Here is a 57,671-nt window from a genome sequence, read left to right on the forward strand (position 1 = left end):
TCTTTATCGTTTGAGCAATGGGGGGACGCAGGAGGATAGGGTAAGCGCGCTGTTGGATATGCGCGTCTAAGCAGTTAGGCTGAGAGGTAGGCAAATCCGCCTCTCGTGAAGGCTGAGCTGTGATAGCGAGGGAAATTTAGTACCGAAGTTCCTGATTCCACACTGCCAAGAAAAGCCTCTAGCGAGATAAAAGGTGCCCGTACCGCAAACCGACACAGGTAGGCGAGGAGAGAATCCTAAGGTGAGCGAGAGAACTCTCGTTAAGGAACTCGGCAAAATGACCCCGTAACTTCGGGAGAAGGGGTGCTTTTTGAGGTGAATAGCCTCGAAGAGCCGCAGTGAATAGGCCCAGGCGACTGTTTAGCAAAAACACAGGTCTCTGCGAAGCCGCAAGGCGAAGTATAGGGGCTGACGCCTGCCCGGTGCTGGAAGGTTAAGAGGAGGGGTTAGCGCAAGCGAAGCTCTGAATCGAAGCCCCAGTAAACGGCGGCCGTAACTATAACGGTCCTAAGGTAGCGAAATTCCTTGTCGGGTAAGTTCCGACCCGCACGAAAGGCGTAACGATCTGGGCACTGTCTCAACGAGAGACTCGGTGAAATTATAGTACCTGTGAAGATGCAGGTTACCCGCGACAGGACGGAAAGACCCCGTGGAGCTTTACTGTAGCCTGATATTGAATTTTGGTACAGCTTGTACAGGATAGGTAGGAGCCTGAGAAGCCGGAGCGCTAGCTTCGGTGGAGGCGTCGGTGGGATACTACCCTGGCTGTATTGAAATTCTAACCCGCACCCCTGATCGGGGTGGGAGACAGTGTCAGGTGGGCAGTTTGACTGGGGCGGTCGCCTCCTAAAAAGTAACGGAGGCGCCCAAAGGTTCCCTCAGAATGGTTGGAAATCATTCGCAGAGTGTAAAGGCACAAGGGAGCTTGACTGCGAGACCTACAAGTCGAGCAGGGACGAAAGTCGGGCTTAGTGATCCGGTGGTTCCGCATGGAAGGGCCATCGCTCAACGGATAAAAGCTACCCCGGGGATAACAGGCTTATCTCCCCCAAGAGTCCACATCGACGGGGAGGTTTGGCACCTCGATGTCGGCTCATCGCATCCTGGGGCTGTAGTCGGTCCCAAGGGTTGGGCTGTTCGCCCATTAAAGCGGTACGCGAGCTGGGTTCAGAACGTCGTGAGACAGTTCGGTCCCTATCCGTCGTGGGCGCAGGAAATTTGAGAGGAGCTGTCCTTAGTACGAGAGGACCGGGATGGACGCACCGCTGGTGTACCAGTTGTTCTGCCAAGAGCATCGCTGGGTAGCTATGTGCGGACGGGATAAGTGCTGAAAGCATCTAAGCATGAAGCCCCCCTCAAGATGAGATTTCCCATAGCGCAAGCTAGTAAGAACCCTGAAAGATGATCAGGTTGATAGGTCAGAGGTGGAAGCGTGGTAACATGTGGAGCTGACTGATACTAATCGTTCGAGGACTTAACCATTTTTAAGGTGAACTCAAAGTTTACAAACTTCTTCTGCATTATCTAGTTTTGAGGGAATGAAACCTCAGTTAAATAGTCTGGCAGCAATGGCGAGAAGGTCACACCCGTTCCCATACCGAACACGGAAGTTAAGCTTCTCAGCGCCGATGGTAGTTGGGACACGCGTCCCTGTGAGAGTAGGACGTTGCTAGGCACTAGAAGGACAACCTGAAAAGGTTGTTCTTTTTTGGTTTAAATTAAATTATTTTTCCATCGTTAGTTTTTAACATCAAACATTGCAAACACTAACACTAGGTATGATTGTAAGAAAAGTGGGTGGTTTAATGGAGTGGACCGATTTGCTGCATCACTATAAACTGACTAGCATATTATTAGCAGCGATTATTGCAAGGGTCATTGTTTTTATTATAAATAAAACAGTGCATAATTTTTTTCTAAAAACCCATTTCATTGAAGAACGGAAAGAGCAGACCATTGAAAGTATGATTCGCTCGTTAACGAAATATACGGCAACTCTCAGTTTCATCTTTTTTGCTATATCTCAATATGTTAGTAATTTTGGAAGAATTTTGGCTGGGGCAGGTATACTTGGGGTAATCCTTGGGTTTGGAGCGCAAAGCATCATTAAGGATATTCTCTCAGGTATTTTCTTGATTTATGAAAAGCAGCTGCATAAAGGTGACTTCATCACCATTAATAATACGTTTAATGGAACAGTTGTCGATATAGGATTAAGATTCTTAAAGATACGAGAATGGAGCGGCAAGGTTTTAACGATCAGCAATGGTGAAATCAAACAGATTCATAACTTCAATATTGATCAAATGCGGGTAATTGAAAGAATCGTGGTAAGCTATCGGGAAAATCCTGAAAGGGTGTTGGAAATTCTTGAAATTGCCTGTGAAAAAATCAATGAGCTGCACGAAGCGTGTTTAAAATTGGACTCCGCTAATTGTCCGATAGAACCATTCCAAGTATATGGGATGACCACCATCAATTCAGGATACCGAGGAATTGAATATACGGTTACAGGCCTTGTTGATGATACTTTATACTGGGATGCGGCAAAAGAAGCGAGGCGGATTATCGCTCAAACACTGTTTGATTATGAAATAAAATTGGCAGAAGACACAATGTTAGTAAAGCCGGTTGACAATGTTTTTTTAAAAGAGGGCAAATAAAAGTGGAAAGAGAGGTACTTACTGGTAATGGGTAAAAAGAAAATGCAATTTGAGGTACAATCAAATGAGAGTATTGAGGACTGCTTAAATAGAATGAAAAAGTTGGGCTATACGCCTATACGCCGAACGGAAAAGCCAATATTTCAAGAAATAAAAAAAGGCAATGAGACTATTTATGAACCAATTGCCCGTCAAATTATCTTTGAGGGCACATTAATAGAGTAAAACACGAACATTAATGTAGTATTTAAAAATAATGTTCGATTAATTGATTGACACCTAACGAAGATGATTGTAAGATATAGAAGTGAATTAATCAATAACAATTTATCTTTACCCTCGTATATCCATGGGAATATGGCCCATAAGTTTCTACCCAATAACCGTAAATTATTGGACTATGAGGGAAAGTCAATATGTTCGGTATAATTAAGGGAGGACCCTTAATTTGTTATCCACTGCCACTATGCCCGAACAAATGGCTTTCTCTTACATGAGAAGCTATTTGTTTCGGGTTTTTTATTTGGGAAAAAAGGGGGATTTTTGATGTCCATTCTTGTTGGAGTGATCATGGGAAGTAAATCGGATTGGGAAACAATGAAACATACTTGTGAGGTTCTCGACCAGTTTGAAATTGCTTATGAAAAAAAAGTGGTATCAGCCCATCGGACACCTGATTTGATGTTTACATATGCCAAGGAAGCCAGAGAAAGAGGTTTAAAGGTGATTATTGCCGGAGCTGGCGGAGCGGCCCATCTTCCTGGCATGGTAGCAGCACAAACCACTTTGCCAGTAATCGGTGTTCCTGTCCAAACACAGGCCTTAAAGGGGTTAGACTCATTGCTGTCTATCGTCCAAATGCCGGGTGGTGTGCCCGTAGCTACTGTGGCAATAGGCAAAGCAGGTGCAACGAATGCTGGTTTACTAGCAGCACAAATCCTAGCAACAGGTGACGCTGACTTAGCTGCAAAATTAGAAGCAAGAAGAGAAGCCACTAAACAAGAAGTATTAGAAAGTAGTGATCAACTTGTCTAACAAAACGATTTTACCAGGAGCAACGATTGGAATTATCGGCGGCGGCCAACTTGGCAGAATGATGGCACTAGCAGCAAAGGCTCAAGGCTTTCGAATTGCTGTTTTAGAACCAACGACGGACTCTCCGTGCGGACAGGTTGCAGATATTGAGGTCATTGGGGCCTATGATGATCGTGAAGCTATCAGTAAATTAGCAGAAGTTAGTGATGTAATAACCTATGAATTTGAAAACATTGATGCAGATACACTCGAGTGGTTATGTAACCAGGCAAATGTCCCGCAAGGCCCGCGGTTATTAACAATTACGCAGGACAGGATTAAAGAAAAAGCAGCGATCCAACAAGCGGGTGTGGAGGTTGCTCCATATGAAGTGATTAATAACATCGAGGATTTATTTTTAAAGATAAATACCATCGGATATCCGGCAGTCCTGAAAACGGCAAGAGGCGGTTATGATGGAAAGGGTCAACTGGTGATTAGGGATCAGCAGGATCTATCTAAGGGCGAACCCCTTTTAAAGCACGGTGCTTGTGTATTAGAAAAATGGATACCCTTTGAAAAAGAAATATCAGTAATCGTGACACGCAAGCTTGATGGTGAAACGACATTTCTTCCAGTGGCTGAAAACATTCATAAAGAAAATATATTAGATACAACGATTGTTCCAGCAAGAATTTCAGAAGTTTTACAGAGTGAAGCTGTTCAGCTGGCAAATAAGCTGGCCGATTCGTTACAATTAGTCGGGACGCTGGCTGTCGAAATGTTTTTGACTAATGATGGGACCATTTATATTAATGAATTAGCACCACGACCGCATAATTCTGGGCATTATTCGATCGAAGCTTGCGAAACGTCACAGTTTGAGCAGCATATCCGTGCCATTTGTAATTGGCCTTTAGGGAGAACGGGGCTATTAAAACCGGCTGTTATGGTCAACCTATTAGGAGAGCATCTTGAACAACTGTATAAGGAAATTCCGGCCTTGAATGACTGGAAGATTCATTTATATGGAAAAGAAGAAGCAAAGATAAAACGAAAAATGGGGCATGTGACTATTTTGCGCGAAAGTGTCGAGGAGGCCCTTGCAGAAATTAACGAGAGCAGCATCTGGAAACCAGTAAAAGAAAAGATCGGGGGATAAAACATGATTGATCGTTATACACGACCGGAAATGGGAGCAATTTGGACAGAGGAAAACCGCTTTAATGCCTGGCTTGAGGTAGAAATACTAGCCTGTGAGGCATGGGCAGAACTAGGTGACATCCCAAAGGAAGATGTGAAGAAGTTACGCGAAAATGCTTCCTTCAATATTGACCGCATTAAAGAGATTGAAGAAGAAACACGGCACGATGTGGTTGCTTTTACCCGCGCGGTATCTGAAACATTAGGGGAAGAGAAGAAATGGGTTCATTACGGTTTAACGTCAACGGATGTTGTTGATACGGCCCTATCTTACATCTTAAAGCAGGCCAATGCAATATTACAAAAGGACCTAGAAAACTTCATTGAGATCCTAAGAAATAAAGCAATTGAACATAAGCTTACTGTCATGATGGGACGGACACATGGGGTCCATGCTGAGCCAACAACTTTTGGCTTAAAGCTTGCGCTATGGTATGAAGAAATGAAACGGAACCTAGAGCGATTTAAGCAGGCAGCAGAAGGAATCGAATTTGGGAAAATCTCTGGTGCGGTTGGTACTTATGCAAATATTAATCCGTTTGTGGAACAGTATGTTTGTGAAAAATTAGGACTGCAAAGAGCACCAATCTCTACGCAGACCTTACAGCGTGACCGTCATGCCCACTACATGTCAACAATCGCGTTGATTGCTACTTCCATTGAGAAGTTTGCTGTTGAGGTCCGTGGGCTGCAAAAGAGTGAAACGCGTGAAGTCGAAGAGTTTTTTGCAAAAGGTCAGAAGGGATCCTCGGCAATGCCGCATAAACGGAATCCGATTGGTTCCGAGAATATGACAGGAATTGCTCGTGTAATTCGCGGGTATATGCTTACTGCTTATGAAAATGTACCGCTTTGGCATGAGCGCGATATTTCCCATTCATCAGCGGAACGGATTATCTTACCTGATGCAACAATTGGTTTGAATTATATGCTGAATCGTTTTGGCAACATTGTGAAGAACTTGACGGTTTATCCAGAGAATATGAAGCGTAATATGGACCGGACACTGGGCTTAATTTATTCCCAACGTGTACTGCTTGCGTTAATTGATAAAGGATTATCACGTGAAGAGGCGTATGATACCGTTCAGCCAAAGGCGATGGAAGCTTGGGAAAAACAAGTTCCTTTCCGCAGCTTGATTGAAGCAGAGGAAAAGATAACTTCACTGCTATCCGAAGCCGAAATTGCTGATTGCTTTGATTATAACTACCATCTGCAACATGTAGATACTATTTTTGACCGCTTAGGGTTGAATGAATAAGGCTTTATGTGACCGAGAACAAGAAAAAGTAACCTTACGGTAACATAGAGAGGTTCTAAGTGACTGATATCGAGAAAAAAGCGAGAACTCGGTCACTTATGCTCCTCTCTCACTCTGAAGATTCCCAATATTGCAAAACAGGAGGCGCTTTCCAATGAAAAAACCTTTATACGAAGGAAAAGCAAAACGAATTTACGCAACAGACGATGAACAGATTGTTTTGGTTGAGTATAAGGATTCAGCAACTGCCTATAACGGACAAAAAAAGGCCGACATAACTGGAAAAGGGCGTTTAAATAACGAGATTACTAGTTTGCTATTTTTAAAACTTAAAGAACAGGGAATTGAGTCCCACTTTATTGAGCGTGTTTCCGAAACAGAACAACTGGTGAAAAAAGTTACCATCATTCCGCTTGAGGTAGTTGTACGAAACATTGCGGCAGGAAGCCTCGCCAATCGATTGGGAATCGAAGAGGGACGCGAGCTAACTACTCCGATCGTTGAGTTTTACCTGAAAAACGACGAACTAGGTGATCCGCTCTTAACAATTGATCACATCCTTGAATTGCAAGTGGCAACTACCGAGGAGGCAGCGATTTTACGAGAAAAAGCACTCCAAATTAATACCGTTTTAGCAAGCTTTTTCAATGACCTTGGCATACGTCTCATCGATTTTAAACTTGAGTTTGGAAAAGACGCTGAAGGCACAATATTATTAGCCGATGAAATCTCCCCTGATACCTGCAGGCTGTGGGATAAAGAAACAAATGAAAAGCTCGATAAGGATGTATTCCGACGTGATTTAGGAAGTTTAACAGATGCCTATGAAAATATTTTAGCGAGATTGGGAGGACGTCAACATGTATAAAGTAAAGGTATTTGTCACATTAAGAGAAAGTGTTTTAGACCCGCAGGGGAAAGCAGTAACTAACTCTTTACACTCTTTAAACTATAAGGAAGTAGCCGATGTCCGCATCGGTAAATATATGGAATTAACGATTGAAAAGTCTGAGCGTGATATTAATGAAGTGATCAATGAAATCTGTACCAATCTTTTAGCTAATCCTGTTATCGAAGATTACCGTTACGAAGTAGAGGAGTGTGTTACTCTGTGAAATTTGCAGTAATCGTCTTCCCTGGATCGAATTGTGACATTGATATGTTCCATGCCATTCAAGATGAACTCGGAGAGCAGGTTGAATATGTTTGGCATGATTCTGAAAGCTTAGATGAATTTGATGGAATTCTTCTTCCTGGCGGCTTTTCATATGGCGACTATTTGCGTACGGGAGCCATCGCTAGATTTAGTAATGTCATGAAGGAAGTCATTAAAGCGGCAGAAGCAGGAAAGCCAGTCCTTGGCGTTTGTAACGGATTTCAAATTCTGCTCGAAGCAGGATTGCTGCCAGGTGCCATGAGACGTAATGAAAGCCTATCTTTCATTTGCAAGCCAGTGGAGTTAAAAGTAGAAAACAATCAGACGATGTTTACGACTGAATACAGCAAAGGCGAATCAATCGTCATCCCTGTCGCCCATGGTGAAGGAAACTACTATTGTGACGAGGAAACCCTTGCAAGTCTGAAAGAAAATAATCAAATTGTCTTTACCTATAATCAAAATCCGAACGGAAGTCTTGCAGATATCGCAGGAATTACCAATGAAAAAGGAAATGTCCTTGGAATGATGCCACACCCGGAAAGAGCCGTAGATGAATTGCTCGGCAGCGCCGATGGTTTAAAGATGTTCCAATCGATTGTAAAAGCTTGGAGGGAAGCACATGTTGTCAACGCTTGAACCAAATCCTACTCAGATCAAAGCAGAAAAAATTTATCAGCAAATGGGTTTGTCCGATGAAGAATTTGCAATGGTTGAAAACATTCTTGGCCGTACACCAAACTATACCGAAACAGGTCTTTTCTCGGTTATGTGGTCGGAACACTGCAGCTATAAAAATTCAAAGCCTATTCTAAAAAAATTCCCTATTACTGGTGAACGAGTACTTCAAGGACCAGGGGAAGGTGCTGGAATCGTTGATATCGGTGACGAGCAAGCAGTTGTTTTTAAAATCGAAAGTCATAACCACCCATCCGCAATTGAGCCTTATCAAGGCGCGGCAACGGGTGTAGGCGGGATTATCCGCGACGTTTTCTCAATGGGAGCACGTCCAATTGCAATGTTGAACTCACTGCGATTTGGTGAACTAGATTCGGCACGTGTACGCTATTTATTTAAAGAAGTAGTTGCTGGGATTGCCGGTTATGGAAACTGTATCGGTATTCCAACAGTTGGCGGCGAAATCCAGTTCGACCCTTGCTATGATGGAAATCCATTAGTGAATGCGATGTGCGTTGGGTTAATTGACCATAAAGACATTAAAAAAGGGCAAGCACATGGTGAAGGAAATACGGTGATGTATGTTGGGGCAAAAACCGGCCGTGACGGAATTCATGGTGCAACATTCGCTTCTGAGGAATTAACGGAACAATCAAGTGAAGATCGTCCAGCGGTTCAAGTTGGTGATCCATTTATGGAGAAGCTATTGTTAGAAGCTTGCCTAGAACTAATTCATAGTGATGCCCTAGTTGGAATTCAAGACATGGGGGCAGCGGGACTTATTAGTTCATCTGCAGAAATGGCCAGTAAAGCTGGAATGGGCATTGAGATGAATTTGGACTTGGTGCCACAGCGTGAAACAGGCATGACTGCCTACGAAATGATGCTGTCTGAGTCCCAAGAACGGATGCTTATCGTTGTTAAAAAGGGAAGAGAACAGGAAATCGTTGAGCTTTTTGAAAAATACGGTTTAGAAGCCGTAGGGATTGGAAAGGTTACTAGCGATAAACAGATGCGCCTATTCCATAAAGGAGAAATCGTGGCGGATGTTCCGGCTGATGCACTAGCGGAAGAAGCACCGGTTTACCATAAGCCATCAAAAGAACCAAGCTATTTTGCTGAATTCCAAGCGATGGAAAACGAAGTTCCTCAGATCGACGATTTGAAAGGAACATTAGTAAGCCTTTTAAGCCAGTCAACTGTAGCTAGCAAGGAATGGGTTTATGAGCAGTATGATTACATGGTGCGTACAAACACAGTCGTTTCACCAGGTTCTGATGCAGCGGTTGTAAGAATCCGCGGCACACGAAAAGCGCTGGCAATGACAACTGATTGTAATTCCCGTTATGTCTATTTGGATCCGGAAGTAGGCGGAAAAATCGCCGTAGCGGAAGCAGCACGCAATATTGTATGTTCGGGTGCAGAGCCATTAGCAATTACAGATAACCTAAATTTCGGTAACCCAGAAAAGCCAGAAGTGTTCTGGCAGATTGAAAAAGCAGCCGATGGTATGAGCGAAGCCTGCCGTGTCCTCGAGACACCGGTTATCGGCGGAAACGTTTCTTTATATAACGAAACTAGCGGCACAGCGATCTATCCAACACCTGTAGTAGGGATGGTTGGTTTAGTAACGGATCTTGATCATATTACAACACAGCACTTCAAACAGAACGGTGACCTTATCTATTTAGTAGGGGAAACAAAGGATGAATTCGGCGGCAGTGAGCTGCAAAAGCTTCTGAACGGAAAAGTATTCGGTAAAGCCCCTGAATTAAACGTAACAATTGAAAAAGAAAGACAAAACCAGGTTCTTGCTGCGATCCGTGCAGGAGTAGTAGAATCCGCGCATGATTTATCAGAAGGCGGTTTAGCGGTTGCATTAGCTGAATGTCTTTTCGCAAATGAAAAGCTCGGTGCAGAAGTAAGCATCGCTGGAAATTCAGTCTCAGCTTTATTCAGTGAAACACAATCTCGTTTTCTTTTAACAGTAAAAGCAGAAGATAAGAATGAGTTTGAAAGTTTAGTAGACGCAGTACAAATTGGAACAGTGAATGAGTCAGCAAAACTGCAAATCACAAATGGTGAGTCAACAGTACTTGAAGCTTCGATTGAAGAATTAAAAGCGGCCTGGAAAGGGGCGATCCCATGCTACCTGAAATCAAGGGATTAAATGAAGAGTGTGGCATCTTTGGTGTCTGGGGACACCAGGATGCAGCACAGTTAACCTATTATGGACTTCACAGCCTGCAGCATCGCGGCCAGGAAGGGACCGGGATTGTGGTCTCAGATGGCAAACAGCTTAAAGGGGTAAAAGGTGAAGGGCTAGTTGCTGAGATTTTTACCACGGAAGCGATGAAGGAACTGACAGGCACATCAGCCATCGGTCACGTTCGTTATGCTACAGCAGGAGGCGGCGGTTATGAGAATGTTCAGCCGCTCTTGTTCCATTCACAAACAGGAAGTCTCGCGCTTGCCCATAATGGAAACTTAGTAAATGTTAATTCATTAAAACATCAGTTGGAAGCTCAAGGAAGCATTTTTCAAACAAGCTCTGATACTGAAGTATTAGCACACCTAATGAAAAGAAGCGGCTACTCCGATTCAAAAGACCGTGCCAAAAACGCACTTTCTATGTTAAAAGGGGCATATGCTTACCTTATCATGACAGAAAACGAATTAATGGTGGCACTAGATCCGCACGGATTAAGACCTCTTTCGCTTGGTTCCCTAGGTGATGCTTACGTTGTCGCATCGGAAACCTGTGCCTTTGATGTCGTGGGAGCGGAATATATTCGCGATATTCGGCCCGGAGAACTATTAATTATCAATGATCAGGGGCTAGTATCAGAACAATTCGCTGTAAGTTCAACAAAAGCGATTTGTACGATGGAATATATTTATTTTTCAAGACCGGACAGCAACATTCAAGGAATCAATGTCCACACCGCCCGCAAAAATATGGGTAAAAGATTAGCAATAGAGGTACCAATCGAAGCTGATGTTGTCACCGGCGTTCCTGATTCAAGTATCTCAGCGGCAATCGGTTATGCCGAAGAAGCAGGGATTCCTTATGAAATGGGATTAATTAAAAACCGTTATGTAGGTAGAACCTTCATTCAACCTTCTCAATCGTTACGGGAGCAAGGGGTAAAGATGAAACTCTCGGCGGTTCGTGGAGTCGTGGAAGGGAAAAGGGTTATTATGGTTGATGACTCAATCGTGCGCGGGACGACGAGCAGAAGAATTGTCAATCTCTTGAAAGAAGCAGGGGCGACAGAAGTACATGTAGTCATCAGCTCCCCGCCTATTAAGAATCCATGTTTTTATGGAATAGATACATCAACAAAAGAAGAATTAATTGCTTCTGATAAAAGTGTCGAGGAAATAAGAGAACTTATTGGAGCGGATTCATTAACCTTTATCAGTGTGGAGGGCATGATGCATGCATTAGGCCAAGAAGGCACGAATGGCTATTGCCTAGGCTGTTTCACAGGGAATTACCCAACTGAAATTTATCCAGATACACTCCAATATTATTATCAGAAGTAGGAAGGAGCGAGCGGCGTGGCAAATGCATATAAACAAGCAGGAGTTAATATCGAAGCTGGCTATGAAGCAGTGGAGAGAATGAAAAAGCATGTTCAAAAAACAGCCCGGGCTGGCGTCCTTGGCAGCTTAGGTGGATTTGGAGGAATGTTTGACTTATCTGCACTGCAATTAAAAGAACCTGTTTTGGTGTCAGGCACCGATGGGGTGGGCACGAAACTAATGATTGCTTTTTGGATGGATCAGCATGATACGATTGGGATTGATGCGGTCGCCATGTGTGTCAATGATATTGTTGTTCAAGGGGCGGAGCCCTTGTTCTTTCTAGATTATATTGCCTGTGGTAAAGCACAGCCTGGAAAAATTGAGGCAATCGTTAAAGGGATTGCGGACGGATGTGAACAGGCTGGCTGTGCGCTAATTGGCGGTGAAACGGCGGAAATGCCTGGATTATATAGTGAAAATGAGTATGACCTTGCAGGGTTTACGGTTGGTGCCTGTGAGAAATCACAGCTTATCACTGGTGAAACCATTCAAGAAGGTGATGTCCTGATTGGCTTAGCCTCAAGCGGTATCCACAGCAACGGTTATTCATTGGTTCGTAAAGTGTTTAATGACTGGTCGTTACTAGATTTCGTCGATGAACTAGGCTGTACATTAGGAGAAGAATTACTCAAGCCTACAAAAATCTATGTAAAACCGATTTTGTCCGCATTGAAAAAGTTCCAGCTAAAGGGAATGGCTCATATTACGGGCGGCGGATTTATTGAAAATATTCCTCGGATGTTACCAGAAGGTCTAGGAGCCGAGTTGAATGAAAAAAGCTGGGAAATCCCACCTATTTTTAAATTGATCTCTTCCCATGGACAAATTGATTATCAAGAGATGTATAATATTTTTAACATGGGTATTGGCATGGTGATTGCTGTGAATCGTGAAGATGCAGCCGACGTGTTAGAACACTTTAGACAATCTGGTGAAACTGCCTCTGAAATTGGCGTTGTTACGGGTAATCAAGGAATTAACATCAAGGCTAATGGTGGCCGCTTATGAAAAAGATCGCGGTGTTTGCATCAGGGAGCGGCAGTAATTTCCAAGCAATTATTGATGTAGTTCAAACTGGCGACCTTGATGCCGACATTTCTCTTTTAGTTTGTGATAAACCTGGCGCTTTTGCAATTGAAAGAGCAAGAGGAGCGGGGATTCCAAGTTTTGTTTTTAGCGCAAAGGATTATCCTAGTAAGGAACATTTTGAAGAAGAAATTTTAGCTCAATTAAAGGCCTATGGTGTAGAATTCATTGTCTTGGCTGGATACATGCGTTTGATTGGCCCCAAATTGTTAGCTGCGTATAAAGGAAGAATCGTCAATGTCCACCCATCCTTGCTTCCTGCTTTTCCAGGGAAGGATGCGATTGGGCAGGCATTGGCAGCAAAAGTGAAGTGGAGCGGAATTACCATCCATTATGTTGATGAGGGAATGGATACAGGTCCAATTATCATTCAGGAACGGGTTCGAATTGACGAAAATGAGACAAGAGAGAGTCTGCAACAAAAAATTCAGAAAAGCGAACACAAGCTTTATCCATCCATACTTCAAATGCTATTGACACAAGGAGATGTACTCAATGACACAAAAGCGAGCGTTAATTAGTGTTTCTGATAAAAATGGAATTACGGAATTTGCCAAGGAGTTAGTCAACCTAGGATACGAACTGATTTCTACGGGAGGCACGAAAAAAGCTCTACAGGAACAGGGAATTCCTGTTCTTAGTGTGAGTGATGTCACCGGATTTCCAGAAATTTTAGAAGGTCGTGTGAAAACATTAAATCCATTTATTCATGGTGGTTTGCTTGCCAAACAAGATGATGTTAACCATCAACAACAGCTAGACGAGCATGGAATTCAAGCGATTCAACTCGTTTGTGTCAATCTTTATCCATTTCAACAAACCATTGCAAAGCCAGATGTAACCGTAGCAGATGCAATTGAAAACATTGATATCGGCGGACCAACCATGCTGCGCGCTTCTGCAAAAAACCACCAATATGTAACCGTGGTTGTCGATCCAACTGATTACCAGACGGTTATTGACGAATTAAAGGCTGATGGCACAACAACGTTTGAAACGAGAAGAAAGCTTGCAGCTAAAGTATTCCGTCATACAGCGGCATATGATGCCTTAATTGCTGAATACATGACCAATTTATCAGAAGAAGAAAATCCAGAGACATTAACGGTGACCTACGAATTAAAACAAACACTTCGTTATGGAGAAAATCCACATCAAAAAGCTGCTTTTTACAAGAAGCCACTTGGTTCGACGTTCTCGATTGCCAATGCGGTTCAGCTTCATGGAAAAGAACTTTCCTATAATAATATTAATGATGCGGATGCAGCCCTGCAGATTGTTAAAGAGTTTTCAGAACCAGCTGCTGTAGCTGTAAAGCATATGAATCCATGCGGTGTTGGAACAGGTGAAACTGGTTTTGAAGCATTTACAAAAGCATTTGAGGCAGATCCTGTTTCGATTTTTGGCGGAATTATTGCCTTTAACCGGGAAGTGGATGCCGAAACAGCTGCTAAGCTTCATGAGATTTTCCTAGAAATTATTATTGCGCCATCTTTCTCTGAAGAAGCGTTAACGATTTTAACAGCGAAAAAGAATCTGCGCCTGTTAACAATTCCATTTAATGATACCAAAAAACCTGAGTTTAAGATGACTACAATTGAAGGCGGATTGCTTGTTCAAGAGCAGGACCGTTATACGTTGGAAGACGCGAATGTTACGATTGCAACGAAACGACAACCAACAGATGCAGAATGGGCAGCATTAAAACTTGGCTGGAAGGTTGTTAAACATGTGAAATCCAATGCCATTGTTGTGACTTCAGAAGATATGACAATCGGGATTGGCGCAGGGCAAATGAACCGAGTCGGAGCAGCGGAAATTGCCCTTAAGCAAGCCGGTTCAAAAGCAGAGGGAGCAGCTCTTGCATCCGACGCCTTTTTCCCAATGGACGATACTGTTGAAACAGCGGCAAAAGCTGGTATAACTGCAATTATTCAACCAGGTGGATCCATCCGTGATGCAGATTCAATTAAAAAAGCAGATGAATATGGAATCGCCATGGTATTTACGGGCGTAAGACATTTCAAACATTAATCGGTTGGAGGGCTTTCGAATGAACGTACTGATTATCGGCCGCGGCGGTAGAGAACATGCAATTTGCCGAAAAATAAGTGAAAGCGTGAATGTAGAAAAAGTATTTGTTGCACCGGGGAATGTCGGAATGACCGATGTAGCGGAGCTTGTATCGATTGAAGAGTCAGAACATGAATTACTGCTTCAATTTGCCAAGGAAAACCGTGTCGGCTTGACGATCATTGGACCTGAAGTTCCTTTGCTTGAAGGTTTGGCGGACAAATTTGAAGCAGCTGGTTTGGCTGTATTCGGTCCGCGTGCCAACGCAGCCGAAATTGAAGGCAGTAAGTCATTTGCAAAAGAACTAATGGAGAAATATCAAATTCCTACCGCTGACTATGCTGTGTTCACTAACTATGAAGAAGCCCGAAACTATATCGAAGAAAAAGGGGCACCAATTGTCATTAAGGCAGACGGATTGGCAGCAGGAAAAGGTGTCACGGTTGCGCTCACGAAAGAAGAGGCGCTTTCCAGCATAGAAGAAATGCTGGTTGATGCAAAATTTGGTGCTGCCTCTTCTCGGGTGGTAATTGAAGAGTTTTTAGCAGGTGAAGAATTTTCATTGATGGCGTTTGTTAATGGAGCGGTCGTCGTCCCGCTTGAAATCGCTCAAGACCACAAACGGGCCTATGATGGGGACCTTGGTCCAAATACAGGCGGAATGGGAGCCTATTCCCCTGTTCCTCAGATTGGTGCGGAGACGATTCAAACTGCGGTTGAAACGGTCCTTCTTCCTGCGGCCAAAGCGATGGTCGAAGAAGGAAGAAGTTTTTGCGGAGTCCTTTATGCCGGCTTGATCAAAACTATAGATGGGCCAAAGGTGATTGAATTTAATGCTCGTTTCGGTGATCCTGAGACACAAGTTGTTTTACCTAGATTAAAATCAGATCTTGTTCAAGTCATCTTGGAATTATTAGCTGGTGAAACACCGATTTTAGAGTGGGATGAGCAAACAATGATTGGTACTGTAGTTGCAGCAAAAGGGTACCCTGAAGCGTATGAAAAAGGGGCAGTGCTAACTGGGTTGACTGACTTTAATTCCGAAGAGGTGTTTACTTTTCATGCCGGAACCGCTAGAAATGAGGAAGGTGAGTTTGTGACTGCAGGAGGCAGGGTGCTTCTTGTGGGTGCTAAGGCTTTGAGCTTAGTGGAAGCACGTGAAAAAGTGTATCATGAACTCGAAAAGTTAACATCTCCTGGTGTTTTTTATCGAAAAGATATCGGGGCAAAAGCAATCCACCCCGTAAAGAGTTAACGAGCACGTCTTTTACTACTTCGACGGATAAATGTATAAAGAAGTGCCACGATGCTGCCAATAATGGCGATTAAAACAAACGACATATCTGTTAGATACTCCCAAAACATAAATACTCAACTCCTATGGAGGGCTGACCGCTGATGGTCAGCCCTCTTTTTTTACTTTAAAAAAGAGGAAATTTGTTTTATTACAAAAACTTTAATTTTTTAAACGAAATATCGAATTTTCGACCAAAGTTTGAACCATTTTTTACAAAAAACTGAATTATTCAACCAAAATTTGAATTAATTTAACAATAACTTGAAAATATTAACAAATGCTATCCGGATTCACACATTAACTTTAAGTTGGATTATAAGGTAACATTTCTTCGCCATTTTGGTTGGTTAATCCTTCCATCCCGTCCATTGAATCCATTGCCTGATCGTGCTCAGAAATCATGCATTGGCATTTTTCAAATAAGGCAGTAAGCGGGCAAAAGCGGACAATTCCTTCGGCCACCTTCATGGCTCCGCACAAAGCAACAAATAAATAAGAATCGCGCCAAGGATGTTTGACTAGCTTTGAGGTTGTCCAAGAAAGTATCGTTAATCCAATGGTGATGCGAATTAAAGCATTAATAATACTGATATTTGGTCTTACATTCATTCTGTTCACTCCTTCACAAAATATATACAATTATTATCAATTCTTTAATGCGTTAAACAGCAAAATATGATAGTATAGTATCTAAAGTATTTTTTTGAAAGGGCTTTCTTTATTGTTAAATCAACTTATTATTATATAGATAGTTTTTTTGAAAAAGGGAGGAAGACGTATGCTAGAACAACGCTACCGTTGGAAAAACAAACACTTACGCATGCATGTTTCCATTTTGGATGGAAAAGCGTCTCCAACCATTTTATTGAAAAACGCCTTGTACTTAAATCAGACGTTTCGAAAGTGGTTGAGAGCGAATATTTGGATATATGAAGACCGGATTATTTATGTGGGCGAAAACTTGCCAACTCAATTGGATAACTGTGAAATCATCGACTGTACCAATGAGATTCTTGTTCCCGGTTATATCGAACCACATGCTCATCCGTTTCAATTATATAATCCCCTAACGCTTGCAGCATATGCATCCCAGTTTGGGACGACAACGTTAATCAATGATAATATGGCTCTTATTTTACATTTAAATAAAACGAAAGCGTTTTCATTGTTAAAGGATCTCCGTTCGATACCTACCACTATGTTTTGGTGGAGCCGTTTTGATCCTCAAACTGAAATTTTGAATGAAGAAGAAATCTTTTCACATAGTAATGTTAAAGCATGGCTTGAGCACGATGCGGTCCTGCAGGGCGGAGAATTAACAGGTTGGCCGAAACTGCTTGATGGCGATGATATGATGCTCCATTGGATTCAAGAAGCGAAACGGATGCGCAAGCAAATTGAAGGGCATTTCCCTGGAGCTTCGGAAAAGACATTGGCAAAAATGATGCTGCTTGGGGCAGACTGTGACCACGAAGCGATGACGGGTGAAGAAGTATACAATCGCTTAATGCAGGGTTATATGGTGTCCTTAAGGCATTCCTCAATTCGGCCGGACTTACCAAATATATTAGACGATATGAAGCGAATGGGCATTGATGCCTATGACCGATTAATGCTAAATACAGATGGTGCTTCCTCGACTTTTTACGAGCAGGGAGTCACCGATACGACGATTCGCATTGCTATTGAAAAAGGTGTTCCAGTCATTGATGCGTATAATATGGCCACCGTTAATATTGCACGTTATTACAAGATTGAGCATCTCCATGGTACAATTGCCACTGGCCGGGTAGCCAATATTAACTTCTTAACGAGTATTGAGGATCCAACACCTAAATCCGTTCTCGTAAAAGGGAAATGGGTGAAAAAGGATGGAACCCCTATTGTTAATGCCTATCCTCCTATTACATGGGACGAATATGGACTAAAACCATTGGAAGTGGATTGGGACTTGACGATAGATGATTTGCAATTTTCGATGCCATTTGGAATAAAGATGGAAAACGCCGTCATTACAAAGCCATATTCCATTTCGATCGATGCTTCAGGAGATGAACTATCCTCGAATCATGATGAATGCTATTTTACCCTGATGGATAGAAATGGGAAATGGAGAATTAATACATTATTAAAAGGATTTGCGAACAATTTATCGGCATTGGCAAGTTCCTATTCCAACACAGGAGATATTATTTTAATAGGCAAAAATAAACAAGATATGCTTCAAGCTTTTAATAGAATGAAAGAATTAGGCGGCGGTATTGTGATGGTTGAAAATAGTCAAGTAGTTTGCGAGCTGCCATTAACTTTACATGGAATTATGTCAAATGTTCCGATTGAAGAGCTAATCTGCCAAGAAAAACAGCTGCTGATTGAGTTAAGAGAGCGGGGCTACAGATTTTCTGATCCAATTTACAGTCTTGCCTTCTTTTCTGCGACACATTTGCCTTACATTCGGATTACCCCACAGGGAATGTACGATGTAATGAATAAAACAGTACTCTTTCCGTCAATAATGCGTTAAACTGTAAGTGAGTAAAGGATTAAAGTATGAAAGTAAATAGGGGTGTTCATGAAAGTGAAAAAATGGGCTGTATTCGTGTTAGCTTTCCTGTTACTACTTTCTGGCTGTAGTAATGAAAAAAAGGAAAAGGAACCTGTTAAGAAGGAAAAAACAGTAACACAAACAGAGACTCAGCAACCTGAAGAGAAACCAGTCGACCCCTATTTTTATCCTTTAACAGGGGTGGGGTCTGAAACAAGTACTGATACAAGGGCTGTAGCTGTTATGATTAATAACCACCCAAAGGCAAGACCGCAATCAGGTCTAACCAAAGCAGATCTTATTTATGAAATTCTTGCTGAAGGGGATATTACACGCTTTCTCGCCGTATTTCAGAGTGAAAAGCCTAAGAATATCGGTCCTGTAAGAAGTGCAAGAGACTATTATATTTTCTTAGCCAAGGGGCTTAACGCTCTCTACATTGCGCATGGATATAGCCCGGAGGCAAAGAAACTCCTTAATAGTAACTATATTGATAACCTTAATGGAATGGTCTATGACGGGACGCTTTTTAAACGTTCGAAGACCCGTAAAGCACCTCATAATTCCTATATTACGTATGAAAATATTTTAAAAGGTGCAAAGCAAAAGAAATATTCGATGGAAAAAGGTCCCGCCGCATTTACGTTTTTGACAGAGGAAGAAACGAAGAGTATTACTGGTGCCGAAGCAAAATCTGTGAAGATTAAGTATTCTAATGGCGGCATTTCCAACTCCAAGTTTGAATTTGATACAGCCTCTGGCAAATATAAGCGGTTTTCAGGCGATGAGCTGATGGTCGATTTGGATACAAAAGAGCCTATGTTAGTTGATAATATTTTTATTGTTGAAGCTAAACATCGGTTTATCGATTCTTACGGGCGAAGGGAAATTGATTTTGAGTCTGGCGGCAAAGCATATCTGCTGCAAAAGGGTAAGGTCAATCAAGTGGAATGGAAGAATAAGAACGGAGAAATTGTTCCAGTCAAAAATGGCGCAGAAGTTCCACTGGTTCAAGGGAAAACATGGATCAATGTAGTTCCAACCGATCCAGGTCTCGAAAAGAGCATCTCGCTTAATAAGAACTAAATAATTAGGATGTGCTAAAGAACATTGCTAATTTTATAACCATGTTGATTTTTGCGGAAGGCGCGAGACTCCTGCGGGAGTACGGTACAGGGGAGACCCCGCAGGCGCTTTAGCGCCGAGGAGGCTCCCCGGAACGCCCGCGGAAAGCGAAGCGCCTGGAGTGAAAATCAACAGACATGTAAAACACAGCCAATAATTAAAGGGGTAATAAAATGCAAATTAATAAATTACGTGGAAAAGAACTTGACCAATTATTTCAGGCCGTTCTTTCATTAAAAGATCTTGAAGAATGCTATCGCTTTTTTGATGATCTGTGCACGATTAATGAAATACAATCTTTAGCACAGCGTCTAGATGTGGCAAGAATGCTTCGTGAAGGGAATACCTATCACAAAATTGAAACAGAAACCGGAGCGAGCACAGCTACCATATCACGGGTAAAACGTTGTCTAAACTATGGGAATGACACGTATGAAATGGTGCTTGAACGTGTAAAGAACGACAAAACTTTAACTGAACAAGAATAAACAAACCGGAGAGGATGCTCTTCGGTTTTTCTTTTGGTTAAATTTAGATTTACTGTATTGTTTTTTTATCGATTCGGCTAGTGCTATAATGGTGTAATGGAATTGATGAGTGTGGGAGGATTTTTTGATGTATGATTTTCGCGAGTGGCGGCATGTGTTCAAACTCGACCCAAATAAAGAAATATCGGATGATCAGTTAGAAATCATCTGTGAGTCTGGAACGGATGCAATAATCGTTGGTGGTACTGATGGGATTACACTAGAAAATGTCCTCGATTTAATGGCGAGAATTCGTAGATATTCGGTGCCTTGTGTCCTTGAAGTTTCAACGATTGAGACAGTTACACCAGGGTTCGACCTTTACTTTATTCCAACCATCCTAAATAGCAGTGATCCTAAATGGATTACCGGACTTCACCACCAAGCAGTTAGGGAATTTGGTGAAATCATGGATTGGGAGGAAATTGTCATGGAGGGCTATTGCATATTGAACGAAGAATGCAAAGCGGCAAAACTGACAAATGCAAATACCGAATTAACAAATGAAGAGGTAACTGCCTACGCGGTAATGGCTGAAAAAATGTTTCATCTTCCGATTTTTTATATAGAATATAGCGGTAAATATGGGGATGTAAACCTGATTTCTGACGTGAAAAAATCGCTTGAGAAGACGGTCCTTTTCTATGGAGGCGGAATTTCAACCATCGAACAAGCTAAAGAGATGGCCAAACATGCAGATGTCATTGTCGTCGGAAACGCGATTTATGAAAACTTTGATTTAGCATTAGAAACTGTGAAGATTAATCGATAGATCATTGCTTATGTCAAGGAAAAACGTTAAGATAAAAATAAGAACATATGTTTGTTATGGTGGTGGATTATATGCAATATTTAAGTGATAAGCTATTAAATGGACTGAATCCAGAACAGCAAAGTGCTGTTAAAACAACCGATGGGCCGCTGTTACTAATGGCTGGAGCCGGAAGTGGGAAGACAAGAGTGCTTACCCATCGAATTGGCTATTTAATTGTTGAAAAACGGGTGAATCCTTATAATATTTTGGCGATTACATTTACAAATAAAGCCGCTCGAGAAATGAGAGAACGGATTGGAAAAATGATGGGCGGAGCAGCCGAAGAGATTTGGATATCCACTTTTCACTCGATGTGTGTAAGGATTTTACGGAGGGATATTGACCGAATCGGTTTTAACCGTAATTTTACAATTCTTGACTCAACTGATCAGCAATCCGTGGTGAAGACAATCCTAAAGGAAAAAAATATTGATCCGAAAAAATTTGATCCACGTGCCATCTTAGGGTCAATTAGTTCAGCAAAAAATGAATTGATTGATCCAGAGGAATATAAGAAAGCAGGCGGAGGCTATTTTGAAGATGTCGTCGCTAATGTGTATGAGGAATACCAGAAGCGATTACGAAAAAATCAGGCACTAGACTTTGATGACCTCATTATGATGACAATTCAATTATTCAAACGCGTTCCGGATGTTCTCGAATATTATCAGCGGAAATTTCAATATATTCATGTCGATGAGTATCAAGATACGAACAAAGCCCAGTATTTACTCGTAAAACAATTGGCAAGCCGCTTTAGAAATTTATGCGTAGTCGGGGATTCGGACCAATCCATTTACAGATGGCGCGGAGCGGATATTGCTAATATCCTTTCGTTCGAAAAAGACTATCCGAATGCAACAGTTATTTTACTAGAGCAAAACTACCGCTCTACAAAAAGGATTCTTCTAGCTGCCAACAAAGTGATCGAAAACAACATGAACCGAAAAGCAAAGAATCTTTGGACCGAAAACCCAGAAGGGAATAAGCTGGTTTATTACCGAGCCGACAGCGAGCAGAGCGAAGCGCAATTTGTTGCTGGGAAAATTAAAGAATTAACTCGGAATAATGAGCACAAATTAACCGACATTGCGATTCTTTATCGCACGAACGCTCAGTCCCGTGTGATGGAGGAAGTACTGCTTAAATCAAATATCGAATACTCCATCGTCGGCGGGACAAAGTTCTATGACAGAAAAGAAATTAAGGACATGCTTGCTTATTTACGGTTAATTTCGAATCCTGATGATGATATCAGCTTACGCCGAATCATCAATGTACCAAAACGCGGAATTGGATCAAGCTCACTCGATAAAATCGCCAATTTTGCTGACATGCATGACTTATCGATTTACCAAGCGCTTGAGTCTGTTGAGCTGTTAGGACTAAGTCCGAAAATCACGAAGGCAGCACGAGAATTTCGCGATTTAATTGGTAATTATACGAATATGCAAGAGTACCTTTCTGTTACAGAACTGGTTGAAGAAGTACTAGATAAAACGGGGTACCGTGAAATGCTGAAGGCGGAAAAATCGTTGGAAGCGCAAAGCCGCCTCGAAAACCTTGAGGAATTATTATCGGTAACGAAAAGTTTTGAAGATGCAAGTGAAGATAAGAGTCTAGTAGCCTTTTTAACTGATTTGGCACTAGTTGCTGATATTGATGCACTCGATGAAGATACGCAGGAGAAGGTTGACTCGATAACGCTCATGACCCTTCACTCGGCAAAAGGTTTGGAATTCCCAGTTGTTTTCTTAATTGGAATGGAAGAAGGCGTCTTCCCGCATAGCCGTTCATTGATGGAAGAAGTAGAAATGGAAGAGGAACGCCGTCTTGCCTATGTTGGGATCACTCGAGCGGAGCAAACGCTTTTCCTGACTAATGCTCAAATGCGGACATTATTTGGAAGAACCAATATGAACCCGCCTTCCCGCTTTATTAAGGAAATCCCTTCGGACCTGATTGAAGGAGTTGAACCGGCAGAGAAAAAGCTGAGTTCGCCATTTGGCTCAACTGGCAAATCATTTGGTTCTGCTCGAAGCGCCTCATTCGGAACGCCAAAAACATCATTTAGTACACCTGCTTCGGCAAGAAAACCAGTTATGCGGCCAGTTTCCGCTTCATCTGCTGGAGATGAAGCCGGCTGGAAGGTTGGCGATAAAGCGCAGCACGGGAAATGGGGCACCGGAACCGTTGTCAGCGTAAAAGGACAAGGGGAAGGGACGGAATTAGATATTGCTTTCCCGAGTCCGGTTGGAATCAAACGCTTGTTAGCTAAATTTGCTCCGATTACGAAAGCATAAATACCTAGAGACAAAAATTTCATGAGCCGCTCGGGAGCTGCTCATGAAAATCCTTTTAGAAAGGACTGGATATATGGACCTTCAAACTGCAGAAAAAAGAATTGCTGAAATAAGCAGCCAGTTAAACCACTATGGCTATGAATATTATGTGTTAGACAAACCTTCCGTACCAGATGCTGAATATGACAAGTTAATGCAAGAGTTATTGGAGCTTGAGGAAAAGTTTCCACAATTAAAAACGGCTGATTCTCCATCCGTAAGGGTTGGCGGCACGGTTCTTGATGTGTTTGAAAAAGTAGTGCACCGTACACCGATGCTTAGTCTCGGCAATGCCTTTAATGAACAAGACTTAAAGGATTTTGACCGCCGTATTCGTCAAGCGGTCGGTGATGATTTTTCGTATGTTTGTGAGTTAAAAATAGATGGACTTGCTGTTTCATTAAGATACGAGGATGGGCTCTTTATCCAAGGAGCAACCCGTGGAGATGGGACCATTGGTGAAGATATTACCGCTAATATAAAAACGATTAAATCTGTTCCTCTCCGTCTGCGTGAAAATGTGTCGATGGAGGTCCGCGGGGAAGCCTATATGCCAAAACGTTCGTTTGAAGCTTTGAATCAAGCACGAGCAGAACGTGGCGAGGAGCTATTTGCGAACCCAAGAAATGCAGCGGCAGGGTCGCTGAGACAACTAGATCCGAAAATAGCTGCATCTAGAAGGCTGGATGTCTTTTTATATGGAATCGGTAATATCAGTGAAAACAGCGGGATCGATTCGCATAGTGAAGGTCTAGATTACCTGGATCGTCTTGGTTTTAAAACCAATCAGGAGCGAAGAAAATGCACTTCCATTGATGAAGTCATTGATTATGTCAACAGCTGGGTGGAGAAGCGCCCACATCTTGCCTATGAAATTGATGGGATCGTTATTAAAGTAAATTCCTACGCCCACCAGGCAGCACTTGGAACGACAGCAAAAAGTCCGCGTTGGGCGATTGCTTATAAATTTCCTGCAGAAGAAGTGGTTACGACCCTTTTGGATATCGAGTTAAGTGTAGGCAGAACCGGTGTAATTACCCCAACAGCGATTCTTGAACCAGTCAAAGTGGCAGGGACAACAGTCCAACGTGCCTCTCTGCATAACGAGGATTTAATCCGTGAAAAAGATATTAAACTAGGGGATAAAGTCGTTGTTAAAAAAGCAGGCGATATCATCCCTGAGGTAGTCAATGTCTTGGCTGACCAGCGTACAGGCGAAGAAGTGGAATTCCATATGCCAACGCATTGTCCTGAATGTGAGAGCGAACTGGTCCGTTTGGAAGGCGAAGTAGCCTTGCGTTGTATCAATCCTAAATGCCCGGCACAACTTCGTGAAGGTTTAATTCATTTTGTTTCAAGAGTGGCAATGAACATTGAAGGCCTAGGGGAAAAAGTAATTAGCCAGCTCTTCTTAGAAAAATTAATTGAAGATGTCGCTGACATTTATAAGCTGACTCGTGAACAGCTATTAGCCCTAGAAAGAATGGGTGAGAAATCGGCAACAAATCTAATCAAAGCCATCGAAATATCAAAAGAAAATTCACTAGAAAAGCTTTTATTTGGATTAGGGATTCGTCATGTAGGGGCCAAGGCTGCCAAGACGCTCGCGCAACAATTTGGCACAATGGACAAACTTGCACAGGCTTCTAAAGATGATTTACTGGCCATTAATGAAATCGGTGATAAAATGGCGGATTCGATTGTCGCCTATTTTGAAAAAGAAGAAGCAGTCGAGTTAATCAACGAATTAGCAGCTGCCGGTGTCAATATGGAATATAAGGGTGCACGACCTGTTGCTCCTGATGAGTCCGACTCTATTTTTGCAGGTAAGACAGTGGTTCTCACTGGAAAGCTTGAACAATTATCCAGAAATGAAGCTAAGGATAAAATCGAAGCGCTTGGCGGAAATGTGGCAGGCAGTGTCAGCAAAAAGACACATCTTGTCATTGCTGGTGAGGATGCGGGGTCAAAATTAACCAAAGCACAAGAACTAGGAATTGAAGTGTGGGACGAGGAGAAACTCCTAGCTGAATTAAATAAATAAGAGGTGTATCAACGTGAGAAAACTCTCATTGCTCGCTCTCTCCCTTGTTTTTTTGCTGAGTGCCTGTGCACCAAATTTTGAGAAGCAAAATGAAACGGTGCAAACAAAGGAGAAAGTGGAAGGGAAGGCAATTATTCCAAAGTATAATATTTCAGACAGCTATTATCGGACGATATTGCCGTTTGAACCAGGGGAAGCACGCGGATTGGTCGTTAATAATATTAATACAAGATATGACTTAAACGAGTTTGAAATGGGTCTAATGCGTATTGCCCAAAATTCGTTTGATACGGAAAAATATTTATTCCGCGAAGGACAGGAAATTAAGGAAAAAAACATCAGACTTTGGTTAAACCGTAAATTTACAAAAGCGCAATTAAAGGATGAAGGACTAAAAGAGGCTGAAAACATCGGCTTAAACCCTGTGAATACTGGTAAAAAGGGTGAACCGAGTTCACCGATTTATTTAGCCCATATCTTAGAGCACGACTATTTAATAAAAAATGATAAAGGGAATGTAACGCTTGGTGGTGTGACAATCGGTCTAGCCTTAAATTCCGTTTATTACTATAAGAAAACTGCAGACGGTGATACCTTTGAGCAAAAAATCCCTCATTCAGAACTGGTCAGGGAAGGAAAGAAAATTGCAGCAGAAGTAGTAAAGCGCATGAGGAACATGAAAAGCTTAAAGAATGTTCCGATTACGATTGCCTTGTTTGAACAGGCAAGTAAATCATCCGTTGTTCCAGGTAACTTTATTACCTATGCCACTGTCGACGAAGGCAGTGCAGCTTTAAACAGCTGGGAAAAGGTAGATGAAAAGTACTTTCTTTTCCCTTCCACTGCTGCAAAGAATGCACATCGTGATGATTTGACCGCATTTTTAAACTTTAAGCAGGATGTGGAAGAGTACTTTCCTAATTATAATGGTGTAATTGGCAGAGCCTTTTATATCGGAGACCAACTGCAGGATTTGAATATTAATATCCCTATCCAATTCTATGGAAAAACGGAAGGGATTGGCTTTGCTCAATATGTAACCGGACTTGTCATGGAACATTTTCCTAAGTATTTATCCGTTTCAGTAAGTGTTACTTCTGTAGACGGACCGGAAGCCTTAATTGTACGTAAGGCCAATGAAACCGAGCCATTTGTCCATATTTATCAATAAGATCCAGCATTATGCTGGGTCTTTTTTTATGTGTGCCAAGCATGGGTCAAGAAACTAATCAAACGATTGATTAAATGTACATGAGGTCATGGTACATCTGGTTTTTTTAGGAAAATGGGAAAACTAATCAAACGATTGATTAAATGTACATGAGGTCATGGTACATCTGGTTTTTTTAGGAAAATGGGAAAACTAATCAAACGATTGATTAATGTACATGAGGCCATAATACATCTGATTTATTTAGGAAAATATGAAAACTAATCAAACGATTGGTTAAATCGTGTTGAGGCTATAATCAATCAGGGTAATTATATGAAGCTAAATAAACTAATCAATCGTTTGATTAATTCTTAAATGAGGAATGGACTAAGTATCAGTTTTTGATTTTATTACATCTGATTTTTTTAGCTCTAGCTCCAACTCCATCTAATTTAGGCCCCAATTTCGATTCGCCGATTGAACATGAAAATCCGCCGATAGAATATATTTCTCTACGATTTCAGAGTTAATAGAAGGGGATGTACATGGAAAAACAAAAAATTTGAGAAACATTCACTAAAAAAGAGGATTCCACTACCTTTTTTAGAATGGAAACCCTTCTACTTTTTAGAATTGACTATCAATTGCTACAAAGAAATGAAACATGTTAGAATGAAAAGTGGATTGTAAACGTTTTTAATACATAGGAGGTTTAAGAAATGGTCCAACCTTACAAACACGAACCCTTTACAGATTTTACAATTGAGGAAAACCGTCAGGCCTATCTAAAAGGATTAGAAACAGTTGAAAGTTATTTAGGTCAGGATTACGACCTAGTTATTGGCGGAGAAAGAATTAAAACTGAAGATAAAATCGTTTCCTATAACCCTTCCAATACGAAAGAAGTCATTGGTAGCGTATCAAAAGCAAGCCAAGAACATGCTGAAAAAGCTATGCAAGCAGCCGTTGAAGCATTTAAAACTTGGAAAAAAACAAAAGCGGAAGTTCGCGCAGATGTGCTTTTTAAAGCAGCGACAATTATTCGCCGCCGCAAGCATGAGTTTTCTGCCCTTTTAACAAAAGAAGCAGGTAAGCCATGGAGAGAAGCAGATGCAGATACAGCAGAAGCGATTGACTTCCTTGAATATTATGGACGCCAAATGCTGGCCATTAAAGATGGTGTGCCAGTAAATAGCCGTCCAAACGAATTTAACCGTTACAATTATATTCCACTAGGTGTTGGAATTATCATTTCACCTTGGAACTTCCCATTAGCCATTATGGCTGGTACGACAGTTGCAGCAATTGTATCTGGAAACACCGTTCTATTAAAACCAGCTTCTACTACACCGGTGGTTGCAGCGAAGTTTGTGGAAGTTATGGAAGAGGCAGGTCTTCCTAAAGGTGTCTTAAACTTTGTACCGGGTAGTGGTGCTGAAGTGGGCGATTATTTAGTTGACCATAAAGATACCCGTTTTATCAGCTTTACTGGTTCACGTGATGTTGGCCTCCGGATTTTCGAACGTTCTTCAAAAGTAAACCCGGGCCAAGTATGGATGAAGCGTTTAATCGCTGAAATGGGCGGAAAAGATACGATCGTCGTTGACAGTGAAGCAGACCTTGAGCTTGCAGCACAATCTATCGTTGCTGGTGCATTTGGCTTCTCAGGTCAAAAATGTTCCGCATGTTCACGTGCAGTTATCGTTGAGGATGTTTATGATACCGTCTTGAACCGTGTTGTGGAATTAACGAACCAATTAACGGTTGGTGATCCTACAGAGCAAGGAACATACATGGGTCCAGTGAATGACAATAATGCGTTCAAAAAAATCATGGAATATGTTGAAATCGGCAAGCAAGAAGGTAAGTTAATGGCTGGCGGCGAGGGCGACAATTCAAAAGGTTATTTTATCAAACCAACTGTTATTGCGGACCTTGCTCCAGATGCGCGTATCATGCAGGAAGAAATCTTTGGTCCAGTAGTTGGATTTACAAAGGCGAAAGATTTCACTCATGCTATTGAAATAGCCAACAACACAGAGTATGGCTTAACTGGTGCTGTAATCACGACGAATCGTGAACACCTAGAGCAAGCACGTGAAGACTTCCATGTGGGTAACCTGTACTTCAACCGTTCTTGTACTGGAGCGATTGTTGGTTATCAGCCATTTGGCGGCTTCAACATGTCCGGTACTGACTCCAAAGCAGGCGGTCCTGACTACTTGCTGCTTCATATGCAGGCAAAAACTACTTCTGAAATGTATTAATAATAAGAGTAAAGCCCCTTCTCGAGGACGAGAAGGGGCTTCGGTTTCCGGAGGTTTTTAATAAGTGTATCAAAAGGATTTGGTCATCATCTCCATAATGAAGACCACTTTCTTTGGTTTTCCGGAGAGATTTGTTCATCATCTCCATAATGAAGCCCACTTTCTTTGGTTTTCCGGAGAGATTTGGTCATCATCTCCATAATGAAGACCACTTTCTTTGGTTTTCCGGAGAGATTTGGTTATCATCTCCATAATGAAGCCCACTTTCTTTGGTTTTCCAGAGAGATTTGGTCATCATCTCCATAATGAAGGCCACTTTCTTTGGTTTTCCAGAGAGATTTGGTCATCATCTCCATAATGAAGACCACTTTCTTTAGTTTTTCGAAGAGACTTGGTCATCACGGCAGTAAACTTCAGAAAAGCATTTCAAAATGGACCCTTACAATACGGAGAAGGGTTTTTTATTACTTAGGTACATCTATCACAAAAGGAACAGTAAATACTTTTCCATTTTGCTGAAATTGGCCCCACACCTTATAGATCCCTTTTTCAGGGAACACCGTCATAAAAGTTACCTTAGGACCATTTCCTTCCGTTGTCATCGGATGGATGTGCAAATATTTTTCCACATCATCACTTATCGCGACGGCATGTCCCATGGCTCCTAAATAAGGCTGTAGATTTTTAATCGGTTGGTTGCTCGCCGCGTCACTTATTGTAAAATTCATGTGGACGGTCATTCCTGCCATCAACTCGTCAAAGGATAGCGTCACTTTTTTACCATCTACTACTTTGGTTAGTTTCCGATCTGGGATGAGAGGCTTTTCTTTTACCGTCTTTCCTGCAATCTGAACCCAATGACTTTCTACACTAGGGTCCCCTCCACCTTTAGGCGTAAATTCTGAGAGAAGCATATAATCTCCTCCGGCAGGGAACTTTGTGGTAAAAGCAAATTCGCCATTCCCCTTATAATTTGGATGGATGTGAGAAAAATAAGCTAAATCCTTACTAAAAATAAATAGATGCATTTTTTTCTCATGAACTGTATCAAACGATTGAAATGGTTTATTTGATTCATCCTTAATCAACAGTGAAATGGGTATTTCCTTGTTTGCGTTCGGATGATCCTCGATCCTCCATTCTGACTTTGTAGGAATGACATCAGTTGGCGTGGCATCCATCCTATGGTCCATACGCGACTTTGGAACTCTAATCGGATTGCAAGCTGATAAAAGCATCATGTATAAAAGGGACATAACAATGATCGATTTTTTCAAACGGAATTCCTCCATTCATAGACAATCTTACTTTCTTTAAAGTATATTACCTAAATCATCCAATGCAAGAATTTTATGTAATTAGTAAGTTCCTTAGCATGGAAATAATGATAAAATAGAAATAGGCAAAAGGAAGTAAAGTATGGGGGATTATAAAATTGATTCCATTATATCTACTACACGTCACAACTGTGGATCACAGTGAAAGTTTATTGTGGACCTTTCTACTCTGTAATGTTTTTGTTGTCACAGCAGGTATAGTATTTATCTATAAATTATTTCAACAGAAGCCTGTACGGACCGCGGGACTAACGTTTGCAATTGCTTTAGCCATCAATTATATCCTAATCGCCATCTTTGGGGATATATTCGACTTGCTTGGATGAAGGAATGAGGGGAGATGTTATCGTTGAAATATTACCGTTTGTGGGTACTTGCCTTTCTATTGAAATTCATAGGGTCTGCATGGGATGCTTCCTATCATTTTAAATATCTATTTGAAGAATACTCCATTCCCCATATTGTCAATACGATCGGATTTATCTTAGGGGCCTTTTTGTTAATTCAAGAATGGCGGCGTCCACAATATATGGACCGGTTTTCTAGAAATTTGATTACGATCGGATACGTCTTATTCCTCATTGGAATTCCCTTAGATTTCACTTACCATATTGCCTATGGTATTGATTTAACAACCTGGAGTCCTACTCATTTTATTTATTATATCGGAACGGATATGATGATTATTGGCGTATGGCGAGGGTACTTTATCCATACGAGAGAAATTCAACCGTCATGGAAATCCCTTCATACTTGGTTCGCAATGTATCTCCTTGAATGCTTGATGTTTCCGAATATGCAGCAGGAGAATGGTGCGATCTCCTATGATCAATACATTCATGGAAAGTCGATTGCTTCAAAAGAAATTCTTGAATTAATCTCAGACCCCGCTTCACAGATTTTTGGCGGCATTCCAGAATGGGTATATCCTATCTATTCCATCCTAATGATTGCTCTTCTAACTATTTTAATCATTCGCTTCTGTCGGGATTATACGATCCCAGTTATGGCAACTGCGCTTTATCTCTTATTACGATTCATCGGAAAAGCAGTTTTTGCCGTCGTTGGCTATCCAACCTCCTATGTTCCCATTACGCTATTATTCATTCCGTTAGGCTATTTCTTGATTAGAAAAGACACTCGAGTGGCAGGTCTTGTAGGCAGCCTTGCTTACTTTCTCGCTTTGTATCTGATTCATACTTCAGGTATATTCATCACACCGCCGCTAGTAATATGGGAACTTGTTCCAGTCACAGTCATTGGAGTGCTTGTACCGGCTATAAATTTATGGGTTAAACCATTTCTATTACAAAAAACAGAAAAAAAGATAGTTTAGGCAAAAATAGCATACATTCGTGTGCTATTTTTTTTCGCGATAACTATGACAAATATGTGAAATTATTCACAAAAATAATTATAATGTGATGAACTTCACAAATTTTATCAACACTAGCATTTACAATATAGCTATAAAGAAAACCTTAATAATCTTAAAAAATATTGATTTAACATATAAGGAGCGATCCAAAATGAAAAAACTAGTAATGATCGGAAACGGGATGGCAGGAGTTAGAACAATTGAAGAGATTCTAAAAGTATCAACTGAACCTTGGGAGATAACAATTTTTGGCCAAGAGCCGTATCCAAACTACAATCGGATCAAACTATCAAATATCCTTCAAGGAGATACAAACTTTGAAGATATCATAATTAATCCACTAGATTGGTATAAAGAAAATAATATTCAATTATTTACTGGCGAATCCATTGTGAAAATTGATGTGGATACAAAACGAGTTGTTAGTAATCTTGGCCGGGAAGTCCAGTATGATGATTTGATCATAGCTACCGGTTCGAATTCTTTCATTCTGCCAATCCCAGGAGCAGATAAACAAGGTGTGACAGGGTTCCGTGATATCCATGATTGTGAAATGATGATCAAATCAGCGCGAAAATATAAAAAGGCTGTTGTCATCGGCGGAGGTCTCCTCGGACTAGAAGCCGCGAGAGGCTTGCTGAACTTGGGGATGACCGTTGACGTCGTTCATCTCATGCCGCATCTGATGGAGCGCCAGTTGGACGCGGTTGCTTCCTCACTTCTTAAGGCGGAGCTTGAAGCACAGGGCATGAATTTCTTAATGGAAAAAGAAACGGTGGAAATTCTCGGTGACGAACGCGTTACCGGTCTCCGCTTTAAAGATGACTCACAAGTAGAAGCAGATCTAGTTGTCATGGCCATTGGAATTAAGTCAAATACGGAAGTGGCTAAAAACAGCGGCATCTATGTGAATCGCGGCATTGTCGTTAATGACTTTATGGAAACGAGTGCCCCGCATGTGTATGCAGTCGGAGAATGTGCGGAGCATCGGGAAATTGTTTATGGTTTGGTTGCGCCTTTATACGAACAAGGAAAAATCCTTGCGAGCCGCATTTGCGCTATCGAAACGAACCCATATGAAGGTTCTGTTACAGGTACCCAGTTAAAGGTTGCGGGTGTTGATCTTTTCTCTGCAGGAGAAATCTTTGAAGATGGCACTACTAAATCTATCATGATCTACAATGAGTACGAGGGTCTCTATAAACGAGTGTTAACTAGAAACAACCTTATCGTAGGGATCGTCCTTTATGGAGACACAAAAGATAGTACTAGATTATATCGGATGCTGACTAAAAAAGAAGACATCAGCGGAGTGTCGATTTTCCATACAGAATGCACCGGTGAAGTCGGCACTGACGATGTGGCCTCTATGCAGAATGATGAATTAGTCTGCGGTTGTAATGGAGTCACAAAAGGTGCCATCGTTGAAGCGATTAAAACACAGGGGTTAACCACTTTAGACCAAGTTAGTCATTGTACGAATGCCGGACGCTCTTGCGGCCGTTGTAAACCAATGGTTAGCAGTATTCTCGCTCACACACTTGGAGACCAATTTGATGAAGCAGCAGCACAAAAGACAAGCCTATGCGGATGTACAACTTTAAGCCGTGATGAAGTCGTGGCTGAAATCAAAGAAAAAGGCTTAACAAGTGTGAAAGAAGTCATGAACGTACTGGAATGGAACAATGAGGAAGGTTGTACCAAATGCCGTCCAGCCATTAACTACTACCTTGGTATGATTCACATGGATGAATACAAAGATGATCGTGACTCTCGGCTTGTCAATGAAAAAATGCATGCAAATATCCAAAAAGATGGGACTTACTCTGTTGTTCCAAGAATGTATGGCGGGGTAACCACAGCAGCAGATTTGAAAAAAATCGCTGAGATCGCCGAAAAGTATGAGGTGCCGCTTGTGAAATTAACTGGCGGGCAGCGCATTGGCTTGTTCGGGGTGAAAAAAGAAGACCTTCCTGCCATGTGGGAAGAGTTAGATATGCCATCTGGTTATGCCTATGGGAAAACACTTCGTACGGTGAAAACTTGTGTCGGTGCACAATTCTGCCGCTATGGCACACAAGATTCCATGGCCCTAGGAATGGAATTAGAAAAGAAATTTGAACGCCTCGATACACCGCATAAAGTCAAAATGGGCGTATCTGCCTGTCCGCGAAACTGCTCTGAAGCAGGCATTAAAGACATTGGCTTTGTTGGCATTGATGGCGGTTGGGAAATTTATGTTGCTGGTAACGGCGGGGTTGATCTCCGTGCCGGTGACCTCTTATGTACGGTGAAAACACAAGACGAAGTGATGGAGATGACAGGTGCCTACCTGCAATACTACCGTGAAACAGCTAATTATTTGGAGCGTACGTCTAAATGGGTAGAACGCGTCGGCTTGGACCATGTGAAAGACGTGCTTGCTAATGAGGAAACGCGAAAGGCCTTAAACGAGCGCATGGATAAGACATTGAAAAAGTATATCGAGCCTTGGAATGAAGCGATTCAAAGTGAAGAAATCAAAGATAAATATTATGCCAATCATACAATTAAGGTAGGGGAGTGATTCCAAATGCTTCAAACAATAACTCGGATTCCAGTAGCAAACTATTCAAATATAAAGGTTCGGTCAGGCTATTCACTTAAAATCGATGACACCGAGATCGCACTTTTTAAAGTAACGAGCGGAGAAGTTTATGCGATCGAGAATCGCAGTCCACATCCAAAAGGCGGTGTTCTTTCAGAAGGCCTTGTTAGCGGTGAATATATATATTGCCCTGTGTATGATTGGAAAATTTCTTTAAAAGATGGTAAAGTACAGGCACCGGATGAAGGTCAAGTACGGACATTTAAGATAGAACTAGAGGACGATATCGTGTTTATTGTCAGATAAGAAGGAATGGGAAGGATTGCTGCTAGATGAAGTCAGGAAAAGTATTTTTAGTGGGAGCAGGACCAGGGGATGTTCGATTAATTACCGTAAAAGGTTTGGAGGCCATTAAACAAGCAGAGGTTATTTTATATGACCGGCTTGCCAACCCCAAACTATTGGAGTTTGCTCCAGCGGATTGTGAACTTATTTACTGTGGTAAATTACCCAATCGCCATATTATACGCCAAGGAAATATTAATGAATTATTGGTAGAGAAGGCACTGGAAGGTAAGCGGGTGGTCCGCTTAAAAGGCGGAGACCCTGGCGTGTTTGGCAGAGTTGGTGAAGAAGCAGAAGCCCTGGCAAAACATCAAATTCCTTTTGAAATCGTTCCAGGTATTTCATCGGGGATCGCGGCCCCTCTTTATGCAGGCATTCCTGTTACCCACCGCGAGTATGCTGAATCATTTGCAGTCGTCACCGCCCATGATAAATCGAAAGAGGGCAAACCAGTTCTCGACTGGGAAGGACTGTCCCGTGGGGTAGATACCATCGCATTTTATATGGGGGTCAGCAATTTACCGTTTATTTGCGAAAATCTCATCACATATGGGAAGCCGGCCTCAACCCCTGTAATTTTGATTCAATGGGGTACGTTTGGCCGCCAAAAAACATTACAAGGGACGCTGGCCGATATTTCTGAAAAGGTCGTGGAGGCTAAGTTTAGCAATCCGTCAATTATTCTCGTAGGTAAGGTGATATCCCTCCGTGATAGAATCAGTTGGTTTGAAAAATTGCCCTTGTATGGTCGGCAAATTCTGTTGGCCCGTACGAGTGAAGGCTCTAGTGAATTAGCAAAAGCATTAATAGATGGTGGAGCTGATGTAATAGAGTTTCCAAAATGGAAAAAAACCGTGTTGCCGGTTGATTTAACCAATGTAGCTTCTTATGAAAAAATTCTCTTTACCTCACCAGAATGTGTGGATGAATTTTTCACAGCGGTGATGGAGCATGGAGTGGATATTCGAACGATTCGTGCTGAATTCTTTGGGGCCTCACGTAAATCAATAAACGTACTTAAGAAGCGTGGCTTTATAGCGGCACATGCCGATGTGATGAAGGAGTCTGGGGCTTTACTAATTGTCGGAGATGATAGCATTTTGAAAAAAGAGATGGATGGAGCGGACATCTTAGTGACCAGCAAGAAAGAACTAGACCATCAGTTCCTGCCCCTTTTTAAAAGAATGTTAGATGAAGCAAAGTTGAACACGATGATATTCCCAAGCAGTGCCTCGGTTGAATGCTTTATGAATGCATTAAGTGAGTGTAATTTGAATGCCAGTGAATTGTTGGAAGGGCTGCAGGTGGTCAGCATGGGTAGACAAACGGAAGATGCCGTTGTCAGTACGGGCCTTCCTTCACATGGCGTGCCTGCTTTTGCAACGAAGGAAGCTTTGGTTGAATTTTTAGCGGCAAGACCTGTTGAGGAAGTGTAAATGGTGAAATCAGGCTATCCGGTAATTCTAAGGTTAGAAGGAAAAATCGTGGTTGTGGCAGGAGGCGGAAAAGTAGCCGAACGGAAGGTGAATGGACTTTTAGGAACTGGTGCGAATGTCGTCGTTGTGAGCCCGGAAGCAACAGATGAAATTAGAAGGCTTAGTTATGAGGGAAGAATCATTTGGAAACAAAAGTCTTTCTCGGGCAGCGACATTGCCGATGCCTTCCTGATCTTTGCGGCGACAAATAGTCGTGAGATCAATCAGTTGATTCAAGAATCAGCTGATGCCCACCAACTAGTAACAATTGCCGATGATCCAGATGGCTCTAATTTTCATGTCCCCGCACAAGTTCAACGCGGGTCTTTAACCATTGCTATCTCAACAGGCGGAGCGAGTCCAACCCTGGCGAGCCAAATTCGCGAGCAGCTAGAGCAGCAGTTTGATGATTCCTATGAGGACTATCTTGACTTTCTTGCGTCAAAACGAAAATGGATCCTGAGGGAAGTAGCAAATCCAACCTTGAAGAGAAAACTATTAAAATCCATTGTGGGCCCGGAGTTCTTAATTAGTGATCATCGGGAAGAGGATTTTATCCAATTGTATGAAACCCTTTCTAAAGAAACGCATAATAGCAACTAAAAGGATGTCTGCGGACATTCTTTTTTTTTGGACATTAATCTAGAGTCAGGTAGTTTTTACCTATTTTTATAAAAATTTTCAGAAAAGTAGTTCCATTTTTAAAAAGTGTGTTATATAATACAAAACGTAGATTGTTTCTGTATTATAACAAAGAGGTGATGTAGTTCATGTCGACGCAAACAACAGGAATTGAAGTGGTAGGGGCAATGAAAGCCCAGTACGAAGGGATCTTAACAGATGAGGCATTAAATTTTATTGAAGAGCTTGAGCGAAAGTTTGGCGGGCGAAGAATGGAACTGTTACAGTACAGGTCAAAACGCCAAGCGGAAATAAATAATGGAACATTGCCTGATTTCCTCCCAGAGATGAAGCATATTCGGAACGGGGACTGGACGATTGCTCCTTTGCCTGATGATCTCCAAGACCGCCGTGTTGAAATTACCGGACCGACCGAACGGAAAATGGTAATCAACGCTTTGAACTCGGGCGCAAAAGTATTTATGGCCGATTGCGAGGACGCCACTTCACCGACCTGGGAAAACATCGTCGAGGGACAAATCAACTTAAGAGATGCAGTAAATCGGACGATATCCTTTGAAAATGTCAATGGCAAGAAGTATGAACTAAAGGCCGAGACAGCGGTATTGTTTGTGAGACCGCGCGGCCTGCATTTAGAAGAAAAGCATATTTTGCTAGATAGCAAGCCCATTTCAGGAAGTTTCTTTGATTTTGGAATGTACTTTTTCCATAACGTGAACCAACTGCTTGCGAGGGGAACAGGTCCGTATTTTTACCTGCCGAAGCTGGAAAGTCACTTGGAAGCAAGGCTGTGGAATGATGTATTTGTATTTGCGCAAGAGAAACTGGGGATTCCGAATGGAACCATTAAAGCGACCGTTTTACTTGAAACCATCATGGGCGCCTTTGAAATGAATGAGATTTTATTTGAGCTAAAAGACCACTCAGCAGGATTGAATTGCGGAAGATGGGATTATATCTTCAGTTACCTGAAAAAGCTGCGTCAACACAAGGATATTATTTTACCCGATCGATCACAGGTAACGATGACCGTTCCGTTTATGCGTTCGTATTCGTTACTAACGATTCAAACCTGTCATCGCCGCAAGGCACCAGCGATTGGCGGAATGGCTGCCCAAATTCCAATTCGCAATAACCCGGCTGCGAATGAAGAAGCCTTTGCTAAAGTGCGTGCTGATAAAGAGCGGGAAGCCCGTGACGGTCATGATGGAACGTGGGTTGCACATCCAGGTCTGGTTCCGGTTGCTCTGGAGGTATTCAACCGTGAAATGCCGGTTGCTAACCAAATCCATACGAGCAAACAACAGAAGATTACTGTGACCGCTCAAGATTTGCTTGAGTCACCAGGTGGGACAATTTCGGAAGAGGGCGTTCGTTTGAACATCAATGTCGGGATCCAATATGTAGCTTCGTGGCTAAGAGGCAATGGCGCCGCCCCGATTCACAACTTGATGGAGGATGCAGCAACTGCTGAGATTTCACGGGCCCAGCTGTGGCAGTGGATTCGCCACCCCAAAGGAATTCTGAACGACGGACGGAAAGTCACGGTGGAAATGTATGAGCAATTTAAGCTGGAAGAATTGGAAAAAATTAAACAGGAAATGGGTGAACCGGCATTTGAGGGCGGCCGATTCGACGAAGCCGTTGAATTGTTTGATCGGTTGATTCTGAATGAGGAGTTTGCGGAGTTTTTAACTCTACCTGGGTATGAACTAATCTAGTTTTTAATAAAAAATACTTAATAGATTAATAGGAGGAATAGAAAATGACAAATTCAAGAGTCACGCAATTACAAGAAAGCTGGGAAATGGATAGCCGTTGGAAAGGGATTACGAGACCATACACTGCCGAGGATGTTATCAAACTTCGCGGGTCGATTGATATTGAACATACATTGGCTCGGAAAGGGTCCGAAAAGCTTTGGAAGTTATTAAATGAGGAAGACTATGTAAATGCCCTAGGTGCGTTAACTGGTAATCAAGCAGTCCAGCAAGTTAAAGCAGGGCTAAAAGCCATCTACTTAAGCGGCTGGCAGGTAGCAGCTGATGCCAATCTGTCCGGACACATGTACCCTGACCAAAGCCTATACCCAGCGAACAGTGTACCAAATGTGGTCAAAAAGATTAACCAAGCCTTGCAGCGTGCGGACCAAATCCACCATGCGGAAGGTGATCACTCTGTCGATTGGTTTGCCCCGATTGTCGCTGATGCAGAAGCTGGCTTTGGCGGTCAATTAAATTGTTTCGAATTAATGAAAGGGATGATCGAAGCAGGTGCATCCGGCGTCCACTTTGAAGACCAGCTTTCTTCCGAGAAAAAATGTGGTCATTTAGGCGGGAAGGTATTGCTGCCAACACAAACAGCGGTCCGCAACCTAATTGCTGCTCGTTTAGCTGCTGATGTTATGGGGGTCCCAACTGTACTAGTAGCTCGTACAGACGCTAACGCAGCTGACTTAATCACAAGTGATATTGATATGAATGATGCACCGTTTATTACGGGTGAACGTACTGGCGAAGGTTTCTTCCGTGTCAAAGCGGGGATTGACCAAGCGATCTCCCGTGGGCTGGCTTATGCGCCATATGCAGATCTTGTTTGGTGCGAAACGTCTGAGCCGAATCTTGAGGAAGCAAGACAATTTGCAGAAGCCATTCATGAGCAGTTCCCAGGTAAGCTTCTGGCATATAACTGTTCACCATCCTTCAACTGGAAAAAGAAATTAGATCAAGAAACGATTGCGAAATTCCAAGTCGAGCTTGGCAAAATGGGCTACAAATTCCAGTTCGTTACGCTTGCTGGCTTCCATGCCCTTAACCACGGCATGTTTGAGTTGGCTCGCGGCTATAAAGAACGCGGCATGGCAGCATACTCCGAACTGCAGCAAGCTGAATTTGACAGTGAAAAATACGGCTACACGGCCACACGTCACCAACGTGAGGTAGGTACAGGTTACTTTGACCAAGTTTCCATGGTTATAACAGGCGGGACTTCATCAACAACGGCATTAAAAGGCTCAACTGAAGCCGAACAGTTTACAGGGAAAAACTAAGAGACGATCCTTCTCTCCGTTTTGGGGGGGAGGATTTTTTGATGGAGGATGGTTGGGCTTACTGGCGGATAAGCCAAATTTACTCTCGAATAGACTAATTCGCCCAGCTCGAACCCCCTTTTTGGTATGGAACGTTTTTTAGGGTATCATCATAGATAATAATAGCCTTTATATGGAGTTGATTTATTTGAAAAAGACAACCGTTGACGAGGTCTTACAGCAGGGAATCTATGGCCCGCTAGAAACAAAACCAGATGAGCGGCGGAAATTCTTAGGTACGCTCCGAGAGCGGATTGTCGTAGCTCTGACAAAAAGCCAGGTGGCAGAAGCAAACGTATATCCCCAAGTTGAGAAGCAGATGAAAGAAAAGCCGCAGGCCCACCTTTTCTTAAATGGAAATATGAGTTATGAAACCCTTTCAAAATATGTAAAACTGGCCACCAAGTATAAAATTGAACATACGCTTGTGACCAATAAAGACCACGACTCGGAAATCGGCTTAGTATTAGCCATGGACCACGCGATTGATAAGGAAGATATATATATCACCAACAAGGAATTAAAAGCGGTTAAGCAGGAAGTCAAAAAGAACAAAGGCTTTTTTTCAAAAATCTTTAAACGATAAAAGCATGGTATATACGAAATGGTCCTCATGAGACGTTCATGAGGACCAAGTCATGAACGTCTCATGAGGACCAAGTCATGCATCAGCTCAAATTTTCCTCAACATGCTCTAAGATTATCTATTTTTTTAGCTTGCCACTTCCACTGTAGCATGCAGCTCAATCCCCACATTACCCTGAATCGCACGGCTAATCATGCATGATGTCTCTGCCTTTTTGGCCAGTCTCTTAGTCATTTCCACTTCTTTATCAGATGCACCTGGTTTCAAGACAACCAAAGGTCGATGAATAATCTTTTTATAGGTAAAAACCCCCTTGGTAACATCGACAATTCCCTCAGACTCCATCGTTAGGCTTTTCTTCTCTATCCCGCTCCGTTCCATCATCGCCGCAAGGGTGATAATATAGCAGGTCGCGGCAGCCCCCAGCAGCATTTCGTCGGGATTGGTACCGACACCGGGTCCATCCATTACTGGCGGAATGGAGATCTTCGTGACCAAATTCCCTGCCTCAATCTCTCCAACGTCGTTCCGTAAACCCGGCCAGTTTGCCTTTAAGTGAAAAACATGTTCAGCCATTCTAAATTCCTCCAATTCCAGTTTTGGTCCCACGACTCTTAAAAAATATGGTAAGGTTATTTTTGATATGTAATAAATGGAGCAGTGATGAATGAAAATTATTTATAAAATGACCCTTTTCCTAATTCTTTGTTTATATCTAGCGATTCTTTCGAAATTCATTTTGTTTAAATACATCCCGTTATCTGAGATTATTAATCATTTCAACTTTACTTATGATGAATATCATTGGCGTACGAATAATTTCGTCCCTTTTAAAACGATTAAGTTTTACCTGTTCTTAGCTGATATCAATTTAATTATCCGGATTGAGAACCTAGCAGGGAATATCATCGGCTTTATGCCGTTTGGATTTATCTTACCATTGCTGGCGAAGAAGTTTCAAAAACTTAGCGCCGTCACCCTTGCCACTTTCGGCTTAAGTCTGGCATTTGAACTACTGCAGCTGATATTTGAATTCGGCAGCTTTGATGTAGATGATTTAATATTAAATACGCTGGGTGGAATCCTAGGGCTTTTGCCTATTAAACTTGTTCTTCTATTCAGCCGTTTTAAAAAGAAGACTATGACCGAAAATATCAATTAATGAAAAAACCACTGATGAATCATTAAAACGATTCACCCGTGGTTTTTTCTTCAGCCGTAACTGGAACACTGTCCGCTAACAATTGAATATTTTTCGTTACCTTTGTGCTATAGGTAAAATCACCATAGCAGTATGGGTAGCGGAAATTATTTTTATTGCCGCCACACGTATAAATGGTCGGCTTTTCTTTTACCCGCTGTAGAGAAAATTCCTTCGCCAACGCCTCACTATGCTTCCCGCCGTGCTTTGCTATAAAGTCAATGTAACCAATTCCCATGTTGTAAGATTGGATAACGGTCTGGAAATCTACTTTTTTCTTATTCCCATAACTGAGGACGCGCTGAAAATGTTTCACACCAACCTGAATACTTTTTTGCGGATCTGTTATTGTATTTCTGGCCAAACCCGCCGATTCTGAGGCCTGCATAGGGTCCCCGCCTTTGCCGCGGCTTTCCTGCTGCATTAAGGCGACAACTACTGTGGTATGACTTTCGAGATGATATTTCGCTAATTCATCATGTATGAGGGGACGATATTTTTTTACATCAGCAAATGGATCCTTTTCGACAAGAAGAGGGGAGCCTTGTTTTTGAAAATAATTTTGGAACATGGCTAACGCACAAAAAAGGATGAACAGCACAAAAAAGGTTTTGAATTTCTTCCGTTTACGTTTTTTCATTCAGAAGCCCTCCCATCCATGACCATTATAAGGGAAGTTGCCAAGAATGTCTGTGATAAACTTTTTAGAAAAAATTTGTATTATTAAGAGAAAAATAGATTGAAATTTCAGGAATTATGAACGAAAATCAATTCACTTGCCCATACTGATGATGGAATCATTGCGGTAAAGCGAAAAAGTTTGGTATTATCATTAGTATTGATATGACAAGATTGAAGGGATAGGGGGTTATACTATGTCACGAATTTCAAAGGATCAGGTAAAGCATGTAGCCAATTTGGCCAGATTGGCCATAACCGAAGAAGAAACAGAAAAGTTTACGAAGCAGCTGGATGCGATTATTACTTTTGCTGAGCAGTTAAATGAATTGGATACGGAAAATGTGGAGCCTACATACCATGTACTGGATATGAAAAATGTCTTGCGTGAAGATAAATCCAAACCGGGATTATCGCGTGAAGAGGTACTAAAAAATGCACCTCTGCATCAGGACGGCCAGATTAAAGTACCATCGATTATGGGGAAGGAGGATTAAAAGGTGAGTTTATTTGATTATAAAGTTGCAGACCTACATGAACTTTTTACAAAGAAGGAACTAAAAGTATCCGATCTTGTCGATGAATCCTATAAGAGAATTGGACAAGTGGAAGATAAAGTTCAGGCATTTTTAACGTTAGATGAAGAGCGAGCACGTCTTTCTGCTAAAGCTTTAGATGAGAAGGTCAATGGTGAAAATGCCAAAGGTTTGCTATTTGGGATGCCAATTGGCTTAAAGGATAACTTAGTTACAAAAGGACTTCGGACAACCTGTGCGAGTAAAATTCTTGAAAATTTTGATCCGATTTATGATGCGACTGTTGTTCAGAAACTGCAACAAGCAGAAACAGTAACGATTGGGAAGTTAAATATGGATGAGTTTGCCATGGGGTCTTCCAACGAAAATTCCCATTACCAAACGACACGTAATCCATGGAATCTTGAGACAGTTCCAGGCGGCTCTTCAGGCGGTTCAGCGGCAGCTGTAGCAGCAGGAGAGGTCCTATTTTCACTTGGGTCCGATACGGGCGGTTCCATCCGTCAGCCAGCTTCTTTTTGTGGTGTCGTAGGAATGAAACCAACTTATGGACGTGTTTCCCGGTTTGGTCTCGTTGCCTTTGCTTCATCCCTTGATCAAATTGGACCAATTACTAGAACAGTGGAGGACAATGCCTACCTGCTTCAAGCAATTTCCGGCCTTGATCCTATGGATTCGACCTCTGCGAATGTGGATGTACCGAACTTTGCGAGTGGATTGACAGGTGATGTGAAGGGCCTCAAAATCGCTGTACCAAAAGAGTATCTTGGTGAAGGTGTCAGCGAATCAGTAAAACAGTCCGTCTTAAATGCCTTAAAAGTACTCGAGGGTCTTGGTGCAACATGGGAAGAAGTTTCGCTGCCGCACTCGAAATATGCGCTGGCAGCATACTATTTGCTGTCTTCATCTGAAGCATCAGCCAACCTTGCCCGTTTCGACGGAGTCCGTTACGGCTATCGCTCAAAAGATGCTGAAACATTAATTGATTTATATAAAAAATCCCGTGCAGAAGGCTTCGGTGATGAAGTAAAGCGCCGGATTATGCTTGGTACGTTTGCGTTAAGTTCAGGTTACTATGATGCTTATTACAAAAAAGCACAGCAGGTTCGGACATTAATAAAACAAGACTATGAAAATGTTTTTGCCAAATATGATGTGATCGTTGGACCAACAACACCAACTCCTGCATTTAAAATTGGTGAAAAAATCGAAGATCCGTTAACTATGTACATCAATGATATATTAACGATTCCGTTGAACCTTGCGGGCTTACCAGGAATTTCAGTACCATGTGGTTTCGATGGCGGGTTACCGTTAGGATTACAAATCATAGGTAAGTATTTTGATGAAACAACGATCTATCGTGTAGCACATGCATTTGAACAGGCAACAGACTTTCATAAAGAAAAGCCTGTATTATAGGGGGTGAAGAGAATGGAATTTGAAACAGTGATTGGACTTGAAGTCCATGTTGAGTTAAAAACAGAATCGAAGATTTTCTCGGCGAGCCCTAACCATTTTGGGGCTGAACCGAATACAAATACAAGTGTCATCGACCTTGGCTACCCAGGTGTATTACCTGTCCTTAATAAAAAAGCAGTAGAATTCGGGATAAAAGCAGCGATGGCGATTAATTGTGAAGTTGCCACCCATACCAAGTTTGACCGGAAGAACTATTTTTACCCGGATAATCCTAAGGCCTATCAGATTTCCCAATTTGATAAGCCAATCGGGGAACATGGCTATATTGATATTGAAGTAAATGGCTATACGAAGCGAATTGGCATTACACGTATCCATTTGGAAGAAGATGCAGGAAAGCTAAACCATGGCAAAGGGTATTCACTATGTGATTACAACCGTCAGGGCACTCCGCTTGTTGAGATTGTTTCTGAACCAGATATCCGCACTCCTGATGAGGCTTATGCGTATCTTGAAAAATTAAAATCGATTATTCAATATACAGGTGTTTCTGATTGTAAAATGGAAGAGGGCTCACTTCGTTGTGATGCGAATATTTCGATTCGCCCAGTGGGACAAAAAGAATTCGGAACGAAAACAGAACTGAAAAACCTTAACTCCTTCAATTTCGTCCGTAAAGGTCTTGAATTTGAAGAGAAGCGTCAACGAGAAGTGGTTACTGCGGGTGGAACAATCGAGCAGGAAACACGCCGTTTTGATGAAGCAACGGGGGCTACTCTGTTGATGAGGGTCAAAGAAGGTTCGGATGATTATCGTTACTTCCCTGAGCCGGACTTAATGGATTTGTACATTGATGAGGACTGGAAAGCCCGCATCCGTGCTGAAATTCCAGAGCTTCCTGATCAACGTCAAAAGCGTTATATAGACGAACTTGGACTGCCTGTTTACGATGCAAAGGTGCTAACGGTTACGAAAGAAATGGCGGATTTCTTTGAAGCGACCGTGAATGGCGGAGCGGACGCAAAGCTGGCCTCAAACTGGATCATGGGGGATGTTTCTGCTTACTTAAATGCGGAGCAAAAGGAACTTCATCAAGTAGCATTAACTCCAGAAAGTCTAGCTAGCATGATTAAGTTGATCGAAAACGGAACGATTTCTTCAAAAATTGCTAAAACTGTTTTTAAAGAGTTAATTGAAAACGGCGGCGATGCCGAGCAAATTGTGAAGGACAAAGGGCTAGTCCAGATTTCCGATGAAGGCACCCTTCTTAAAGTCATTTCAGAGGTGCTGGATGCGAATCCACAATCAATTGAAGACTTTAAAAACGGGAAAAATAAAGCTGTTGGCTTCTTAGTGGGCCAATTAATGAAGGCAACGAAGGGTCAGGCCAACCCACAAATTGTTAATAAGTTGTTGCAGCAAGAACTACAAAAGCGTTAATACGGAAGCTGGCAGAGTGCAATCTGTCAGCTTTTTTATTGTATAAGAAATTATTAAATAATTAATTGTGAATAAATTGAAATAGTTTTCTGAATCCAGCTCCAGCACCCAGCGGCTAGTGTACTTCGCTCTCCGCCCTACGATAAGTCAAGCACGAATGCGCTAACGCTCTTCGTGTTTCCTTTATCTCGGTTGGAGCGCTCCAGTCCATACGCCGCTAAACGGGTGCTTGCGCCTTTTGGTCTGTCGAGCGGAGTTCGACATTCTTTTCTCGATTTCCCGGGAAAAAACCTATATGTTAAAAGTGTTTATCCTGTATCTAATCAAACGTTTGGTTAGTAAGGAATGATCGGGAATGGTGTCGAAGCTTGAGAATTTCCCTAAGGAAGTTCTAATATCGACAGGTTTTTTATTTTTTTACGTAGAAAATGATAACTGGGTCGACAAAGGGTTTTCACAATATAAGGCTGATACCCTTTAGTTATATGGTTTCATAGCTAACTAATCAAACGTTTGGTTAGTTTTTTTTAAGTTTGTCAATTCAACAATATTTTTAGTGGATATTGGAGTAAAAGCTTAATTCAGAAGGGTATTCAGCCATTTTAATTAAACGTTTAATTAGTTTGTAGGTAGTCGCAAAATGTAAAAATTAATAGAAAGAGGGCGGATAGGAGGAGTTGTTTTCCCATTTACCGACAAACTTCTTACCTGATTCCATAGAAAAACCCTTTATTTAAAAGGGCTGAAACCAAAACTAATCAAACGTTTGATTAGTATTATTCTTAGCTGAAAATAGTCGAGTCGTGTAAGAATTAAGCTCTGACTTAGAAGGAAATCATTGCACCGCGCTCATCAAAAATGGCAGTAGGGTTCCAAGCTACTTCCCAGAGATTGTTTTCTGGGTCAGCAAAATAGGCTATCCGTCCGCCCCAGAAGACATCACTTGGCTCTCGCAGTATTTTTGCCCCTGCGCTGCGAATTGTTTCTACCGTTGTATCAACTTGTTCCTGTTGTTCTACGTTAATGGAAAAGGTCACACCATGAAAGCCATCAGGAGAGTGTTTAAATTCAATGCCAGCATCCTTTGCTAACTCGGCAATCGGGTATAACGAAAGCAATACGCCTGCCGTTTTAAAGACGGCAAATTGATCTGAGCTTATTTCCGTTTCTTCCCATCCTAACGTTTGATAAAAATTTCTAAGAGCAGGCAAATCGTATGCACCGATCGTAAGTAAGCTAACTCTTTGTGGAACCATAGTAAATCCCTCCATAAAAATGATTATTTATCTAATTTTCTCCCAATGACTCAAATTATCCTTCAAAACCATCGAATAGTAGATAGTTTAAACCAACGAATAAATGGTAAGATTTTAGTAAGGTGAATATCTAAAAAAGTGAGGTACACGAATGACCGTTTATATTGCACTGTTAAGAGGTATTAATGTTGGCAAGAATAATCGGATCAAAATGGTCGATTTGAAGAATCTGTTAGAAACGCTCGGTTTAGAAAAAGTAAAAACATATATTCAGAGTGGCAATGTTGTGTTTGAAGCAAGTGATGATGCCGTCCGACTTAGCGAACGATTAGAGGAGGAAATAAGTAAGACGTTTGGTTTTCCGGTCCCTGTTATTTTAAGAACAGCTGAGCAATACGAGCAGATTATCCATGATTGCCCCTACTCTATGGAATCGTTGAAAGAGGGAGAGAGTATCCAACTTGCTTTTTTGGCAGACGAGCCTTCCCATGAAAAAATAGATAATTTACGTAGTTTCAAAAGTGAACCGGACGAATGTTTTATAAACGGAAAGGAAGTTTATCTTTTTCTAAGGCAAAGTATTCTCGATTCCAAACTAGCAGCGCAACTCCCAAAACTAGAGGTTCCTGCGACAGTGCGTAATTGGAAAACCGTCATAAAACTATCGACCATGATTGAATAAAAAATACGCTCGGATCAATGGGATCCGAGCGTGTTTTTTATTTTCCGCTTTTTAACAAACGAACACTTTCAGTAAATTCCTTTTCAATCTCATCATTTTTTCGATACGTCAGCATACTGACAACGACAGCGACAATAAGGTTGAAAGCAAATCCTGGGACAATTTCATAAAGCGTGTCACCAAGGCCGACATTTTTCCAAACGATAACGGTCACCGCTCCGACGATCATCCCGAAAAGGGCGCCCCAATTTGTGAACTTTTTCCAGAATAAGCTTAGCAAGATCACTGGACCGAAAGATGCGCCAAAGCCTGCCCATGCATATGCGACAAGATCCAAAATGGTGCTATTTTGCTTGAATGCTAGAGCCGCGGCAATGACTGAAACGAGAAGAACTGCCATTCTTCCTAAGAAGACGAGTTGTTTGTCCTTCGCATTTTTGTTCATCACCATTTTGTATAAATCTTCTACAAGTGCACTAGAAGTGACGATTAATTGGGAAGAAATCGTACTCATAATCGCAGCAAGAATGGCAGCTAAAGCAAATCCTGCGAATAGAGGGTGGAATAAAATTTGGCTTAATTCAATGAATACAGCTTCTGGATTCTTTAAGACATGATCAGGGTTATTATGGAAAAAGGCAATGCCGATAAATCCTGTAGCGATTGTACCGAGAAGCGAGATAATCATCCAGCCCATACCAATGCGACGTGCGCTTTTCGTTTCTTGAATTGTCTTAATGGCCATAAAGCGGACAATGATATGAGGCTGTCCAAAATAGCCTAGCCCCCAGGCCGCGGCTGAAATAATGCCTAAAAAGGTTGTCCCCTTTAATAAATCAAGTCTCGTAGGATCAATTGCGCGAATCGTTTCAAACGTTTCAGCAGGACCTCCTGTGTGAAAGATACCAATTGCTGGAACAAGGGCAAGGGCAATCAACATCATTAACCCTTGAATAAAGTCTGTATAACTTACCGCTAAGAATCCGCCAAATAAGGTGTAGGCAACCGTAACGCCGCCAACAATAAGGAGTCCGGTATGGTAGCTTGTGCCAAACGAACTTTCAAAAAAGACAGCTCCAGAAACCATTCCTGAAGAAACATAGAAAGTAAAGAAAATAAGAATAACAAGACCTGAAACAATACGGAGTAGTTTTGTGTTGTCTTTAAAACGGTTCTCAAGGTAGCTTGGAATTGTGATTGAATCATTGGCCACTTGAGTGTAAGAACGCAAGCGTGGTGCCACCAATAGCCAGTTAAGATAAGCGCCAATCGTTAAACCGATGGCGATCCACGCATCTGCCAAACCGGTTACATAAATCCCGCCGGGCAGGCCCATTAATAGCCAGCCGCTCATATCGGCCGCCCCTGCGCTTAATGCGGTTACAGCAGGACCTAAAGACCTTCCCCCAAGCATGTAATCTGTAAGATTGCTAGTCTTTCGATAGGAATACCAACCGATAAATAGCATAGCGGCAATATAGATTCCGATTGAAAGTAGTTGTAGTGATTCATTAGACATATATTTCCTCCCTCAATTACTTATCGTAGAAAATACTTTCAATAATATTTCCTATTTATAAAATATTCTATCAACTTTAAAATTCTATTACTAGTGTAAAAATATAGTTTTTTTGAAATAGGAAAAAATACTTGTAGTATAACATCGATGTGTTTCCCCGAGCAGTTCGATTGTAACAAGTTCTTAAAACGACTATCATAGGAGAAAATGAAAGAGGTGCAGTGAAAATGGATTTAAACCAATGGTTTCAAAAAGGGTTAACTGTTGATGGGTACATAAATGCTATGACTACCAATAAAGAGGAAATGCTTGCGATCTATGAGGGCTTCACCTTAACGGACGAAGATAAGAATCAGCTCGAGGCATTAAGGACGCAAAACTTACGTGCGATTGTCCTATCAGAGGATTGGTGCGGCGATGCGATGCTGAATAACCCTATTTTGCTGAAAATAGCTGAAGAGGCCGGGATGGAAGTTCGTTTTGTGCTCCGCGACTCGAATTTGGAGTTAATGGACCAATACTTAACCAATGGTACATCGAGGGCCATACCTATCTTTATTTTTATTAATCAAGAAGGAAATGAAGTCGGTGTCTGGGGACCAAGAGCACCTGAATTGCAGGCTTTCGTAATGGAAAAGCGTGCTGCCTTGCCAGATAAAGACGCAGAGGATTTTCAAGCGAAACAAACAGAATTGTTTAAGAGCCTTAGAGCAACCTATCAAACAGATGCCTCCATTTGGCAAACCGTTGCTAATAGTATCCTGTCGACACTTATAAAATAAAGACTATGTAAAGTTTAATTTTGATTTTGGCACTCTGTTGACCTTCGTTCCAGGCACGAAGACTCCTGCGGGAGTACGGGGCAGGGGAGACCCCGCAGGAGCAAAGCGACGAGGAGGCTCCCCGGCACGCCCGCGGAAAGCGTAGTGCCTGGAACGGAAATCAACAGACAAGTTTAACCACTGCCAAAATAAAAAAGAGGATCCCCTGGTCAACGTATCTTGACTCAGTGGATCCTTTTTAAATTACATTTTAAAGCCTCCGCCCTTTGGCGGGATACGATCATTGATCAAATTTTTATCATTTATTTTAGGCTCGATGCCCAACATAAAATTGCGGATGTTGGAGCGATGCAAATAAATCAAAAATAGCGAGAAAAATATAAAGATAAGTTCTAATTCGAGCTTAGAGGATACTAAAGAATAGATGAGAAGACTAATGCCAACCGTGATGGAGCCAAAGAAAACATATTTGGTTAAAAAGATAACTAAAAAGAAAGCCACATACGCGACGACTAGGAGATAGATGTTGGCAATTAACAAAGCCCCTGCGGTGGTTGCAATTGCTTTTCCGCCTTTGAATCCTGCAAAGATTGGAAAGCAATGACCAACAACAGCAGTTAAACCAAAGTAAAGGGGTTCCACGTCAAGATGGAAGTATATCGGCAGGTAGGCTGCCACTGCTCCTTTAGCTAGATCAATAAAAAGGACGAAGACGGCAGATTTCTTGCCAAGAACCCTCAGGGTATTGGTAGCCCCAGGGTTTTTACTGCCATGTTCGCGGATATCTACACCAAAGATCAACTTGCCCACAATCAAAGCCGTGGGAACGCTTCCGATTAAATAGGAAGCCAAAAGCAACAACCACAACATACGCATCATTCCCTCAACTAGTATTAGTAGTAAATTCCCATTATTCCTAGATTCTATCATATTTCAGTGGTATTATTTTGTAGAATTCTCAGTTTTTTGAAAGAAAAGGGATCATTCGAAATGTGACTAATTGATTTTGGCCAAGTTGCTAATACCTATGCAAGTTCCAGAGAAGATATTCCGGTGGCATTAATGGGCCGTCTAGTTCTTCTATTGAGATGATATACCACTAATACCCATGAAAAGGATGATAGATTTGAGTCAGAAGTTAAAAATTCAAAAACCGAAAATGCCCTCTAGTTTAACTCCTTTTGATTATAACGATAGAGAAGATTCTTATATTAACATGGCGATTATAAGCGACTGTTCGATCTCACAAGAGGAGGTTGAAAAAGTGAGATTCGAAGAGGTGGTGTTTAGAAATGTTACCTTTCTCGATGGCTCGTTTCGCTTTATTCAATTAACAGATGTGATTTTTGAACGATGCGATCTATCCAATGTAGATTTTACGGATGGAATCATCCACCGGGTCGAGTTCCGTGATTGCAAACTATTAGGATTAAATCTTGCAGATGCAACCCTTAGGAATGTCCTTTTTGAGAACTGTAATCTGAATATGGGCTCGTTTGGCTATGCTGACTTGAAGGAAATAAGATTTGAGAATTGCTCCCTTCGCAGTGCTGATTTCTACGAAGCCAAGTTTAATAAACTTGAATTTAAAGATTCCGATCTAGATGATGTGAACTTTACAGGTACTACACTAAAAGGAGTGGACCTGAGCACTTGTAAGTTTAACCGCTTAAATCTATCACTTGATAGTGTGGCCGGATGCATAGTTTCTGCCGATCAGGCGATTGGATTTGCGAAGCTATTAGGATTGGAAATTAAAGAGTAATCTACGTTTATTTTTGGTAAAACCGTGCGGCCGCTGCCTGCACGGTTTTTAGGTTCAACCTCATGGTATGATGAAGAGAATCGATAAAAATATTTTTTTAAAAATAGTGTAGGGGTAGGTTTCTATCCCTTCGTCTATTAAGTAGTAACAAAAAAGGAAAGGGGGGGGAGAACCATTAGTGATGCAGCTTTAATAGAAAATGTGTTGGACGGCAATGATCATGCCTTTCGACTTTTGGTTGAGAAGTACCGCAATGATGTGTTCCGGACCATCTTTGCTGTGCTTCGCGACCAAAAGGAAGCAGAAGACGCCGCACAAGAAGTTTTTATGAAAATCTATACCTCTCTCCCCCAATACCAAAATCAAGGATTTAAAACGTGGATGACGCGAATTGCCGTTAATCATGCCATAGATGTAAAACGAAAACAGGTGAGAAGACGAGAGGAAGTGGCGGAGGACCTCGAACAACAGTCTGCAGGATCACCGAGGGACAGTGTCGAGAAAGAGATTATCGAACTAGATCGGAGAAGGCTCGTCAGGAAAAAACTTGATGAACTGCCCGAAAATTATCGTGATGTGATTTACGGATTTTACATCGCGGAAAAAAGCTATCAGCAAATGGCAGATGAACAAAATGTACAGGTGAAAACAATTGAAACGAAGCTGTATCGGGCCCGTCATTGGATGAAAAAGAATTGGAAGGAGGACGATTTTTCATGAAGCATTACAGTTTTGAAGAGTGGTTGCAATATGTTAATGACGAAGTTAATGAGAATACCAAAGAGGAATTAGAAAACCATTTATACTCGTGTGATCAATGTCTCGACCAATATTTAATAGCTGTAGAAGCCAGTGAATCATCCCTTCCAATTCTATCAGACAGTAGTGACTTTACCGACTTAGTCATGGCAGAGGTTTCAAAGCAGAAACCTGCGGTGCCTGACACCAAAAAACCTTTTTATCAGCAAGCGGTGTTTCATTATTTATTAGCCGCGGCCGCGACGTTATTATTGACCTTTTCAGGAGTCTTTCAGTCGCTAGCGGCGTATGCGAATTCGATTGATAAGCCGCAAATTCAGGAAAAGAAGCCTTCGGTGACGGAGGGCGTTATTAATAAAACTTTTGCATGGATGGATTCACTAGAAAAAAAGGAGGCAAATAAGAAATGAAAAATCCGACAAAAGCATTGACCTTGTCCTTATTTCCAGGTCTTGGCCATATTTATTTCGGCAATATGTTTCGCGGCGTACTTTATCTACTGACCGTGATGGGATTGGCGTTTGTCACTGTTATTGGGTTAGTAACGAATAACGAGGAAGTTGCTATCATTACCTTTATGTTAGGATTGTTTCTCTATCTCATTAGTTTTATCGACATGGGGGTGCAGGTTTCCAAACATAAGAAGGCGCTGAGGGATGCTAACCAAGAGGGACAGCAGACACAGGCTTCCCAAGATTCAGAACGATTTTATACGATTGTTTTATCGTTTATCCCAGGCTTAGGCCACTTCCAAATAGGATTGATGACCAGAGGATTAACGCTTTTGGCGACTTTCCTAGGACTTGGGGTCATGGTCATATTTGTGACAGCCCTTTCCAACCGAGGCGAATTTATGGTCTTTATGGCTGCTTTGCCAATTATCTGGGTCTATGGATTTTTTGATGCTGTCCAGCAGGTAAACAAAAAACAACGCGGAGAGGAACTTGTTGACCGCACAATATTTGAAGACTTTGAGATGCGCCGTGAAGATGGTAAAAAGAGCAAATCGATTGCTACCTTTCTCGCCATTTTTCCGGGAGCAGGACATCTTTATCTTGGCTTACAGCGCCGCGGAATTCAATTAATGGCCGCATTTCTGTTTTCCATCTATATTTTAGATACGTTACGACTCGGGATCTTCTTATTCTTAATTCCGATTATCTGGTTTTACAGCTTTTTTGATGCGATGCAAAAGGTGTCAAGGTACGGCGAAGAAACGATTGAGGATGTACCGATTATTGCGTATTTCATTAATCATCAAAAATGGGTTGGGATTGGTCTAGTATTAATGGGGCTTTACTATCTCGTGATGAACGTCGTGCTTCCAGCCTTTTCACCATTCCTTAACAGGCTGGTTAATATCGATGTGATGTATTGGGTGCAAGGATATCTTCAAACAGGACTTGTTTGTCTCTTGTTGATTGGCGGGGGAATTAAGCTTCTATCTGGAAGCAAACAAAAACGGGAGGCTAAGAAGCATGAGTAAATGGGGAAAAACAATTGCAGGCGCAGCTTTAATCGGATTTGGGATTGGATTCCTTTTTAGAAAAAGAAAGGGTGGGGAAGAAGCATGAGAACTTGGCGTGTTGGAACATTTTCAATGGGGGCCTCGCTTGTATTTCTTGGCCTCTTTCTCTTTTTTTCAAAGTTTTTGGGGTTAGAACTTGTCCAAGTAATGACGGCTTGGTGGCCGCTATTATTGGTCGTCCTCGGGATAGAAATTCTCCTTTATCTATTTATGTCACGCCAGGAAAAGCCGCTGTTAAAATATGATTTCCTAAGTATCTTCTTTGTAGGTGTCATCGGAATGGCAGGGATTGCATTTGCAATCGTAAGTTCGACAGGCATCTTGGATAAAGCCGAAGAAGTGATGGCAAGGGAAGAGCGTTCGTTTGAATTGCCTGCTTTTTCTTACCAAATGGATAACAGTATCAAACGAGTGGTGGTTCGGACGGTGGACCATCGGATGACGGTAGAATCTACCGATGAAAAAGAGGTTTCGATGTTCGGCACCTATCGGGTGCAAACCTCCAAAAAGGCGGAGCTACTAAAAAATGCAGAGGATATGGTTTCCACAAATCAAAAGGGGGATACGCTTTATTTAACCATGAAATCACTTCCTAACGAAATTGGTCCATTTCATGCATACGGGGAGGTTGCGGCAACGCTGTTAGTTCCAAAAAATGTGAAACTTGAAGTAATTGGCAGTGATAATTCACTTATCTTAAAGCCACGCTCTCTTGTGAACGACTGGAGTATCGAAAGGGCCTCATCCATTGCGATTGATGTACCCGCAAAAAGTAATTTGAAAATTGATGCAGTGGGTGTAGGAGAGGTAAGAGGGAAAGATGGCGACTGGAAGGTGTCAAATGTAAAGACGGCTGATGGAATTGATAATGGCAGGAAAAATGCAGTGTATCAGTCTGGCGAAGGAAAGTACCACATCGGCATTGCAGATGCCTATAATATTAGTCTTCAAACAAATCAGTAAAATGTGTAGATATATTGAGCTAACTAACTCTGAATTTGTTGAGTCCAGCTCCAGCGCCCAGCGTCTAGTGGACTTCGCTCTCCTCCCTACGATAAGTCAACATCGAATCACTAACGCTCTTCGTGTTTCCTTTATCTCGGTTGGAGCGCTCCAGTCCATACGCCGCTAAACGGGCGCTTCCGCTTTTTGTTTTTTTTTGCAAAAAAATAAAAAAACGTTATGATAAGAGATGGATGTTTGAAGGTAATTTAGTATATACGCATGTCTTGATGTTTGTAAGCAAGAATAATAATTGGTAGAATATTGAAGTGAGCGGATAGCTATTACCGATGTTGATTTCAAAAATAGGATGATGAAACGATGAAAAGAGCAAGACTGATTTACAATCCTACCTCAGGACGTGAAATTCTAAAGCGGAATCTTCCAGAAATTCTTCAAAAGCTGGAAATGGCTGGATATGAAGCATCTTGTCACGCGACAACAGGTGCAGGGGATGCGACGGAAGCAGCACGGATAGCTGTTGAGCGAAAGTATGATATTGTCATTGCAGCTGGCGGAGACGGAACCATTCATGAAGTGGTCAACGGCCTCGCAGAACAGGAATATCGTCCGAGATTAGGGATTATTCCAGCAGGTACGACGAATGACTTTGCCCGAGCTCTGCAAATTCCAAGAGATATTGGAGCGGCAGTGGATATTATCACCAAAGGGGAAATGATTCCTGTCGATATTGGGCGCATCAATGATCGATATTTTATTAATATTGCTGGCGGCGGTAGAATCACCGAGATTACATACGAAGTACCAAGTAAATTGAAAACGATGCTCGGTCAATTGGCTTATTATCTAAAAGGAATGGAAATGCTTCCTTCCATTAAGCCTTCTAAGGTGTCGATTGAGTATGATGGCAAGTTGTTCGAAGGCGAGGCGATGCTGTTTCTTGTCGGGCTGACCAATTCCATTGGCGGCTTTGAAAAACTAGCACCCGATGCCTCCATAAACGATGGACTATTTTCGCTTCTGATCTTGAAGAAGACGAATCTTGCTGAATTTATTCGGATTGCGACACTAGCTCTTCGCGGTGATCATATCCATGATCCGAATGTTATCTACACACAGGCAAATCGGATTAAGGTTCATGCGACAGAAAAGGTTCAGTTAAACTTGGATGGTGAGTTTGGCGGATTACTACCAGCTGAGTTTGAAAACCTCTATCGTCACTTAGAGGTGTTTGTGCCACTTGAAGATATTCGCCCGAATGACCGCCCAACTGATTGGGAAGCGGGGAAAAGATATAGTTAAGAAAGTTCGTTCCATTGGGACGGGCTTTTTCTTTTTAAAAGGAACTATTATATTGTAATCAACATTCAGTTATAACAAAGCCTTTTAAAAAAGGAAAAAGTGTAAGAGCCCTAGAATATTTTGTATCATAGACGGAAAATGGTTGAAGGGGTGGCAGAAAGTAAAGACGTTAATAACATTAGGTTTTTATAGGAGAGTGGACTAATTGAATATTTTATTTGAAGAATTATTTGATGATAACCTAGTCGGGAAAGCGAATACACAAAAACCGAATTTAACAAGTTTAAAGTCTAATCCAACAATTAATAAAGAAGTGGCTGTAATAGGTATTGATTTTCAAAATGATTTCTTGGAAGAAGGGAATTTAGGTGTTGCAAACTCTTATCAAGACGTAAGAAACTTTGCCAAGTTTGTTTATGAAAATATTGATGTGATAGATGACATATTTATGAGCTTAGATATTCATCAGCCGAAGCAAATATTTCATCCTGCTTGGTGGGTGAATGATAAAGGACAGTACCCAGAGCCTTTTACAGTTATTACCTATCAAGATGTATTGGAAGGTAGTTGGAAACCCCTTTACCAAGAAAAAGAAAGTATAGAGTATCTACGTGAACTTGAGGCAACAGGAAAGAAATCCTTAATCATTTGGAGTTACCATTGCCTCCAAGGTACATTTGGTGCCGCTATTGAAACGCAATTATCTAATTTATTATTTGCTTTTTCTTTGTACAAAGAGAAGGATGTACACTACGTGACAAAAGGGTTAAATCCTATATCCGAAATGTATGGGATAGTGAAACCCGAATATTCAAAAACAGATTTAACAGACAAAAATCTGCTAAGTCAATTGCAGAATTATAAAAGGATAGTTATTGGTGGAGAGGCTAAGTCTCACTGTGTTCTAGAGACAGTTAAACAGATGGTAGAAGAGTTTGAAAAGGTCAATCACAATGATTATTTAATTTATGTTTTAGAAGATTGTACATCATCCATAGCAGGTTTTGAAGAAGCTACAGAAGATGAATACAAAAAATTAGCTGCAAAATACCCAATCAAACTTATAACAACAAGAGAACTTGAGTTTTAGTAGAGAAAGACATCCACTTGTGCATTCTCCATAAAAACAAAATGACCCACCTTGGTCCGCATTGTTAAGAGGCGTGGTGGGTTCTGTTAATATTAACATATATCGGTTAGATTGTTTTGTCAAAAGGTTGAAGAGAAGCGATGGTAAGTATATGCTCGTAATTTCAGAATCACTTTATTCATCCTATCTCCTGTAAGGAATCCTGTTCTTTCCTATAAAGACTGTCCCAAAGCACATAAATTTTTCTGCGGCCGTTTGCAATTTCAGGGTTGAATTGGATAGCAGCGTTTTGACGGACAGTTTGAACGTTCTTCATTGCCTGATCAAGCTTCTCGTTGATATCATCACTATCCATTCCAGCGTGTTTTGCAATCGAAATGCCGGCTGTTGTTCCTTGGGCCATAGCGATTTTCCCACTTTCGATTCCGGTGATATTTCCGGCAACAAATAATCCTTCGAGTGGAGTTTCCA

At 41.7% G+C, this 57,671-nt stretch carries 54 protein-coding genes, 2 rRNA genes and 1 riboswitch (2 of these 57 cut by a window edge); of the genes, 47 read left to right on the forward strand and 9 right to left on the reverse strand.

The genetic code is table 11. The features are described 5' to 3' along the window. The 16 genes from QNH17_RS01805 to purD all read left to right on the forward strand — a co-directional run. Positions 1–1,482: ribosomal RNA gene (locus QNH17_RS01805) — 23S ribosomal RNA — on the forward strand; it begins 1,453 nt to the left of the window's first position. Positions 1,483–1,558: 76 nt separating this feature from the next. Then, a 5S ribosomal RNA gene (gene rrf, locus QNH17_RS01810) occupies positions 1,559–1,675 on the forward strand. A gap of 130 nt (positions 1,676–1,805) precedes the next feature. Further along, the gene (locus QNH17_RS01815) at positions 1,806–2,663 is read left to right on the forward strand and encodes a mechanosensitive ion channel family protein (RefSeq protein WP_283877120.1); all 858 of its coding nucleotides are present in this window, start codon (positions 1,806–1,808) and stop codon (positions 2,661–2,663) included. 27 nt (positions 2,664–2,690) lie between these two features. Next, positions 2,691–2,888 carry an NETI motif-containing protein gene (locus QNH17_RS01820; RefSeq protein WP_283877121.1) on the forward strand — a complete coding sequence of 66 codons (198 nt, stop codon included), beginning with the start codon at positions 2,691–2,693 and terminating at the stop codon, positions 2,886–2,888. Positions 2,889–2,982: 94 nt separating this feature from the next. After that, positions 2,983–3,084: riboswitch (purine riboswitch) on the forward strand. Between the two features lie 125 nt (positions 3,085–3,209). Then, positions 3,210–3,698 carry a 5-(carboxyamino)imidazole ribonucleotide mutase gene (purE, locus tag QNH17_RS01825; RefSeq protein WP_283877122.1) on the forward strand — a complete coding sequence of 163 codons (489 nt, stop codon included), beginning with the start codon at positions 3,210–3,212 and terminating at the stop codon, positions 3,696–3,698. Beyond that, positions 3,691–4,839 carry a 5-(carboxyamino)imidazole ribonucleotide synthase gene (purK, locus tag QNH17_RS01830; protein ID WP_283877123.1) on the forward strand — a complete coding sequence of 383 codons (1,149 nt, stop codon included), beginning with the start codon at positions 3,691–3,693 and terminating at the stop codon, positions 4,837–4,839. Before purE ends, purK begins: the two co-directional genes overlap by 8 nt. A 3-nt stretch (positions 4,840–4,842) precedes the next feature. After that, the gene (gene purB / locus QNH17_RS01835; RefSeq protein WP_283877124.1) at positions 4,843–6,141 is read left to right on the forward strand and encodes an adenylosuccinate lyase; all 1,299 of its coding nucleotides are present in this window, start codon (positions 4,843–4,845) and stop codon (positions 6,139–6,141) included. A gap of 154 nt (positions 6,142–6,295) precedes the next feature. Next, positions 6,296–7,009: a phosphoribosylaminoimidazolesuccinocarboxamide synthase gene (purC, locus tag QNH17_RS01840; protein WP_283877125.1), complete on the forward strand. Its 714-nt coding sequence runs from the start codon at positions 6,296–6,298 to the stop codon at positions 7,007–7,009. Next, positions 7,002–7,256 carry a phosphoribosylformylglycinamidine synthase subunit PurS gene (gene purS, locus QNH17_RS01845; RefSeq protein WP_098934680.1) on the forward strand — a complete coding sequence of 85 codons (255 nt, stop codon included), beginning with the start codon at positions 7,002–7,004 and terminating at the stop codon, positions 7,254–7,256. The genes purC and purS overlap by 8 nt, the downstream gene beginning before the upstream one ends. Beyond that, on the forward strand, positions 7,253–7,936 hold the full coding sequence (gene purQ, locus QNH17_RS01850; RefSeq protein WP_283877126.1) for a phosphoribosylformylglycinamidine synthase subunit PurQ: 684 nt from the start codon (positions 7,253–7,255) through the stop codon (positions 7,934–7,936). Before purS ends, purQ begins: the two co-directional genes overlap by 4 nt. Beyond that, positions 7,920–10,145 carry a phosphoribosylformylglycinamidine synthase subunit PurL gene (gene purL, locus QNH17_RS01855; RefSeq protein WP_283877127.1) on the forward strand — a complete coding sequence of 742 codons (2,226 nt, stop codon included), beginning with the start codon at positions 7,920–7,922 and terminating at the stop codon, positions 10,143–10,145. The genes purQ and purL overlap by 17 nt, the downstream gene beginning before the upstream one ends. Next, a complete protein-coding gene (purF, locus tag QNH17_RS01860; protein WP_283877128.1) occupies positions 10,121–11,524 on the forward strand; it encodes an amidophosphoribosyltransferase in 1,404 nt (467 codons plus the stop codon). Before purL ends, purF begins: the two co-directional genes overlap by 25 nt. 15 nt (positions 11,525–11,539) lie before the next feature. Then, positions 11,540–12,574 (forward strand): phosphoribosylformylglycinamidine cyclo-ligase, encoded by a 1,035-nt coding sequence (purM, locus tag QNH17_RS01865; protein WP_283877129.1) that lies wholly within the window; start codon positions 11,540–11,542, stop codon positions 12,572–12,574. Beyond that, positions 12,571–13,173, forward strand: a complete 603-nt coding sequence (purN, locus tag QNH17_RS01870) for a phosphoribosylglycinamide formyltransferase (protein WP_283877130.1) — start codon at positions 12,571–12,573, stop codon at positions 13,171–13,173. The genes purM and purN overlap by 4 nt, the downstream gene beginning before the upstream one ends. Further along, positions 13,148–14,686 (forward strand): bifunctional phosphoribosylaminoimidazolecarboxamide formyltransferase/IMP cyclohydrolase, encoded by a 1,539-nt coding sequence (gene purH / locus QNH17_RS01875; protein ID WP_283877131.1) that lies wholly within the window; start codon positions 13,148–13,150, stop codon positions 14,684–14,686. The genes purN and purH overlap by 26 nt, the downstream gene beginning before the upstream one ends. Positions 14,687–14,705: 19 nt before the next feature. Next, positions 14,706–15,980: a phosphoribosylamine--glycine ligase gene (purD, locus tag QNH17_RS01880; RefSeq protein WP_283877132.1), complete on the forward strand. Its 1,275-nt coding sequence runs from the start codon at positions 14,706–14,708 to the stop codon at positions 15,978–15,980. On the opposite strand, the gene QNH17_RS29845 is transcribed toward purD, so the two are convergent. Both QNH17_RS29845 and QNH17_RS01885 read right to left on the reverse strand, forming a co-directional pair. Then, positions 15,977–16,090 (reverse strand): EYxxD motif small membrane protein, encoded by a 114-nt coding sequence (locus QNH17_RS29845; protein WP_335538700.1) that lies wholly within the window; start codon positions 16,088–16,090, stop codon positions 15,977–15,979. The two genes, purD and QNH17_RS29845, sit on opposite strands and share 4 nt — an antisense overlap. Before the next feature lie 235 nt (positions 16,091–16,325). After that, entirely contained in the window at positions 16,326–16,631 is a 306-nt protein-coding gene (locus QNH17_RS01885; RefSeq protein WP_283877133.1) for a YgaP family membrane protein, read from the reverse strand. Between the two features lie 169 nt (positions 16,632–16,800). Between QNH17_RS01885 and QNH17_RS01890 the strand changes: the two genes are divergently transcribed. The 8 genes from QNH17_RS01890 to pruA all read left to right on the forward strand — a co-directional run bounded on the left by QNH17_RS01890 (position 16,801) and on the right by pruA (position 28,839). Continuing rightward, entirely contained in the window at positions 16,801–18,546 is a 1,746-nt protein-coding gene (locus QNH17_RS01890) for an adenine deaminase C-terminal domain-containing protein (RefSeq protein ID WP_283877134.1), read from the forward strand. 48 nt (positions 18,547–18,594) lie between these two features. Further along, the gene (locus QNH17_RS01895; RefSeq protein WP_283877135.1) at positions 18,595–19,653 is read left to right on the forward strand and encodes a DUF3048 domain-containing protein; all 1,059 of its coding nucleotides are present in this window, start codon (positions 18,595–18,597) and stop codon (positions 19,651–19,653) included. A 212-nt stretch (positions 19,654–19,865) separates the two neighbouring features. Then, positions 19,866–20,180, forward strand: a complete 315-nt coding sequence (locus QNH17_RS01900) for a YerC/YecD family TrpR-related protein (RefSeq protein WP_283877136.1) — start codon at positions 19,866–19,868, stop codon at positions 20,178–20,180. Positions 20,181–20,307: 127 nt separating this feature from the next. Continuing rightward, entirely contained in the window at positions 20,308–20,991 is a 684-nt protein-coding gene (gene pcrB, locus QNH17_RS01905) for a heptaprenylglyceryl phosphate synthase (RefSeq protein WP_283877137.1), read from the forward strand. Between the two features lie 71 nt (positions 20,992–21,062). Further along, positions 21,063–23,336, forward strand: a complete 2,274-nt coding sequence (gene pcrA, locus QNH17_RS01910) for a DNA helicase PcrA (protein WP_283877138.1) — start codon at positions 21,063–21,065, stop codon at positions 23,334–23,336. Positions 23,337–23,409: 73 nt separating this feature from the next. Continuing rightward, positions 23,410–25,419 (forward strand): NAD-dependent DNA ligase LigA, encoded by a 2,010-nt coding sequence (gene ligA / locus QNH17_RS01915; protein ID WP_283879404.1) that lies wholly within the window; start codon positions 23,410–23,412, stop codon positions 25,417–25,419. Positions 25,420–25,432: 13 nt separating this feature from the next. Next, on the forward strand, positions 25,433–26,590 hold the full coding sequence (locus QNH17_RS01920; protein WP_283877139.1) for a CamS family sex pheromone protein: 1,158 nt from the start codon (positions 25,433–25,435) through the stop codon (positions 26,588–26,590). 701 nt (positions 26,591–27,291) lie between these two features. Beyond that, entirely contained in the window at positions 27,292–28,839 is a 1,548-nt protein-coding gene (gene pruA / locus QNH17_RS01925; RefSeq protein WP_283877140.1) for an L-glutamate gamma-semialdehyde dehydrogenase, read from the forward strand. A 464-nt stretch (positions 28,840–29,303) separates the two neighbouring features. Here pruA and QNH17_RS01930 read toward each other — a convergent pair whose 3' ends face one another. Further along, positions 29,304–30,116, reverse strand: a complete 813-nt coding sequence (locus QNH17_RS01930; RefSeq protein WP_283877141.1) for a DUF8832 domain-containing protein — start codon at positions 30,114–30,116, stop codon at positions 29,304–29,306. Positions 30,117–30,274: 158 nt separating this feature from the next. Between QNH17_RS01930 and QNH17_RS01935 the strand changes: the two genes are divergently transcribed. The 9 genes from QNH17_RS01935 (at position 30,275) to QNH17_RS01975 (ending at position 40,277) form a co-directional block, all read left to right on the forward strand. Beyond that, on the forward strand, positions 30,275–30,502 hold the full coding sequence (locus QNH17_RS01935) for a hypothetical protein (protein ID WP_283877142.1): 228 nt from the start codon (positions 30,275–30,277) through the stop codon (positions 30,500–30,502). A gap of 23 nt (positions 30,503–30,525) precedes the next feature. Beyond that, complete coding sequence (locus tag QNH17_RS01940) at positions 30,526–31,512, forward strand: hypothetical protein (protein WP_283877143.1); 987 nt, start codon at positions 30,526–30,528, stop codon at positions 31,510–31,512. A gap of 193 nt (positions 31,513–31,705) precedes the next feature. Continuing rightward, complete coding sequence (gene nirB, locus QNH17_RS01945; protein WP_283877144.1) at positions 31,706–34,120, forward strand: nitrite reductase large subunit NirB; 2,415 nt, start codon at positions 31,706–31,708, stop codon at positions 34,118–34,120. Positions 34,121–34,126: 6 nt separating this feature from the next. Further along, positions 34,127–34,447 (forward strand): nitrite reductase small subunit NirD, encoded by a 321-nt coding sequence (nirD, locus tag QNH17_RS01950; RefSeq protein WP_283877145.1) that lies wholly within the window; start codon positions 34,127–34,129, stop codon positions 34,445–34,447. Positions 34,448–34,473: 26 nt separating this feature from the next. Continuing rightward, on the forward strand, positions 34,474–35,922 hold the full coding sequence (gene cobA / locus QNH17_RS01955) for a uroporphyrinogen-III C-methyltransferase (protein ID WP_283877146.1): 1,449 nt from the start codon (positions 34,474–34,476) through the stop codon (positions 35,920–35,922). After that, a complete protein-coding gene (locus QNH17_RS01960) occupies positions 35,923–36,564 on the forward strand; it encodes a precorrin-2 dehydrogenase/sirohydrochlorin ferrochelatase family protein (RefSeq protein WP_283877147.1) in 642 nt (213 codons plus the stop codon). Between the two features lie 167 nt (positions 36,565–36,731). Further along, positions 36,732–38,324 (forward strand): malate synthase A, encoded by a 1,593-nt coding sequence (gene aceB / locus QNH17_RS01965; protein WP_283877148.1) that lies wholly within the window; start codon positions 36,732–36,734, stop codon positions 38,322–38,324. A gap of 44 nt (positions 38,325–38,368) precedes the next feature. Then, positions 38,369–39,652: an isocitrate lyase gene (gene aceA / locus QNH17_RS01970; RefSeq protein ID WP_283877149.1), complete on the forward strand. Its 1,284-nt coding sequence runs from the start codon at positions 38,369–38,371 to the stop codon at positions 39,650–39,652. Between the two features lie 187 nt (positions 39,653–39,839). After that, positions 39,840–40,277, forward strand: a complete 438-nt coding sequence (locus tag QNH17_RS01975; RefSeq protein WP_283877150.1) for a YueI family protein — start codon at positions 39,840–39,842, stop codon at positions 40,275–40,277. A gap of 126 nt (positions 40,278–40,403) precedes the next feature. On the opposite strand, the gene QNH17_RS01980 is transcribed toward QNH17_RS01975, so the two are convergent. Continuing rightward, positions 40,404–40,853 (reverse strand): OsmC family protein, encoded by a 450-nt coding sequence (locus tag QNH17_RS01980; RefSeq protein ID WP_283877151.1) that lies wholly within the window; start codon positions 40,851–40,853, stop codon positions 40,404–40,406. Between the two features lie 91 nt (positions 40,854–40,944). Here QNH17_RS01980 and QNH17_RS01985 point away from each other — a divergent pair, with 91 nt between their 5' ends. Then, positions 40,945–41,439, forward strand: coding sequence for a VanZ family protein (locus QNH17_RS01985; protein WP_283877152.1), 495 nt, complete (start codon positions 40,945–40,947; stop codon positions 41,437–41,439). A gap of 22 nt (positions 41,440–41,461) precedes the next feature. Here QNH17_RS01985 and QNH17_RS01990 read toward each other — a convergent pair whose 3' ends face one another. After that, a complete protein-coding gene (locus QNH17_RS01990) occupies positions 41,462–42,118 on the reverse strand; it encodes a lysozyme family protein (RefSeq protein WP_283877153.1) in 657 nt (218 codons plus the stop codon). 235 nt (positions 42,119–42,353) lie between these two features. On the opposite strand from QNH17_RS01990, the gene gatC reads away from it, so the two are divergent. The 3 genes from gatC to gatB are packed head-to-tail and all read left to right on the forward strand — an operon-like array spanning position 42,354 to position 45,554. Continuing rightward, positions 42,354–42,653, forward strand: a complete 300-nt coding sequence (gene gatC / locus QNH17_RS01995) for an Asp-tRNA(Asn)/Glu-tRNA(Gln) amidotransferase subunit GatC (RefSeq protein WP_144555288.1) — start codon at positions 42,354–42,356, stop codon at positions 42,651–42,653. 3 nt (positions 42,654–42,656) lie between these two features. After that, the gene (gene gatA, locus QNH17_RS02000; protein WP_283877154.1) at positions 42,657–44,114 is read left to right on the forward strand and encodes an Asp-tRNA(Asn)/Glu-tRNA(Gln) amidotransferase subunit GatA; all 1,458 of its coding nucleotides are present in this window, start codon (positions 42,657–42,659) and stop codon (positions 44,112–44,114) included. Positions 44,115–44,126: 12 nt separating this feature from the next. Beyond that, complete coding sequence (gene gatB, locus QNH17_RS02005) at positions 44,127–45,554, forward strand: Asp-tRNA(Asn)/Glu-tRNA(Gln) amidotransferase subunit GatB (protein ID WP_283877155.1); 1,428 nt, start codon at positions 44,127–44,129, stop codon at positions 45,552–45,554. Between the two features lie 824 nt (positions 45,555–46,378). Here gatB and QNH17_RS02010 read toward each other — a convergent pair. Then, entirely contained in the window at positions 46,379–46,810 is a 432-nt protein-coding gene (locus QNH17_RS02010) for a VOC family protein (protein WP_283877156.1), read from the reverse strand. 151 nt (positions 46,811–46,961) lie between these two features. Between QNH17_RS02010 and QNH17_RS02015 the strand changes: the two genes are divergently transcribed. Next, on the forward strand, positions 46,962–47,492 hold the full coding sequence (locus QNH17_RS02015; protein ID WP_283877157.1) for a DUF1697 domain-containing protein: 531 nt from the start codon (positions 46,962–46,964) through the stop codon (positions 47,490–47,492). 37 nt (positions 47,493–47,529) lie between these two features. On the opposite strand, the gene putP is transcribed toward QNH17_RS02015, so the two are convergent. Further along, the gene (gene putP, locus QNH17_RS02020; RefSeq protein WP_283877158.1) at positions 47,530–49,011 is read right to left on the reverse strand and encodes a sodium/proline symporter PutP; all 1,482 of its coding nucleotides are present in this window, start codon (positions 49,009–49,011) and stop codon (positions 47,530–47,532) included. A gap of 227 nt (positions 49,012–49,238) precedes the next feature. Between putP and QNH17_RS02025 the strand changes: the two genes are divergently transcribed. Beyond that, on the forward strand, positions 49,239–49,793 hold the full coding sequence (locus tag QNH17_RS02025; protein ID WP_283877159.1) for a thioredoxin family protein: 555 nt from the start codon (positions 49,239–49,241) through the stop codon (positions 49,791–49,793). Positions 49,794–50,036: 243 nt separating this feature from the next. Here QNH17_RS02025 and plsY read toward each other — a convergent pair whose 3' ends face one another. Then, positions 50,037–50,663: a glycerol-3-phosphate 1-O-acyltransferase PlsY gene (gene plsY / locus QNH17_RS02030; protein WP_283879405.1), complete on the reverse strand. Its 627-nt coding sequence runs from the start codon at positions 50,661–50,663 to the stop codon at positions 50,037–50,039. Between the two features lie 247 nt (positions 50,664–50,910). Here plsY and QNH17_RS02035 point away from each other — a divergent pair, with 247 nt between their 5' ends. The 8 genes from QNH17_RS02035 to QNH17_RS02070 all read left to right on the forward strand — a co-directional run bounded on the left by QNH17_RS02035 (position 50,911) and on the right by QNH17_RS02070 (position 57,200). Beyond that, positions 50,911–51,558 (forward strand): pentapeptide repeat-containing protein, encoded by a 648-nt coding sequence (locus tag QNH17_RS02035; RefSeq protein ID WP_283877160.1) that lies wholly within the window; start codon positions 50,911–50,913, stop codon positions 51,556–51,558. Between the two features lie 204 nt (positions 51,559–51,762). Next, positions 51,763–52,278, forward strand: coding sequence for a sigma-70 family RNA polymerase sigma factor (locus tag QNH17_RS02040; RefSeq protein WP_283877161.1), 516 nt, complete (start codon positions 51,763–51,765; stop codon positions 52,276–52,278). Next, positions 52,275–52,727 (forward strand): anti-sigma factor family protein, encoded by a 453-nt coding sequence (locus QNH17_RS02045; protein ID WP_283877162.1) that lies wholly within the window; start codon positions 52,275–52,277, stop codon positions 52,725–52,727. Before QNH17_RS02040 ends, QNH17_RS02045 begins: the two co-directional genes overlap by 4 nt. After that, positions 52,724–53,803 carry a DUF6677 family protein gene (locus tag QNH17_RS02050; RefSeq protein WP_283877163.1) on the forward strand — a complete coding sequence of 360 codons (1,080 nt, stop codon included), beginning with the start codon at positions 52,724–52,726 and terminating at the stop codon, positions 53,801–53,803. Before QNH17_RS02045 ends, QNH17_RS02050 begins: the two co-directional genes overlap by 4 nt. Next, the gene (locus QNH17_RS02055; protein WP_283877164.1) at positions 53,796–53,891 is read left to right on the forward strand and encodes an LPXTG cell wall anchor domain-containing protein; all 96 of its coding nucleotides are present in this window, start codon (positions 53,796–53,798) and stop codon (positions 53,889–53,891) included. The genes QNH17_RS02050 and QNH17_RS02055 overlap by 8 nt, the downstream gene beginning before the upstream one ends. Next, positions 53,888–54,808 carry a hypothetical protein gene (locus tag QNH17_RS02060; RefSeq protein WP_283877165.1) on the forward strand — a complete coding sequence of 307 codons (921 nt, stop codon included), beginning with the start codon at positions 53,888–53,890 and terminating at the stop codon, positions 54,806–54,808. The genes QNH17_RS02055 and QNH17_RS02060 overlap by 4 nt, the downstream gene beginning before the upstream one ends. Positions 54,809–55,168: 360 nt before the next feature. Then, positions 55,169–56,110, forward strand: coding sequence for a diacylglycerol kinase (locus tag QNH17_RS02065; protein WP_283877166.1), 942 nt, complete (start codon positions 55,169–55,171; stop codon positions 56,108–56,110). A 205-nt stretch (positions 56,111–56,315) separates the two neighbouring features. Beyond that, positions 56,316–57,200, forward strand: a complete 885-nt coding sequence (locus QNH17_RS02070) for a cysteine hydrolase family protein (protein ID WP_283877167.1) — start codon at positions 56,316–56,318, stop codon at positions 57,198–57,200. A gap of 178 nt (positions 57,201–57,378) precedes the next feature. Here the strand turns inward: QNH17_RS02070 and QNH17_RS02075 are convergent, their stop codons facing one another. After that, on the reverse strand, positions 57,379–57,671 hold the final stretch of the coding sequence (locus QNH17_RS02075; protein ID WP_283877168.1) for an NAD(P)/FAD-dependent oxidoreductase. Its footprint extends 946 nt past the window's final position; 293 of the gene's 1,239 nt are visible here — the last part of the coding sequence; its start codon lies off the right edge, out of view; the stop codon is at positions 57,379–57,381.

It is taken from the genome of Neobacillus sp. SuZ13 (assembly GCF_030123365.1).
GTDB lineage: Bacteria > Bacillota > Bacilli > Bacillales > Cytobacillaceae > Neobacillus.

What these genes read in the sequence shown, in the direction of transcription:
- QNH17_RS02045 (WP_283877162.1), top strand. Translation starts at nt 52,275, where the DNA reads ATGAAGCATTACAGTTTTGAAGAGTGGTTGCAATATGTTAATGACGAA.
- purF (WP_283877128.1), top strand. Translation starts at nt 10,121, where the DNA reads ATGCTACCTGAAATCAAGGGATTAAATGAAGAGTGTGGCATCTTTGGT.
- pruA (WP_283877140.1), top strand. Translation starts at nt 27,292, where the DNA reads ATGGTCCAACCTTACAAACACGAACCCTTTACAGATTTTACAATTGAG.
- QNH17_RS01985 (WP_283877152.1), top strand. Translation starts at nt 40,945, where the DNA reads ATGAAAATTATTTATAAAATGACCCTTTTCCTAATTCTTTGTTTATAT.
- gatC (WP_144555288.1), top strand. Translation starts at nt 42,354, where the DNA reads ATGTCACGAATTTCAAAGGATCAGGTAAAGCATGTAGCCAATTTGGCC.
- QNH17_RS02035 (WP_283877160.1), top strand. Translation starts at nt 50,911, where the DNA reads ATGATAGATTTGAGTCAGAAGTTAAAAATTCAAAAACCGAAAATGCCC.
- QNH17_RS01990 (WP_283877153.1), bottom strand. Translation starts at nt 42,118, where the DNA reads ATGAAAAAACGTAAACGGAAGAAATTCAAAACCTTTTTTGTGCTGTTC.
- QNH17_RS02055 (WP_283877164.1), top strand. Translation starts at nt 53,796, where the DNA reads ATGAGTAAATGGGGAAAAACAATTGCAGGCGCAGCTTTAATCGGATTT.
- QNH17_RS01820 (WP_283877121.1), top strand. Translation starts at nt 2,691, where the DNA reads ATGGGTAAAAAGAAAATGCAATTTGAGGTACAATCAAATGAGAGTATT.
- purL (WP_283877127.1), top strand. Translation starts at nt 7,920, where the DNA reads ATGTTGTCAACGCTTGAACCAAATCCTACTCAGATCAAAGCAGAAAAA.
- aceB (WP_283877148.1), top strand. Translation starts at nt 36,732, where the DNA reads ATGTCGACGCAAACAACAGGAATTGAAGTGGTAGGGGCAATGAAAGCC.
- QNH17_RS02065 (WP_283877166.1), top strand. Translation starts at nt 55,169, where the DNA reads ATGAAAAGAGCAAGACTGATTTACAATCCTACCTCAGGACGTGAAATT.
- QNH17_RS01900 (WP_283877136.1), top strand. Translation starts at nt 19,866, where the DNA reads ATGCAAATTAATAAATTACGTGGAAAAGAACTTGACCAATTATTTCAG.
- cobA (WP_283877146.1), top strand. Translation starts at nt 34,474, where the DNA reads ATGAAGTCAGGAAAAGTATTTTTAGTGGGAGCAGGACCAGGGGATGTT.
- purN (WP_283877130.1), top strand. Translation starts at nt 12,571, where the DNA reads ATGAAAAAGATCGCGGTGTTTGCATCAGGGAGCGGCAGTAATTTCCAA.
- QNH17_RS01890 (WP_283877134.1), top strand. Translation starts at nt 16,801, where the DNA reads ATGCTAGAACAACGCTACCGTTGGAAAAACAAACACTTACGCATGCAT.
- pcrA (WP_283877138.1), top strand. Translation starts at nt 21,063, where the DNA reads ATGCAATATTTAAGTGATAAGCTATTAAATGGACTGAATCCAGAACAG.
- QNH17_RS02010 (WP_283877156.1), bottom strand. Translation starts at nt 46,810, where the DNA reads ATGGTTCCACAAAGAGTTAGCTTACTTACGATCGGTGCATACGATTTG.
- QNH17_RS02015 (WP_283877157.1), top strand. Translation starts at nt 46,962, where the DNA reads ATGACCGTTTATATTGCACTGTTAAGAGGTATTAATGTTGGCAAGAAT.
- QNH17_RS01960 (WP_283877147.1), top strand. Translation starts at nt 35,923, where the DNA reads ATGGTGAAATCAGGCTATCCGGTAATTCTAAGGTTAGAAGGAAAAATC.
- QNH17_RS01815 (WP_283877120.1), top strand. Translation starts at nt 1,806, where the DNA reads ATGGAGTGGACCGATTTGCTGCATCACTATAAACTGACTAGCATATTA.
- purC (WP_283877125.1), top strand. Translation starts at nt 6,296, where the DNA reads ATGAAAAAACCTTTATACGAAGGAAAAGCAAAACGAATTTACGCAACA.
- QNH17_RS01885 (WP_283877133.1), bottom strand. Translation starts at nt 16,631, where the DNA reads ATGAATGTAAGACCAAATATCAGTATTATTAATGCTTTAATTCGCATC.
- gatB (WP_283877155.1), top strand. Translation starts at nt 44,127, where the DNA reads ATGGAATTTGAAACAGTGATTGGACTTGAAGTCCATGTTGAGTTAAAA.
- purB (WP_283877124.1), top strand. Translation starts at nt 4,843, where the DNA reads ATGATTGATCGTTATACACGACCGGAAATGGGAGCAATTTGGACAGAG.
- purE (WP_283877122.1), top strand. Translation starts at nt 3,210, where the DNA reads ATGTCCATTCTTGTTGGAGTGATCATGGGAAGTAAATCGGATTGGGAA.
- plsY (WP_283879405.1), bottom strand. Translation starts at nt 50,663, where the DNA reads ATGTTGTGGTTGTTGCTTTTGGCTTCCTATTTAATCGGAAGCGTTCCC.
- nirB (WP_283877144.1), top strand. Translation starts at nt 31,706, where the DNA reads ATGAAAAAACTAGTAATGATCGGAAACGGGATGGCAGGAGTTAGAACA.
- purH (WP_283877131.1), top strand. Translation starts at nt 13,148, where the DNA reads ATGACACAAAAGCGAGCGTTAATTAGTGTTTCTGATAAAAATGGAATT.
- putP (WP_283877158.1), bottom strand. Translation starts at nt 49,011, where the DNA reads ATGTCTAATGAATCACTACAACTACTTTCAATCGGAATCTATATTGCC.
- QNH17_RS01980 (WP_283877151.1), bottom strand. Translation starts at nt 40,853, where the DNA reads ATGGCTGAACATGTTTTTCACTTAAAGGCAAACTGGCCGGGTTTACGG.
- aceA (WP_283877149.1), top strand. Translation starts at nt 38,369, where the DNA reads ATGACAAATTCAAGAGTCACGCAATTACAAGAAAGCTGGGAAATGGAT.
- QNH17_RS02025 (WP_283877159.1), top strand. Translation starts at nt 49,239, where the DNA reads ATGGATTTAAACCAATGGTTTCAAAAAGGGTTAACTGTTGATGGGTAC.
- QNH17_RS02060 (WP_283877165.1), top strand. Translation starts at nt 53,888, where the DNA reads ATGAGAACTTGGCGTGTTGGAACATTTTCAATGGGGGCCTCGCTTGTA.
- pcrB (WP_283877137.1), top strand. Translation starts at nt 20,308, where the DNA reads ATGTATGATTTTCGCGAGTGGCGGCATGTGTTCAAACTCGACCCAAAT.
- nirD (WP_283877145.1), top strand. Translation starts at nt 34,127, where the DNA reads ATGCTTCAAACAATAACTCGGATTCCAGTAGCAAACTATTCAAATATA.
- QNH17_RS01895 (WP_283877135.1), top strand. Translation starts at nt 18,595, where the DNA reads ATGAAAGTGAAAAAATGGGCTGTATTCGTGTTAGCTTTCCTGTTACTA.
- purD (WP_283877132.1), top strand. Translation starts at nt 14,706, where the DNA reads ATGAACGTACTGATTATCGGCCGCGGCGGTAGAGAACATGCAATTTGC.
- QNH17_RS29845 (WP_335538700.1), bottom strand. Translation starts at nt 16,090, where the DNA reads ATGTTTTGGGAGTATCTAACAGATATGTCGTTTGTTTTAATCGCCATT.
- ligA (WP_283879404.1), top strand. Translation starts at nt 23,410, where the DNA reads ATGGACCTTCAAACTGCAGAAAAAAGAATTGCTGAAATAAGCAGCCAG.
- purS (WP_098934680.1), top strand. Translation starts at nt 7,002, where the DNA reads ATGTATAAAGTAAAGGTATTTGTCACATTAAGAGAAAGTGTTTTAGAC.
- QNH17_RS02050 (WP_283877163.1), top strand. Translation starts at nt 52,724, where the DNA reads ATGAAAAATCCGACAAAAGCATTGACCTTGTCCTTATTTCCAGGTCTT.